General features: G+C 72.4%; 49 protein-coding genes (1 of these 49 only partly in view). 17 read left to right on the top strand and 32 right to left on the bottom strand.

From position 1 onward, the window contains the following. Positions 1–359 precede the first annotated feature (359 nt). Both BMY61_RS17860 and BMY61_RS17855 read left to right on the top strand, forming a co-directional pair. Entirely contained in the window at positions 360–1,154 is a 795-nt protein-coding gene (locus BMY61_RS17860; RefSeq protein WP_042452062.1) for an ECF subfamily RNA polymerase sigma factor, BldN family, read from the top strand. A 165-nt stretch (positions 1,155–1,319) separates the two neighbouring features. Then, positions 1,320–2,510 (top strand): DUF5667 domain-containing protein, encoded by a 1,191-nt coding sequence (locus BMY61_RS17855; protein ID WP_042452065.1) that lies wholly within the window; start codon positions 1,320–1,322, stop codon positions 2,508–2,510. A gap of 43 nt (positions 2,511–2,553) precedes the next feature. On the opposite strand, the gene BMY61_RS17850 is transcribed toward BMY61_RS17855, so the two are convergent. From BMY61_RS17850 to BMY61_RS17820, 7 genes are all read right to left on the bottom strand, one after another. Next, complete coding sequence (locus BMY61_RS17850) at positions 2,554–3,618, bottom strand: lysophospholipid acyltransferase family protein (RefSeq protein WP_042452068.1); 1,065 nt, start codon at positions 3,616–3,618, stop codon at positions 2,554–2,556. Next, complete coding sequence (locus BMY61_RS17845) at positions 3,615–4,682, bottom strand: NAD-dependent epimerase/dehydratase family protein (protein WP_042452070.1); 1,068 nt, start codon at positions 4,680–4,682, stop codon at positions 3,615–3,617. The genes BMY61_RS17850 and BMY61_RS17845 overlap by 4 nt, the downstream gene beginning before the upstream one ends. 112 nt (positions 4,683–4,794) lie before the next feature. Continuing rightward, entirely contained in the window at positions 4,795–4,893 is a 99-nt protein-coding gene (locus BMY61_RS17840) for a 30S ribosomal protein bS22 (protein WP_003948845.1), read from the bottom strand. 168 nt (positions 4,894–5,061) lie between these two features. Then, on the bottom strand, positions 5,062–5,271 hold the full coding sequence (locus tag BMY61_RS17835; RefSeq protein ID WP_037602249.1) for a helix-turn-helix domain-containing protein: 210 nt from the start codon (positions 5,269–5,271) through the stop codon (positions 5,062–5,064). A gap of 125 nt (positions 5,272–5,396) precedes the next feature. After that, positions 5,397–6,239, bottom strand: coding sequence for a phosphatase (locus BMY61_RS17830; RefSeq protein WP_042452274.1), 843 nt, complete (start codon positions 6,237–6,239; stop codon positions 5,397–5,399). A gap of 9 nt (positions 6,240–6,248) precedes the next feature. Then, positions 6,249–7,409: an acetoin utilization protein AcuC gene (locus BMY61_RS17825; RefSeq protein WP_042452072.1), complete on the bottom strand. Its 1,161-nt coding sequence runs from the start codon at positions 7,407–7,409 to the stop codon at positions 6,249–6,251. After that, positions 7,406–8,614, bottom strand: coding sequence for an MFS transporter (locus BMY61_RS17820; protein ID WP_042452074.1), 1,209 nt, complete (start codon positions 8,612–8,614; stop codon positions 7,406–7,408). Before BMY61_RS17820 ends, BMY61_RS17825 begins: the two co-directional genes overlap by 4 nt. A 189-nt stretch (positions 8,615–8,803) precedes the next feature. Here BMY61_RS17820 and BMY61_RS45035 point away from each other — a divergent pair, with 189 nt between their 5' ends. After that, positions 8,804–10,279 (top strand): M23 family metallopeptidase, encoded by a 1,476-nt coding sequence (locus tag BMY61_RS45035; RefSeq protein ID WP_052438992.1) that lies wholly within the window; start codon positions 8,804–8,806, stop codon positions 10,277–10,279. 28 nt (positions 10,280–10,307) lie between these two features. Here the strand turns inward: BMY61_RS45035 and BMY61_RS17810 are convergent, their stop codons facing one another. From BMY61_RS17810 to BMY61_RS17800, 3 genes are read right to left on the bottom strand one after another with little or no spacing between them, the layout of a single operon-like run. Beyond that, a complete protein-coding gene (locus tag BMY61_RS17810) occupies positions 10,308–10,949 on the bottom strand; it encodes an HAD family hydrolase (protein WP_042452280.1) in 642 nt (213 codons plus the stop codon). Positions 10,950–10,962: 13 nt separating this feature from the next. Further along, on the bottom strand, positions 10,963–11,772 hold the full coding sequence (gene proC, locus BMY61_RS17805) for a pyrroline-5-carboxylate reductase (protein WP_042452077.1): 810 nt from the start codon (positions 11,770–11,772) through the stop codon (positions 10,963–10,965). A 58-nt stretch (positions 11,773–11,830) separates the two neighbouring features. Continuing rightward, positions 11,831–12,760, bottom strand: a complete 930-nt coding sequence (locus BMY61_RS17800) for a proline dehydrogenase family protein (protein WP_425314694.1) — start codon at positions 12,758–12,760, stop codon at positions 11,831–11,833. A 136-nt stretch (positions 12,761–12,896) separates the two neighbouring features. Here BMY61_RS17800 and BMY61_RS17795 point away from each other — a divergent pair, with 136 nt between their 5' ends. The 3 genes from BMY61_RS17795 to BMY61_RS17785 all read left to right on the top strand — a co-directional run bounded on the left by BMY61_RS17795 (position 12,897) and on the right by BMY61_RS17785 (position 15,698). Beyond that, positions 12,897–13,352, top strand: a complete 456-nt coding sequence (locus tag BMY61_RS17795) for a hypothetical protein (protein ID WP_042452079.1) — start codon at positions 12,897–12,899, stop codon at positions 13,350–13,352. A gap of 127 nt (positions 13,353–13,479) precedes the next feature. Further along, on the top strand, positions 13,480–14,571 hold the full coding sequence (locus tag BMY61_RS17790) for an SCO2583/SCO2584 N-terminal domain-containing protein (RefSeq protein WP_042452080.1): 1,092 nt from the start codon (positions 13,480–13,482) through the stop codon (positions 14,569–14,571). A 56-nt stretch (positions 14,572–14,627) separates the two neighbouring features. Then, a complete protein-coding gene (locus BMY61_RS17785) occupies positions 14,628–15,698 on the top strand; it encodes an SCO2583/SCO2584 N-terminal domain-containing protein (protein ID WP_042452084.1) in 1,071 nt (356 codons plus the stop codon). A gap of 1 nt (position 15,699) precedes the next feature. Here the strand turns inward: BMY61_RS17785 and BMY61_RS17780 are convergent, their stop codons facing one another. From BMY61_RS17780 to BMY61_RS17755, 6 genes are all read right to left on the bottom strand, one after another. After that, a complete protein-coding gene (locus BMY61_RS17780; RefSeq protein WP_042452087.1) occupies positions 15,700–16,221 on the bottom strand; it encodes a hypothetical protein in 522 nt (173 codons plus the stop codon). A 35-nt stretch (positions 16,222–16,256) separates the two neighbouring features. Continuing rightward, complete coding sequence (gene ilvD, locus BMY61_RS17775; RefSeq protein ID WP_042452088.1) at positions 16,257–18,107, bottom strand: dihydroxy-acid dehydratase; 1,851 nt, start codon at positions 18,105–18,107, stop codon at positions 16,257–16,259. Between the two features lie 40 nt (positions 18,108–18,147). Beyond that, the gene (locus BMY61_RS17770) at positions 18,148–18,993 is read right to left on the bottom strand and encodes a sugar phosphate isomerase/epimerase family protein (RefSeq protein WP_425314693.1); all 846 of its coding nucleotides are present in this window, start codon (positions 18,991–18,993) and stop codon (positions 18,148–18,150) included. A 159-nt stretch (positions 18,994–19,152) separates the two neighbouring features. Next, positions 19,153–20,082, bottom strand: coding sequence for a Ppx/GppA family phosphatase (locus tag BMY61_RS17765; RefSeq protein WP_042452090.1), 930 nt, complete (start codon positions 20,080–20,082; stop codon positions 19,153–19,155). A 59-nt stretch (positions 20,083–20,141) separates the two neighbouring features. Then, positions 20,142–20,636 (bottom strand): COG4315 family predicted lipoprotein, encoded by a 495-nt coding sequence (locus tag BMY61_RS17760; RefSeq protein ID WP_042452091.1) that lies wholly within the window; start codon positions 20,634–20,636, stop codon positions 20,142–20,144. 20 nt (positions 20,637–20,656) lie between these two features. After that, positions 20,657–24,286, bottom strand: a complete 3,630-nt coding sequence (locus BMY61_RS17755; protein ID WP_052438994.1) for an Ig-like domain-containing protein — start codon at positions 24,284–24,286, stop codon at positions 20,657–20,659. A gap of 267 nt (positions 24,287–24,553) precedes the next feature. Between BMY61_RS17755 and BMY61_RS17750 the strand changes: the two genes are divergently transcribed. Next, positions 24,554–25,339 (top strand): DUF3109 family protein, encoded by a 786-nt coding sequence (locus BMY61_RS17750; protein WP_042452290.1) that lies wholly within the window; start codon positions 24,554–24,556, stop codon positions 25,337–25,339. Between the two features lie 134 nt (positions 25,340–25,473). Here BMY61_RS17750 and BMY61_RS17745 read toward each other — a convergent pair whose 3' ends face one another. After that, positions 25,474–27,030, bottom strand: coding sequence for a BACON domain-containing protein (locus BMY61_RS17745; RefSeq protein ID WP_042452094.1), 1,557 nt, complete (start codon positions 27,028–27,030; stop codon positions 25,474–25,476). A gap of 203 nt (positions 27,031–27,233) precedes the next feature. On the opposite strand from BMY61_RS17745, the gene radA reads away from it, so the two are divergent. Together radA and disA are read left to right on the top strand one after the other, a co-directional pair. Continuing rightward, positions 27,234–28,817 carry a DNA repair protein RadA gene (gene radA, locus BMY61_RS17740; RefSeq protein WP_082015261.1) on the top strand — a complete coding sequence of 528 codons (1,584 nt, stop codon included), beginning with the start codon at positions 27,234–27,236 and terminating at the stop codon, positions 28,815–28,817. Between the two features lie 162 nt (positions 28,818–28,979). Further along, positions 28,980–30,086 (top strand): DNA integrity scanning diadenylate cyclase DisA, encoded by a 1,107-nt coding sequence (disA, locus tag BMY61_RS17735; RefSeq protein ID WP_042452096.1) that lies wholly within the window; start codon positions 28,980–28,982, stop codon positions 30,084–30,086. Between the two features lie 8 nt (positions 30,087–30,094). Here disA and BMY61_RS17730 read toward each other — a convergent pair whose 3' ends face one another. Together BMY61_RS17730 and BMY61_RS17725 are read right to left on the bottom strand one after the other, a co-directional pair. Continuing rightward, positions 30,095–31,444, bottom strand: coding sequence for a chloride channel protein (locus BMY61_RS17730; RefSeq protein WP_082015262.1), 1,350 nt, complete (start codon positions 31,442–31,444; stop codon positions 30,095–30,097). Positions 31,445–31,545: 101 nt separating this feature from the next. Beyond that, the gene (locus tag BMY61_RS17725) at positions 31,546–32,403 is read right to left on the bottom strand and encodes a hypothetical protein (protein ID WP_143094406.1); all 858 of its coding nucleotides are present in this window, start codon (positions 32,401–32,403) and stop codon (positions 31,546–31,548) included. Positions 32,404–32,542: 139 nt separating this feature from the next. On the opposite strand from BMY61_RS17725, the gene BMY61_RS17720 reads away from it, so the two are divergent. The 5 genes from BMY61_RS17720 (at position 32,543) to BMY61_RS17700 (ending at position 37,708) form a co-directional block, all read left to right on the top strand. Further along, the gene (locus BMY61_RS17720) at positions 32,543–33,235 is read left to right on the top strand and encodes a response regulator transcription factor (RefSeq protein WP_042452097.1); all 693 of its coding nucleotides are present in this window, start codon (positions 32,543–32,545) and stop codon (positions 33,233–33,235) included. An 8-nt stretch (positions 33,236–33,243) separates the two neighbouring features. Further along, positions 33,244–34,686: a sensor histidine kinase gene (locus BMY61_RS17715; RefSeq protein ID WP_042452100.1), complete on the top strand. Its 1,443-nt coding sequence runs from the start codon at positions 33,244–33,246 to the stop codon at positions 34,684–34,686. A gap of 138 nt (positions 34,687–34,824) precedes the next feature. Beyond that, positions 34,825–35,694 carry an HhH-GPD family protein gene (locus BMY61_RS17710; protein ID WP_042452102.1) on the top strand — a complete coding sequence of 290 codons (870 nt, stop codon included), beginning with the start codon at positions 34,825–34,827 and terminating at the stop codon, positions 35,692–35,694. A 116-nt stretch (positions 35,695–35,810) separates the two neighbouring features. Then, the gene (locus BMY61_RS17705; protein WP_042452103.1) at positions 35,811–36,422 is read left to right on the top strand and encodes a TetR/AcrR family transcriptional regulator; all 612 of its coding nucleotides are present in this window, start codon (positions 35,811–35,813) and stop codon (positions 36,420–36,422) included. Between the two features lie 173 nt (positions 36,423–36,595). Then, positions 36,596–37,708 (top strand): ferritin-like domain-containing protein, encoded by a 1,113-nt coding sequence (locus tag BMY61_RS17700; RefSeq protein ID WP_042452106.1) that lies wholly within the window; start codon positions 36,596–36,598, stop codon positions 37,706–37,708. Positions 37,709–37,730: 22 nt separating this feature from the next. Here BMY61_RS17700 and BMY61_RS17695 read toward each other — a convergent pair whose 3' ends face one another. Next, positions 37,731–38,687 (bottom strand): hypothetical protein, encoded by a 957-nt coding sequence (locus BMY61_RS17695; protein WP_042452109.1) that lies wholly within the window; start codon positions 38,685–38,687, stop codon positions 37,731–37,733. A gap of 153 nt (positions 38,688–38,840) precedes the next feature. Here BMY61_RS17695 and BMY61_RS17690 point away from each other — a divergent pair, with 153 nt between their 5' ends. Both BMY61_RS17690 and BMY61_RS17685 read left to right on the top strand, forming a co-directional pair. After that, entirely contained in the window at positions 38,841–39,161 is a 321-nt protein-coding gene (locus BMY61_RS17690) for a trypco2 family protein (protein WP_042452113.1), read from the top strand. Positions 39,162–39,399: 238 nt separating this feature from the next. Beyond that, positions 39,400–42,639, top strand: coding sequence for a serine protease (locus tag BMY61_RS17685; RefSeq protein ID WP_052438996.1), 3,240 nt, complete (start codon positions 39,400–39,402; stop codon positions 42,637–42,639). 78 nt (positions 42,640–42,717) lie between these two features. Here the strand turns inward: BMY61_RS17685 and BMY61_RS17680 are convergent, their stop codons facing one another. Continuing rightward, positions 42,718–45,240, bottom strand: coding sequence for an ATP-dependent Clp protease ATP-binding subunit (locus BMY61_RS17680; protein WP_042452119.1), 2,523 nt, complete (start codon positions 45,238–45,240; stop codon positions 42,718–42,720). Positions 45,241–45,685: 445 nt separating this feature from the next. On the opposite strand from BMY61_RS17680, the gene BMY61_RS45025 reads away from it, so the two are divergent. Then, positions 45,686–46,096 (top strand): hypothetical protein, encoded by a 411-nt coding sequence (locus BMY61_RS45025; RefSeq protein WP_143094405.1) that lies wholly within the window; start codon positions 45,686–45,688, stop codon positions 46,094–46,096. Here the strand turns inward: BMY61_RS45025 and BMY61_RS17670 are convergent. From BMY61_RS17670 to BMY61_RS17625, 11 genes are all read right to left on the bottom strand, one after another. After that, a complete protein-coding gene (locus tag BMY61_RS17670; protein WP_042452125.1) occupies positions 46,065–46,415 on the bottom strand; it encodes a histone-like nucleoid-structuring protein Lsr2 in 351 nt (116 codons plus the stop codon). The two genes, BMY61_RS45025 and BMY61_RS17670, sit on opposite strands and share 32 nt — an antisense overlap. Before the next feature lie 91 nt (positions 46,416–46,506). Next, positions 46,507–47,010: an amino-acid N-acetyltransferase gene (locus tag BMY61_RS17665; protein ID WP_042452127.1), complete on the bottom strand. Its 504-nt coding sequence runs from the start codon at positions 47,008–47,010 to the stop codon at positions 46,507–46,509. 9 nt (positions 47,011–47,019) lie between these two features. Continuing rightward, on the bottom strand, positions 47,020–47,427 hold the full coding sequence (locus BMY61_RS17660; protein WP_042452130.1) for a BlaI/MecI/CopY family transcriptional regulator: 408 nt from the start codon (positions 47,425–47,427) through the stop codon (positions 47,020–47,022). An 84-nt stretch (positions 47,428–47,511) separates the two neighbouring features. Then, a complete protein-coding gene (locus BMY61_RS46265) occupies positions 47,512–47,658 on the bottom strand; it encodes a hypothetical protein (protein ID WP_042452132.1) in 147 nt (48 codons plus the stop codon). Positions 47,659–47,668: 10 nt separating this feature from the next. After that, positions 47,669–49,198, bottom strand: a complete 1,530-nt coding sequence (gene lysX, locus BMY61_RS17655) for a bifunctional lysylphosphatidylglycerol synthetase/lysine--tRNA ligase LysX (protein WP_075003952.1) — start codon at positions 49,196–49,198, stop codon at positions 47,669–47,671. 78 nt (positions 49,199–49,276) lie between these two features. After that, the gene (locus BMY61_RS17650) at positions 49,277–50,644 is read right to left on the bottom strand and encodes a hypothetical protein (RefSeq protein ID WP_143094403.1); all 1,368 of its coding nucleotides are present in this window, start codon (positions 50,642–50,644) and stop codon (positions 49,277–49,279) included. 71 nt (positions 50,645–50,715) lie between these two features. After that, positions 50,716–52,110 (bottom strand): hypothetical protein, encoded by a 1,395-nt coding sequence (locus BMY61_RS17645; RefSeq protein ID WP_143094402.1) that lies wholly within the window; start codon positions 52,108–52,110, stop codon positions 50,716–50,718. Between the two features lie 56 nt (positions 52,111–52,166). Further along, positions 52,167–53,636, bottom strand: a complete 1,470-nt coding sequence (locus BMY61_RS17640; protein WP_042452139.1) for a COG1361 family protein — start codon at positions 53,634–53,636, stop codon at positions 52,167–52,169. A 130-nt stretch (positions 53,637–53,766) separates the two neighbouring features. Further along, positions 53,767–55,458, bottom strand: a complete 1,692-nt coding sequence (locus BMY61_RS17635) for an LPXTG cell wall anchor domain-containing protein (protein WP_042452142.1) — start codon at positions 55,456–55,458, stop codon at positions 53,767–53,769. Between the two features lie 150 nt (positions 55,459–55,608). Continuing rightward, positions 55,609–56,568, bottom strand: coding sequence for a hypothetical protein (locus BMY61_RS17630; RefSeq protein ID WP_063773312.1), 960 nt, complete (start codon positions 56,566–56,568; stop codon positions 55,609–55,611). Positions 56,569–56,669: 101 nt separating this feature from the next. Next, positions 56,670–57,167 carry the 3' portion of a type III pantothenate kinase gene (locus BMY61_RS17625; RefSeq protein ID WP_042426914.1) on the bottom strand. It continues 288 nt past the right edge of the window, so 498 of the gene's 786 nt are visible here — the last part of the coding sequence; its start codon lies beyond the right edge, outside the window; it ends in the stop codon at positions 56,670–56,672.

Raw genomic sequence — 57,167 nt, 5'->3', positions numbered from 1 at the left:
GGGCGACGCCGAACCGAACCACCGGGCCGGGCGTCGCACCGCGCTTTCGGCGCGGTGAGCGCCCTGCATGCCAACTGACCGGTTCTGACCGGTCGCTGCTCGCGCAGTTGCGCGGGATTCTCTTGCCGCGCGCCCGGGAACGCCCCGTGATCCGGTCAGCCCCGGCCCGGCACGCGTCAACTCCGACCAACCGGACGCCAACTGACCGGGGCATAGTCGGTCACATTCTGCCACTGAGGGGTAACGGATGTGACTGAAGCGGTGAATTTGGCAACAGGGTGTAGCTGTTGTTGCACGAAGCGTTATCCTCGTGCAGCGGTCCCCACCCTGCACGTCACAGTCCTGCCTCTGGGAGTCCCGTGTACCCACACGTCCGGAACGACGCCGGCCTGGCCCTGCTGCGCAGCCTGGTGCGCCAGGAGCAGCTGCTCCCGGCCCCCCTCCTCGCGGTCGCGGGCGGCCCGGTCGTCGCGCCTCTCGCGCCGCTGCCGACGCCCGTCGTGCTGCGCACCAGGACCACGGCGGCCGCGGGCGCGCGCACGGGCGGCACCACCGGGACGAGCGCCGGGACGAGCAGCGGGGCGGGCTCCGGCTGGGAGAGCCCGGCGGGCAACCCGATCATGGCCCTGGTCGAACGGGCCCAGGACGGCGACGGCGAGGCCTTCGGCCAGCTGTACGACCACTACGCCGACACGGTCTACCGCTACATCTACTACCGGGTCGGCGGCCGGGCCACGGCCGAGGACCTGACCAGCGAGACCTTCCTGCGCGCGCTGCGCCGCATCGGCACCTTCACCTGGCAGGGCCGCGACTTCGGCGCCTGGCTCGTGACCATCGCGCGGAACCTGGTGGCCGACCACTTCAAGTCCAGCCGCTTCCGGCTGGAGGTCACCACCGGCGAGATGCTGGACTCCAACCAGGTCGAGCCGAGCCCGGAGGACTCCGTGCTGGAGTCGCTCTCCAACGCGGCCCTGCTGGAGGCCGTACGGCGGCTCAACCCGCAGCAGCAGGAGTGCGTCACACTCCGCTTCCTGCAAGGGCTTTCGGTCGCGGAGACGGCCCGGATCATGGGCAAGAACGAGGGCGCGATCAAGACCCTGCAGTACCGCGCCGTCCGAACCCTCGCCCGGCTGCTGCCCAGCGATGCGCGGTAGACGGTCGGGTACGGCCGAGTGCGTAACCCTCCCCTCTCACAATCGTTGCGCAGGATGCAAGGCCCAATTCCGGGAACTGCTTCACCCTTTCGGGTGGATCGTGGCGCGACGGTGCAACCTGCCGATCGGCCGAACAGTCGATAACGTCGAGAGGAGGTGCTGCCCATGACAGCGAACGTGCTGGAGTTCCGTCGGGCGAGAGCCTTCGCCGACGCCGTGGATGCCCGGGAGGCCCGGTTCGACGAAGAGCCCGGCGAGGGACAGTACGACCATATGCTCGCCATGGTGACCACCCTGGCCACCGTGTCCGGGCCGAGCCTGGACCCGCAGGTACGGCTCACACAACGCGCGCTGCTGGTCGCCGAGTTCGAGCGCGCCTTCGCCGGCGGCGGTGGCGCCGCCGCGGTGCCCGCCCAGCGCTCCCGCCGCGGCTCCCACCGCGCGGTACGCCCCGCGGCGCTGTGGCCGTCCACCCGCTGGGGCCGCCGGCTCGCCGTGGGCGGTCTGGCCTCGATGATGGCGCTGGGCACGCTCGGCGGCGTCGCCGCCGCCGCCACGAACTCCCTGCCCGGGGACTCCCTCTACGGGATGAAGCGCGGCCTGGAGGAGTGGCGGTTCAACCTCGCCGGGACGGACGAGGAGCGCGGCAGGCTGCTGCTCGACGAGGCCTCCACCCGCATGGGCGAGGCCCAGCAGCTGATGAACCGCGGCGGAGCCGGGGCCTCCCACGGGCTCAGCCCGCAGACGATCGCGGACCTCGACCGTGCCCTGTCCGACATGGACGCCGAGGGCAAGCGCGGCCGCGACCTCCTCAACGCGATCTACCTGCGCAGCCACTCGCTGGCCCCGCTCCGGCAGTTGGCCGGCTTCGCCGCCGTGCAGAGCCAGGCGCTGGACCGGATCGAGCCGCAACTGCCGGACCAGCTCGACCCGGTGGCCACGCAGGTGCGCGGCCTGCTCTCCGGGATAAGGCAGGAGGTCACCCCGCTGCTGCCCGCCCAGTCGGGCGGCGCGTCGGCCACCTCGCCGGACGGCGGTGGCGGCTCCGCCTCCCCGTCCGCCTCGGGGAACGTGAACGCGCCCTCCGGACCGACCACGTCGGGCACGGGCGCCATGCCGAGCGGCGCCTCGCCGTCGTCCGCCCCGTCCGGGCAGACCACCTCCGGCACGGGCAGCCTCGTCGGCGGCAGCGGCCTCGGCAGCGTCGGCGGCCTGCTCGGTGGCTCCACGCCGTCCTCGGCCCCGTCCACCGCACCGAGCGCGTCGCCGTCCGGCTCGGGAGGCACCGGCCTGACGATCCCCCCTTTGGTCGGGGGCTTGCTGCCGGGTATCGGGATCGGGGTCTCGGGCAGCTAGCTTCTTGAGGGGTGCGGGGTCCGCCCCGCACCCCTCACCCATGTCAGAAGAACACCGAGCGGCGCTGCACCAGCATCCGGTAGAGCGTGTGCTGGACGGTCTCGCGGACCTGGTCGGTCAGGTTGAACATCAGCATCGGGTCGTCCGCCGCCTCCGGCGGGTAGGCGTCCGTGTGGATCGGCTCGCCGAACTGGATCACCCACTTGGTCGGCAGCGGCAGCGCACCCAGCGGGCCTAGCCAGGGGAACGTGGGCGTGATCGGCACGTACGGCAGCCCCAGCAGCCGGGCCAGCGTCTTCGCGTTGCCGATCATGGGGTAGATCTCCTCCGCGCCCACGATCGAGCACGGCACGATCGGCACCCCGGCCCGCAGCGCGGAGGAGACGAAGCCGCCTCGACCGAAGCGCTGGAGCTTGTACCGGTCCGCGAAGGGCTTGCCGATGCCCTTGAACCCCTCCGGCCAGACGCCGACGATCTCGCCGTTCTCCAGCAGCCGCTGCGCGTCCTCGTTGCAGGCCAGCGTGTGCCCGGCCTTGCGGGCCAGCTCGCCCGCGCCGGGGAGCACGAAGACCAGGTCCGCGGCGAGCATGCGCAGATGCCGACCGGCGTGGTCGTGGATCGCGACCTGCGTCATCAGTGCGTCGAGCGGCAGCACACCGGAGTGGTTCGCGACCACCAGCGCCCCGCCCTCGGCCGGCAGGTGTTCCGCGCCGCGCACCTCGACCCGGAAGTACCTGTCCGCGATCGGGCGCATCAGGGAGAGGAAGACCTGCTCGGTCAGCTCCTGGTCGAAGCCGAACTCGTCGATCTCGTAGTCGCCGGTGAGGCGCCGCCGCAGGAAGGCGAGACCGTTGGCGGCGCGCTGCTCCCAGCCGTTGCCGAGCAGTCGGCCGGCGATCCCGCCGAGCGGCCCGGACAGCGCGTTCCCGACGGCCTGCGCGACCGCCTCGGCGGCGTGGGGGGTGGCGGGCCCCGCGGACCCCTCGGGCGCTTCGGACCCCTCGGGCGCTTCGGCGGGGTGCGGCACGGTCGCGCCGCGGTGCTTGGTGATGGGGATGACCTTGGCCTCGCGCTCCTCGCGCCAAGCCTGCTCCCGGGCCGAGCTCATCCCTGCGTCCTCTCGATCGTCTCTGGCGTCACCTGCAGCGTCCGGGCGACCCGGTCGGTCCACGCGGCCACCCGCGCGGGCGGCAGCAGACCGGGGCCCTGTGCCGCGGCGAGGCAGGCGAGCGCCTGCTCGGTGGTGTAGGCGGGGGTGTAACCGAAGGTCTCCCGCAGCTGCGTGGTGTCGACGACCCGTCCGTGCGTCAGCAGGCGCAGCTGCTCCGGGGAGAAGTCCAGCACGCCGGTGCGGCGGGCCAGGCCCGCCATGAAGCTGACCGCCTGGAGCAGCATCGGCACCGTCGGCTTGCCGAGCCGTCGCGCGGCCTGGGAGAGCAGCATGACGCCGTCCCCGGCCACGTTGAAGGTGCCGCTGTTGGTGGTGCCGCGCCGCGGGTCGAGCGCGGCCAGCCGCAGCGTCTCCACGGCGTCGTCCTCGTGGACGAACTGCAGCCGGGGGTCGAAGCCGAGGACGGTGGGCAGCACCGGCAGTGCGAAGTACTCGTTGAGGGGCGTGTCCGCGTCGGGGCCGAGGATGTTGGCGAAGCGCAGCACGCCGACGGCGACGTCGGGCCGACGTCGGGAGAAGCCGCGGACGTAGCCCTCGACCTCGACGGCGTCCTTGGCGAAGCCGCCCGTCGGCAGCACCTTGGGCTGCATCCGCTCCTGGAAGACGGCCGGGTCGCGCGGCGCGGAGCCGTAGACGCTGGTCGTGGACTTCACCACGAGCCGCCTGACGCTGGGTGCCTTCTGCACGGCCGCGAGCAGCTGCATGGTGCCGATGACGTTGGTCTCCTTGACCGCGCCGCGGCTGGTGGAGCCCAGGGTGGTGGTGCTGACGTTGAGGTGCACCACGGTGGTCACGCCGTGGTCGGCTATCACCCGGGCCACGACGGGCCGGCGGATGTCGGCGCCGACGAAGGTGTAGGGCGCGGCGCCCCCGATCGGACGGGAGGGCGGCTGCACGTCGACGCCCACGACGAGGTCGACGCCGGGCTGGTCTCTGATGACCTGAGCGAAGCGACTGCCCAGGTGTCGGCCCACCCCGGTGACCAGTACGACGTTCCCCACGGCGCCTCAGCCCCTCACGACAGATCCCTCACGACCGACATGGAAAAGCCGCCCGCACCAGACAGTACTGTCGGTGCGGGCGGCTGGACACCTTCGGCGTGGCCGAGTGGTGTTACTTCTTGTTGCGACGCTGGACGCGCGTGCGCTTGAGAAGCTTGCGGTGCTTCTTCTTGGCCATACGCTTGCGGCGCTTCTTGATGACGGAACCCATGGGAACCTCACTCACTGGACTAACCCGCGAGTGCGGGCAACCGGGTCCAAACGATTGATGGAGGCCAACAGACTACCGAAATCTCCCCGCGAAACGTAATTCGGCCCGACAGCCGCCACGTGGAGCGGGCGCCGGGCCGAACTTCTCGCGGGGTCGTGCTGTCGGTTCCTACGCGGTCTCCCGTCCCACGTAGGAGTCGCGGAGGTAGTCGTGCACCGCCTGTTCGGGTACCCGGAACGACCGCCCGACCCGGATGGCGGGCAACTCGCTGCTGTGCACCAGGCGGTACACGGTCATCTTCGACACTCGCATCACCGAGGCGACTTCCGCCACGGTGAGGAAGTTGACCTCGTTCAGAGGCCGCTCTCCAGACGCCATGACAACACCGCACCTTCTCCGTGTGACGGGCACCGGCTTCCCCTCCGGTGACTTAAGCCAGCACACGCGTATCCCCAGAGTAGTTGCGGGTGGTACGGGTGGGAAGGGGGAGAAGCACCCCGGGATTACTGAGACAGACCAGCCAGTTGCAGTACGTAGGCAGTCGGCAGTCTGTAGCAGTCCGGACGCAGTCCGTCGTCGATCGGCACGGACACCGCGACCTGCCCCTCCTCCTCCGCGACGAAGACGGCCGGGTCGTTGCTGTCGGCGAAGCCGGCCGCGGGCACGCCGAGACGACCGGCCCCACAGATCCATCCGTGGTCGCCGATGACCAGGTCAGGCGGGGTTTCGCCGCTCTCGGCCAGGGCGGCGAGGGCGATCCGGACGGGCTGCGGGGAGTGCGTGTGCGTGGGTTCGCCGGTGGAACGGCGGGCTTCGTTCTGGTTGTTTGACGCGGGCCCTTCATACACCACGAGCACGCCGACGTGCCTGCGGTAGTCAAGGCCACGACGGCGCGGACCCTCCGGCGTGTGCATCGTGAAGCGCGCCCCACGCGCGGGCGTACGCATGGCGCACCCGGCCGCGCGCAGTGCACGCCCGAAGGCGTCGTACATCCGCAGCAGGCGGGACGGGTGGCCCGTGCCGAGCAGGACGCCGCCCTTGGCTGCCGCGGTCTCGCCCAGGACCTCGGCGAGGCGTTCCAGCGCGTCGGCGGTGAGCTCGGGGTCGATGGTGTCCTGCCCCTGCCGGTGGTACCGGTCCGGACTCACGCCGCAGCGGCGGGCCATCAGGGCCAGCAGCTCGGCCTCGGTCCAGGCCCCGAGGGGATCCAGGCCGAACAGCACATCCGGGTCCCGCCGCGCGAACCGGGCGTAGTTGCGCAGGTTCCACTCGCGGGAGGTGGCGACGTCACCGGCGAGGCGGGTGGTCAGGAGATGGGAGATCAGTCGGTCTCTGCTCAGGGCCATGCCCATAGGTCACAGCAACAGGCCGTGGTGCGGGAAGACCGCCTTACGGGTGGCGAGGATCGCCTGGTCGACGCGGTCCGCCGGGTCGTAGCCGGCGTCGAAGTCCTTCCAGGTCGCGGCGAAGCCGTCCGTCATCCGCTGTGGGGCGGTGGCGCGGGTCAGCGCCCGGACCTCCGCGCGCCAGGACTCCGGCGTCTCGGTCTCCGGCGCGATCGGCTGCCCGGCCGAGAGGGCGACCAGGTGGGTCCAGGAGCGGGGCACCACGTCCACCACCGCGTAGCCGCCTCCGCCGAGGGCGAGCCAGCGGTCGTCCGCGTGCTCCGCCGCCAGCTCGCGGATCGAGGCCATGACGGCGCGTTGCGCGTCGAGACTGATGGCGAGGTGCGCGAGCGGGTCCTCGATGTGGGTGTCGGCGCCGTGCTGGGAGACGATCACCTGGGGGCGGAACTCCGCCACCAGCTGCGGGACGATCGCATGGAAGGCCCGCAGCCAGCCCGCGTCGCCCGTCCCGGCGGGGAGCGCGACGTTGACCGCGTAGCCGGCCGCGCCGCCGGTCTCCTCGGGCCAGCCGGTCTGCGGGAAGAGCGTGCGCGGGTGCTCGTGGAGCGAGATGGTGAGGACGCGGGGGTCGTTCCAGAAGACCTTCTCGACGCCGTCGCCGTGGTGGACGTCGACGTCGACGTAGACGACGCGCTCGGCGCCGAGCTCGAGCAGGCGGGCGATGGCGAGGGCGGCGTCGTTGTAGACGCAGAACCCGGAGGCCTGGCCGGGCATCGCGTGGTGGAGGCCGCCGGCGAAGTTGACCGCGTGCCCGCCCTCGGCCCAGACGGCCTCGGCGCCGGCCACGGACTGGCCGGCGATCAGCGCGGAGGCGGCGTGGATGGCCGCGAACGCGGGGTTGTCCTCGGTGCCGAGGCCCCGGGCCGGGTTGGGGATGCCCGTCGCGGCGACCGCCTCGACCGCCGCGATGTAGCCGGGCTCGTGCACCAGGCCCAGCGTCGACTCCCCGGCGGCCGGCGCCGCCAGCACCCGCACCCCGGGGCGGGCGTCGAGACCGAACGCCCGGACCAGGTCCATGGTGAGCCGGAGCCGGACCGGGTCCATCGGATGGCCCGGCCCGAAGTCGTACGTCGTGAGGGCGTCGTCCCAGAACAGCCGCGTGACGGTCATACCGCCACGGTATCGGCCGCCGGCTGCTGCACCGCGCTCGGCCCGAACGCCTTGCTGACGGCGAAGACGGCGAGGATCAGGACCATCGGCACCAGCATGGCGATCCGGTAGCCCATGGCCCCGGCCAGCCCGCCGACCAGCGGGGCGCCGACGAGGAAGCCGACGTAGTTGAAGATGTTGAGGCGGGCCACCGCGGCGTCGGAGTCCTTCGGGAACAGGCGGCCGCCGGCGGCGAAGACCTGTGGGACGATCACGGAGATGCCGAGGCCGACGACGGCGAACGCGGCCACCGCGATCCAGGCGCCGGGCGAGACGGCGACCAGCAGGAAGCCGAGCGCGCAGACCGCGGCGCCGAGACGGACGGTGCGGACGCTGCCCCAGCTCTGCACGCGGGAGTCGCCGAGCAGGCGGCCGACGAGCATGACGACCATGTACGCGTTGTACGGGACGGTGGTCATCTGGTCGGAGCTGTGCAGGCCTTCCTGCAGGTACTTCGCGGCCCAGTTGGAGACGGTGGCGTCGCCGATGTAGGCGACGCACATGGCGAGGCAGAGCGGCAGCAGCGGCTTCCACGGGATGGAGCGGTTGGCGGCCTCGGTGGCCTCCTCGACGGCCCGGCCGAGCTCCTCCGGGCCCGCGTACCAACGGCCTGCCACCAGCACGGAGAGCGCCACGACGACGCCGACGCTGCCGAACATGGTGAGCAGGCTCAGCTTGAAGTGGACCTGGGTCCAGGCCAGCGAGGCGCCGATGATGCCGCCGAGGCTGAACGCGGCGTAGAACGCCTGCATGATGCTGCGCTCGCGCCCGTAGCGGTGCTGCAGGGCGACCGCGGACATGGCCTGGCTGGCGTCCAGACCGCCGACGGCGAGGCCGAAGGCGGCGAGCGCGACGGCCGCCTCCCACATCTGGTCGCCGAGACCGACCCCGAGCAGGGTGAGGCAGACCAGCGGCTGGACGACCCGCAGCACGGCACGCGGCGAGGTCTTCTTGACCACGTGCTCCATGGAGATGGAGCCGACACCCGCCAGGATCGGCACGGCCGCCAGGAAGATCGGCAGCATGCCGTCGCTGATCTTGTACTGCGTCTGGATGCCCGGAATGCGGGTCACCAGCAGCGCGAAGACCGCGCCCTGGGCGACATAGCTGAACAGCAGGGCGCTGCGCGCTTGCCGCAGTCTGGGGGTGATCTCGCTGGGCGTCATGGTTTCCTACCGGCCGGTATCCGAACAGGTTGGCGCGAGCGTACGGACTCACGGGCGGCAGCGGAACCCCCGTCCGAGGATTGCTCACCTTTTGGAACCGATCCGAAGGCCACTCGAAAGGCAACCCGTGCCGAACCACGTCGTTCCGGGGCAGAACGGTCCGGAAACCCTACGGTTGGGTGCATGGGTATGGCTACGCGTCTCCGTCTCCGTTCGCCCGGCCGCGCCCAGGGGGCGGCGGACCCGGTCGCGCAGGCACTGCTGGCGCTGTTCGGCGCGGCGGAGGTGGCCCCGACGCTGATCAGCGAGCGGCTGCTGGAACGCGTGCCGGTGCACCGGCTGCAGGAGTCGGTGGACGTGCTGCGCGAGCGCCACGGCGAGCTCCGTCAGGTGCGGCGGCAGAAGGACCTGCACCTGCTGGTCTTCGCGGCCGGCGCGGAGCTGGTCTGGGCCCGCCTGGACGAGGCCGGCCGCCTGGCCTCCTTCGTCACCGGCCCCGGCGCGCTGACGGCCCGCTCTGCCGCGCGGACGACCGTCCCCGTGCCGCGCAGCGAGGCCCCGACGCTCGACCTGGCGCCGAAGCCCCAGCCGAAGCCCCAGCCGGAACCCCGGCCGCAGCCCGTGCCGGTCGCCCCGCCGGTGGCCCCGCCGGTCGCCGTGCCGGTCGCTGCGCCCGTCTCCGTGCCGACGGCCGTCGTCGCGCCCGCCGTCGCCTCCGGACCGAAGCCGGCCGCGGTGGTGCGGCTCCAGCGCCTCGTGCTCGCCTACGCGGCGGCGACGGCGGCGGAGCTGACGTTCCCTTGGCTGACCGGCAGCGCCACGGGCTGGCTGCTGATCCTGGCCCAGACGCCCGCCTTCGCCTGGTACGTGCTGCGGACCGCGCCGACGTGGGCGCTGCCGCCGTGGTTCCGTTCGCTGCCGGTGGCCCCGGCCGTCGTCGCGGTGCTGGCCTTCGGCCACGTGCTGGGCTCCGGCCTCGGCTGGGGCCTGCCGGGCCTGCCCGAACTGGGCCTGTTCGTCGGCGTGGCGGGCCTGGCGGCGTGGACCTGGCAGCGGTCCCGTCCGGTCCCCGGCGCGCCGACCGCGCACCCGCTCCAGCTGCGCTCGCCGCTGCGCGGCGGCACCTTCGTCTGCAGCGAGGCCGGCGGCCCCGCGGTCAACCGGCACGCCGACGCCTCCCTCTCCCCCGGCGGCGACCGCAGCGCCCGCTACGCGGTCGACCTGGTCCAGCTCGGTGAGGGCCCCCAGTGGCGCGGCCGCCGCGCGCTCGGGCTGGCCCCGGCGACGAACGAGCGCTACGCCGTCTTCGGCCACCCCGTCGTCAGTCCGGTCGACGGCGTGATCCTGGCCGCGGTGGACGGCCTGCCCGACCACCCCCCGCTCGCCGCCTCGGCGAACCACCCGGACGGCAACCACGTCCGTATCGGCACCGACCGCGGCGTCGTCGTCCTCAGCGGCCTGCGCGAGGACTCCGTCCTGGTCCGACGCGGCCAGCACGTCGCGGTCGGCACCCCGATCGGCTCGGTGGGCAACAGCGCGGCCGGGCCGGAACCGTCCCTGCGGCTGCGCGCGGAGAGCAGCGTCGGGCTCGGGCTCCCCTTCCGCCTCACCGAGACCCGGGGCGACCTGCACCGAGGCAGGCGCGTCACCGTCGCGGACCTTTAGGGGCGCCTCGCGCCCCTGCCGGTTGCCGCTACAGCAGGGCCCGGATCCGGCCCAGGTCGTCGATGATCCCCGTCGCCCCCGCCAGCCGCTCGCGCGGCGTCAGCGCGGCGTAGCCGTAGACGTCCATGCCCGCCGCCCGCGCGGCGGCGACGCCCAAGGGGCTGTCCTCGATGACGACGCAGCGCTCGGGCGCCACGCCCATCTTCGCCGCCGCGTGCAGGAACAGGTCGGGCGCGGGCTTGCCGCGGCCCACGTCCTGGGCGCTGAAGAGCTGGTCGTCGCGGAAGAACGGGCTGAGCCCGGTCACCTCGTGGGCGGTGCGGATCCACTCGTGGTGCGCGGAGGAGGCGACGCAGTAGGGCAAACGTTCCTGCACGAAGGCCAGCAGCTCCGCCGCACCGGCGACGGGCGTCAACTGCTCGCGGAACGAGGCGAAGACCAGGCCGTGGAAGTCCTCGTCGAAGGTCGACGGCAGCCGCGCGCCGTCGTACCGCTCGGCGATGACGTCGTGGACGGTGTGGGCCGCCGCGCCCATGAAGTCCCGGTAGGAGTCCTCGATGGTGGTCGGGTAACCGAGCTCGGTCAGGTAGTCGGCCAGCAGGCGGTTGGACAGCGGCTCGCTGTCGACGAGCACGCCGTCGTTGTCGAAGATCACCAGGTCGTATCGCAGCACCCGGTCCACCCTACTTGCCGCCGGAGGCCAGCTCCTGGGAGCGGTTGCGCGCCGCCTCCAGCGCGCTCAGCAGGGCCGCGCGGACGCCGTGGTTCTCCAGCTCGCGGATCGCGGAGATCGTCGTGCCGGCCGGGGAGGTGACCGCCTCGCGGAGCTTGACCGGGTGCTCGCCGGAGTCGCGCAGCATCACCGAGGCGCCGACGGCGGCCTGGACGATGAGGTCGTGGGCGACCGCGCGCGGCAGGCCGAGCAGGATGCCGGCGTCGGTCATCGCCTCGACGAGGTAGAAGAAGTAGGCGGGGCCCGAGCCGGAGAGCGCGGTGGCCGCGTCCTGCTGGGACTCCGGGACCCGCAGCGTCTTGCCGACCTGGCGGAAGATCTCCTCGGTGCGGAGCAGGTGCTCCTCGGTGGCGTGGGAGCCGGCCGAGATGACGCTCATGGCCTCGTCGACGAGGACGGGCGTGTTGGTCATGACGCGGACCACGGGCGTGCCGGGCGCGAGGCGCTCCTCGAACCAGGAGGTGGGGACGCCGGCCGCGCCGGAGATCACCAGGCGGTCGGCCGGGATCGCGGGCGCGAGCTCGTCCAGCAGCGTGCCCATGTCCTGCGGCTTCACGGTGAGGATCAACGTGTCGGCGGCCTTGGCCGCCTCCTCGTTGGTCACGGCCTCGACGCCGTGGCGCTCGCGCAGCTCCTGCGCCCGCTCGGGGCGGCGGGCGGTGACCAGCACGTCGGCCGGGGACTTGCCCGCGCGCAGCAGGCCGGAGACCAGGGCCTCGCCGATCTTTCCGGTACCGAGGACGGCGACTCGTTGCGTCATGGGGCCAGTGTCGCACCGGGCGCGCGCCGGGCGCGGGAGCGTCCGAAACGCGGGCAGGTCAGTGACCGACGAGCGCGCGGGCGAAGAAGCCCAGGTTGGCGGGGCGTTCGGCGAGGCGGCGCATGAAGTAGGCGTACCAGTCGGTGCCGTAGGGAACGTAGACGCGCACCGTCTCGCCCGCGTCCGCCAGGCGGCGCTGCTCGTCGGCGCGGACGCCGTAGAGCATCTGGAACTCGTAGCTGTCCTGCGGGCGCCCGGCGCGGACCGCGAGGACGCCGGCGATCTCGATCAGGCGCGGGTCGTGGGTGGCGACCATCGGATAGCCCTGACCCTCCATCAGCAGCCGCAGGCAGCGCACGTAGCAGCGGTCGACCTCGGCGCGGTCGCGGAAGGCGACGTCGTCCGGCTCCGCGTAGGCGCCCTTGACCAGGCGGACCCGGGAGCCGCTGCCGAGCAGTTCCCGGCAGTCGGACTCGGTGCGGCGCAGGTAGGCCTGGAGCACGACCCCGAGGGTGGGGTGGTCGGCGCGCAGTTCGGCGACGGCGGCGAGGGTGGCCTCGGTGGCGGCGTGGTCCTCCATGTCGACGGTGACACTGGTGCCGGCCGCGTCGGCGGCGGCGCAGACGGCGCGCAGGTGGGTGCGGGCCAGGGCTGGGCCGTCGGCGCCGAGGCCGGAGCCGAGCGCGGACAGCTTGACCGAGACCTCCGCGCGCCCGGCGAGGCCGGCCCGTTCCAGCGCTCCGAGGAGTCCGAGGTACTCGTCGGCGACGGTCGTGGCCGCAGCCTCGTCGAGGGTGTCCTCGCCGAGGTGGTCCAGGGTGACCGCGAGGCCGCGGGCGACCAGGCTGTCGGTGGTCACCACCGCGTCGGCCCTGGTCTCGCCCGCCACGAAGCGGGCCACCACGGCCCGCCCTCCGGGCGCGGCCAGCACCGCCCGTCGGGCCTGCGGACTGTCGGCGGCGGCGAGCAGGAGGCGACGGGTCAGCATGGCGTCAGCTTAGGCGGCGACCGCGTGGAAGGGGCTGATCCTCCGCGCGGACGAGGCCCGGCCATGGGGTGGACTAGGGGCAAACTCAGGGACGTCCCCTATGGCTTCTGCCGCCGGTCAGGAGCACCGTGGAAGCATGAGTCGTAGTGAGATCAGCCCGCGCGAATCCGGCACGCTGGCCGTGGCCTCGGCCTCACGTGGGCCGTGGCGTACAGCGGGTGTCGTCGGTCTGGTGGGTGCCGGGGCAGCCGTCGGCATCGACCTGATCACCCTGCACTGGTCGCTGGGCATCCTGGCGGGCCCGGCCAGTATCGGCCTCTTCCTCTTCTTCCTGGTCGGCGGCGCCGGCGCGGCCGCCCAGCGGAAGGGCGGGGACCACCGCGTGCGCCGCTGGGCGCAGGAGCACCCGTGGCAGGCGGCGGGCGCGCCCGCGGCCGCGCTGGCGGTGACGAACACGCTGACGCAGTACTTCCTGAGCTCCAGTGGCCTGTTCGCGAGCATTTGGACGGGCCTGTGGCACGCCGCCCTGCTGTACGCGGTGGTCGGCGTGGTCAGCAGCGTCGCGGGCGCCCGCAAGCGCGCGGGGAGCTGAACCGACGGGACCGGCCGGCGGGACATTAGGGGCGACCGGCACAGAAGGGCGCACGACGCGCTCGCTCTTGCCGAATTCCTAACCGATCCCTCCGGGGCAGAGGTTTCGCACTGGCCATACTGGCGCGGTGCCGAAGATCGACGACCAGCCCGAAGACCCGTTCGAGAACCTTGTGCTCGACGAGGACTTCGTCAGCTCCGCCGAGCACAAGGAGGCGTCCGCCCGCTCCCGCATGCTTGCCTCGCGGTGGAAGAAGCAGCCACCGCAGGACACCGCCTGGCGGGCTCCGGTCGTCCCGATCAAGCGCCGCCGCAAGGTGCGGTGGCAGGCGCCACTGTTCGTGCTGCTCGCGGCGGGCCTGATCGCGGTCGGGCTGAACGCCGCCAAGGTGCACGACTGGCTCTACGACAAGGCGCCGGGCACGGCGGCGGCGCAGCCGAGCGTCGCTCCCCCGCTCACCGCCAGCCCGACGGCGGCGCCGCCCACTCCCTACGCGGACCAGACCCCGGACCTGCGGCACCCCTTCGTCGGCTCGCCGGCCGACAAATGGCCCTCCGGCGCGGCCGGCATCGCCCTGCCGGCGGCGAAGCCGGTCGGCATCTTCTCGACGAGCACGGTGGCCAAGGACGAGCAGCTGGTCAAGGACTACCTGGTGGCCGCGTTCCTGGACCCGAAGACGCTGGCCGGCGGCTACCCGCAGCCCGCCCTGGATCTGGTCGCCAACCCCTCGTGGGCGCACAAGCTCGTCGACCACCCCGCTCCCGGCGCGGACGGGATCATGATCGTGAGCCGCTTCGACCCGAAGGCCGCCGTCCCGCTCGACGACGTGCGCGTCCAGGGCACGGTCTCGCTCTCCGGTGACGGCGACAACGGCCTCCGCGTCCGCACCGACTTCGCCTTCGTCTACGCCTCGCACCCGGTCGGCGGGACCGAGGTGGAGCGGACGATCGCCCGCAGGATCCTGACCTTCCGCTTCTACGACCCGTACCGCTTCCAGACCGGGCCGTCCGGCACGGTCTGGATCGAGAACATCGACGGGTTCACCGGTGACCAGCTCTGCGGGTTCACCCAGGGATACCTGATCCCGTACTTCCAGACCGCGGACCCCTCCAGCACCGCGGCGGCCGGCCCCGCCCCGAGCGGCAGCCCGATCGACCCGTACGACATGTCGAAGCTGCCCGACGGCAGATCCAAGTGCAGCCAGGACAGCCGGTCCTGAGCTGAGCCGCGCACGCTGCTTCACCTCTTGGACCGTCGCGCCCATACTGCGGCGCCATGGGGGACATCACGGGTGACGGAGCGGCGGATCCTGACCCGCTCGACGGGCTGGAGCTGAACGAGGAGTTCGTGCGCGGAGCCGCGCAGAAGGAGGCGTCGGCGCGGGCGCGGATGCTCGGTGCGCAGTGGCGGGACGCACCGCCCGTCGATCCGGGCGGGCGCCGCTGGAGCCTGCCGGAGCAGCAGGCACCGCGGCAGCAGAAGCGGTGGCGGGTACCGAGGCTGGTCGCGGTGCTGCTCGCCTCCGCCCTGGCCATCGGCGCCCTGGCCCTCTCCGGGCTGCTGGGCCGGCTTCCCCGGCACGCGCCGACAGCCGGTGGCACCGCACCCTCCGCGTCCGGCGCGGACGTGCCGTCGCTCGCCGCACCCTTCGCCGGCAGCCCGGCCGCCTCGTGGTCCGACAACGCGGACGGCATCGTGCTGCCACCCGCGAAGCCCGTCGGGAACCTCTCCGCGGCAACGGTCGGCCAGGACCTGGCCGAGGCACGGCTCTACCTCGTCGTCGCCTACCTCAATCCGCAGATCCTCGGCGGCGGCTCGGCCCAGCCGGTGCTGGACATGCTGGCATCCGAGCCGCGCCGACTGCTGGCCGGGGCGCTCGTCCGTCCGAGCCGCTACGACGACCCCGTCATGTGGCTGAGCCGCTTCAACCCGGCGAAGGTGCGCCCGGTGGGTCAGGTGGTGAAGGTCCGCGGCACCCTCACCGCGTCCCCGGACGGGACCGGCGGCATGACGGTGCACGCCGACGTCGACTTCGTCTACGCGGCCCGGCAGGCGCCGAACGGCTCCGCCGTGGTCCGGGTGGTCGCCCGCCGGGTGCTGGACTTCGTCTTCCACGGCCCGGCGCACTCAGTGGTCGACACCGCGCACCTCTACGTGAGCCCGACGAACGGGTACACCGCGAACGACAGCTGCGCCCTGATCGACGGCTACCTCAACCCGGCTTTCCCGACCACCCCGGGGGACGGGCTCGGCTCGGGGCCCGCCGTCGATCCCTACGACACGGCCCAGCCCCTGCCCTCACCGGGGCAGTCGGCGGGCCGGTGCCAGAACGTCCGGCAGCCGTGAGTCAGCGCCTGCGCCGGGCTTTCGCGCCCGCCTTCGCGCCCGCCTTCGGTGCGGCCTTGCGGCGGGCGGCCGCGGCCACGGCCAGCTCGTAGCGGGTGCGCGCGACGCCCTCGCCCGGGGCCTCGACGAGGCTGCGCAGGAAGTACGCCACCAGCGAGCCGACGAAGCCGACGAAGCCGACGATCAGCATCACGCTGATCGACTTGTCGTCGGCCATCCAACCGGAGAGCGACTCCTTGCCCTGGGTCAGCACGTTCCAGGTGCGCAGCGCGCCGACGCAGCTGCAGACCGCGATGGCCAGGATCAGCACGATCTCGATGAACGAGCCGGTCTTGGCGATGATGACGCCCTGTACGGCCAGGCGCATGAGGAAACCCCCCGCCACGGCCGCGACCAGGGCGCCGACACTCACAGCGACACGGCGCAGCCAGTAGTCGGGGCCCCGGTCCACCCAGGTCGTGCCGAACCAGCGGAGGGACGGCGCCTCGACGGACGAAGTGGCGGAGGGGTTTCCTTCGGACATTCTTCGATTATGCGGGGAGAGCGGGTGCGAACCCGTCAGCCCAGCTTGGTGACGTCGCGCACGGCGCCCTTGTCGGCGCTGGTGGCCATCGCCGCGTAGGCGCGCAGCGCGGCCGAGACCTTGCGCTCGCGGTTCTTCGGCGCGTAGACACCGCCCAGCTCGGTGCGGCGGGCGGCCAGCTCCTCCTCGGGGACCAGCAGCTCGACGCCCCGGTTCGGGATGTCGATCCGGATCCGGTCGCCGTCGCGGGCCAGCGCGATGATGCCACCGGAGGCCGCCTCGGGCGAGACGTGGCCGATGGACAGGCCGCTGGTGCCGCCGGAGAAGCGCCCGTCGGTGATCAGCGCGCAGGCCTTGCCCAGACCCCGGCCCTTGAGGAAGGAGGTCGGGTAGAGCATCTCCTGCATGCCGGGGCCGCCCTTGGGGCCCTCGTAGCGGATGACGACGACGTCGCCCTCCTTGACCTGCTTGTTCAGGATCTTCTCGACGGCCTCGTCCTGCGACTCGCAGACCACGGCCGGGCCCTCGAAGGTCCAGATGGACTCGTCGACGCCGGCCGTCTTGACCACGCAGCCGTCGGCCGCGAGGTTGCCGTGCAGGACGGCGAGGCCGCCGTCCTGGCTGTAGGCGTGCTCGACGGAGCGGATGCAGCCGCCCGCCGCGTCGGTGTCCAGGGTCTCCCAGCGCTCGGACTGGGAGAAGGCGGTGGCGGAGCGCTGCCCACCGGGGGCGGCGTGCCACAGCTCGACGGCCGCGTCGGACGGGGAGCCCGCGCGCACGTCCCAGGTCTTCAGCCACTCCTCGATCGAGGCGGAGTGGACGGTGTGGACGTCCTCGTTGAGCAGACCGCCGCGGTACAGCTCGCCCAGGATGGCGGGGATGCCACCGGCGCGGTGCACGTCCTCCATGTAGTAGGTCGTGGTCGGCGCGACGTTCGGGGCGACCTTGGCCAGGCACGGCACGTGGCGGGAGAGCCGGTCGATGTCGTGGACGGTGAAGTCCACCTCGGCCTCCTGCGCGGCGGCCAGCAGGTGCAGGATCGTGTTGGTGGAGCCGCCCATCGCGATGTCCAGCGCCATCGCGTTCTCGAACGCGGCCTTGGTCGCGATCGAGCGCGGCAGCACGGACGCGTCGTCCTGCTCGTAGTAGCGCTGCGTCAGCTCCACGACCGTGCGGCCGGCGTCCTCGTACAGGGCGCGGCGGGCGGTGTGGGTGGCCAGCACGGAGCCGTTGCCCGGCAGCGACAGGCCGATGGCCTCGGTCAGGCAGTTCATCGAGTTGGCGGTGAACATGCCCGAACACGAGCCGCAGGTCGGGCAGGCGTTCTCCTCGATGCGGCGGATGTCCTCGTCGGAGACGTTCTCGTTGACCGCGTCCGCGATGGCGTTGATCAGGTCCAGCTTGCGGACGGTGCCGTCGACGAGCACGGCCCGGCCGGCCTCCATCGGGCCGCCGGAGACGAAGACGGTCGGGATGTTGAGCCGCAGCGCGGCCATCAGCATGCCCGGGGTGATCTTGTCGCAGTTGGAGATGCAGATCAGCGCGTCCGCGCAGTGCGCCTCGACCATGTACTCGACGCTGTCCGCGATCAGGTCGCGCGAGGGCAGCGAGTAGAGCATGCCGCCGTGGCCCATCGCGATGCCGTCGTCGACGGCGATGGTGTTGAACTCGCGCGGCACGGCGCCGGCGGCCTTGATGGCCTCGGAGACGATCCGGCCGACCGGGGCCAGGTGGGTGTGGCCGGGCACGAACTCGGTGAAGGAGTTCGCCACCGCGATGATCGGCTTGCCGATGTCCTCGCTTGCTACACCGGAGGCGCGCATGAGAGCGCGCGCGCCCGCCATGTTGCGACCGTGGGTGACCGTGCGGGACCTCAGCTGCGGCACGTGGACCAACTCCTTCTCTCGTGCGATCGAGCCTACGCCCTCATGCCCGCCCATCGGACACGCTGTCCGGCATGCGAGCGGCCGTCGCCAGGTTGAGCCGGGTGAACGCGAGCGCCTCCGCGAGGTCGGCCTCCCGTTCGACGGGCCCGGGCGAACGCCGGGTGTTGACCTCCAGCACCACGTGCCCGGCGAAGCCGGTGCGCGCCAGCCGCTCCAGCAGCTCCGCGCAGGGCTGCGTCCCGCGCCCCGGGATCAGGTGCTCGTCCTTGGCGGAGCCGGAGCCGTCCGCGAGGTGCACGTGCCCCAGGCGGTCCCCCATCCGATCCAGCATGGCGAGGGCGTCGGCCCGGGAGGTGGCGACGTGGGAGAGGTCGATGGTGAAGTGGCGGTAGTCCTCCGCGGTCGGATCCCAGTCCGGTGCGTAGGCGGCGACCTCGCGGTCGCGGTAGCGCCAGGGGTACATGTTCTCCACGGCGAAGCGGACGTCCGTCTCGTTCGCCATCTGCCAGATGCCGCGCACGAACTCCCGCGCGTACTGGCGCTGCCACCGGAACGGCGGGTGCACGACGACGGTGCTCGCGCCGAGCTTCTCGGCGGCGGTGCGGGCCCGCTCCAGCTTCTGCCACGGATCGGTGCCCCACACGCGCTGGGTGATCAGCAGGCAGGGCGCGTGCACCGCCAGGATCGGCACCTGGTGGTAGTCGGAGAGCCGCCGCAGTGCCTCGATGTCCTGGCTGACCGGGTCGGTCCACACCATGACCTCGACCCCGTCGTACCCGAGCCGCCCTGCGATCTCGAACGCGGCGGCGGTGTTCTCCGGGTAGACGGAGGCCGTGGACAGCGCGACCTTCGCCCTCGGCACGACAATGCACGACTCTTTCGCCACGGATACAGCTTAGGGACCCTTGTGCACGGTCCTCAGGTGGCGACCACCTCAGGGGCGCGAGGAACCGCGCGACCGACCACTGATGAGCAGATGGACCTCACCGCGCAGCGCCATTCGCTCGTCAGTGGTTTCTCGCGCAGTTCCTCGCGCCCCTGCGGGTCACCCGGAGAGCTTGTCCAGTCGGCGGAGGATGATCCCCTCGCGCAGGGCCCAGGGGCAGATGTCCAGCTCGTCCACGCGGTACAGGTCCATCGCCGCCTCGGCGACCAGCGCGCCGGCCAGGAGCTGGCGAGCCCGGCCGGCGGAGACCCCGGGCAGCAGAACCCGCTGGTCCGCGGACATCGCAGCCAGACGCGGGACCCAGTCCTCCAGCGCGCTGCGCGGCAGCTTGCGCGGGACGAGGGGGCCGTCGGACTCGCGGGCGGCGCCCGTGATCCGGGCGAGCTGCTTGAAGGTCTTGGAGGTGCCGACCACGTGGTCGGGCGGGCCGAGCCGGGAGACCTCGGCGACCGTGCGGGCGATCTCCGCCCGGACGTGGCGGCGCAGCTCCCGGACGCGGTCCGCTGCCGGCGGGTCGCCCGGGAGCCACGCCGCCGTCAACCGGCCCGCGCCGAGCGGGAGGGAGACCGCGGTGTCGGGCTCCTCGTCGAGGCCGCAGGCGATCTCCAGGGAGCCGCCGCCGATGTCCAGCAGCAGCAGTCGGCCGCTGGACCAGCCGTACCAGCGCCGGGCCGCCAGGAAGGTCAGCCGGGCCTCGTCGCCGCCGGACAGCACGCGCAGTTCGACGCCGGTCTCGTCCTGGACGCGCTTGAGCACGCCCTCGCCGTTCGCGGCCTCGCGCACCGCGCTGGTGGCGAAGGGAAGGACCTCCTCGACGCCCTTGTCCTCGGCGATGCGCAGGGAGGAGGAGACCATCTCGACCAACTGGCGGACGCCGTCCTCGCGGATGGACCCGTCGGCTTCGAGCAGCTCGGCCAGGCGCAGTTCGATCTTGTGGGAGTACGCGGGCAGCGGTGCCGCACCCGGGTGCGCGTCCACCACGAGGAAGTGGACGGTGTTGGATCCCACGTCGAGAACGCCTAGTCGCATAAGGGTCCACGCTACGCGATGCCGCGCGCCCTGGTCAGACGCGCGGCAGCACGAGTGGTTCAGCCGCTCCCGGACGGGCCGGGCAGGCGTACGGGCGCCGGGACGGCGTGCCAGGAGGCGGTCAGCCCGCCGGTGAGGCCGGGTTGGTCGCCGCTGAAGGTGTAGACGGCGACACCGTCGACCGTCACCTGGTCCCCGAAGCCGTCGGGGCGGACGACCGATCCGAGCGTGCCGAGGACGCCGGGCGGCATCCGCAGCGTGGCCCCGGGCTGCACCAGGAGCGGGTGATACAGCTTCAGGCAGGCGACGGTGCAGGCGAACCTGCCCGCGGCCGGGTTGTCGCCGTCGTCGTGGTAGAGCACGAGGAAGTTCGGGTCGGTGAAGACCCGGCCCTGGTTGTCGGTGTCGATGACCCCGACGGTGTAGGGCCCGCTCGGCGCGGCCGCAGGCGCTGCGGCGCGCGGTGCGTCGGGGGTGTCGCAGGCTGCGGCGCCCACGAGCAGTGGGACGATCGCTGCGGCCACCAGCGGTGCCGCGGCGGTGGTTCTGCGCATGATGACGGCCTCCAGGCCCCTCAGTATCCGATCGTAACGCCGCTGACGGCGTGGCTGTCGGTCAGCGAGCCGGTCCCTGCGGTGAAGCCGACCAGGACGTTGGGCGGCACCGGCACGGAGGCGCTGATCACCTGCTTGCCGGCCACGGACACGAGCACCTTGCCGCCGGAGACGGTGACGGTGACCGCGACCGGCCCGCCGCGCAGGTTCGGGATCGCGCTGGAGGTCGAGGACCAGACCAGGTTGCCGTTGCTGGCGGAGACGGTGACCGCGACGAAGTTGCCGGACGGGTTGTTGGCGTTCTTGTGCGTGTCCAGCGCCACCGCGACCCCGGGCAGGCCGAGCCAGCCGAGGCCCGCGCCGCCGGTGCCGAGGGCCTTCGCGGTGCTCTTGCTCGAGTCGAGCATCGCGAAGGTCATGCCGTCCGCGCCGGAGCCGCCGCCGATGGTGGCGGTGAAGCTCGCCGAGAGCGCGCCGGAGGGGACGGCGGTGGACTGGAAGGCCGAGCCGGTCTGGCCGGCCTTGGCCGGGGTGAGCACCAGGGTGGTCCCGCTCATGGTCGCACTGCCGTTGGTGACCCAGCCGTTGGGGCCGGGCGGCGGGACGGCGTAGGAGCGGGCGGTGATGGTGGCGCCGCGGACGGTGTGGATGTCGTTGAGCCCGCCGGTGCCGCCGGTGAAGGCCAGGTACGCCGTGGGCGGCAGCGAGGCCACGGAGGTGGACAGCGCCTGCTTGCCGTCGACGGTGACGACCACCGTGTGCCCGGTGACCGCGACGGTGACGGCGTGCGGACCGCTGCGCAGCGCCGGGACGGCCGTGCTGGTGGCCGCCCAGGTCAACCCCTTGGCGGTGGTGGAGAGACCGGTGGTGATGCCGACGAAGTTGTTGCTCGGGTTGGTCGCCGTCCTGTAGGTGTCCAGCGCGACGGCGACGCCGGGCAGCGGTGCGAAGCCGAGGCCGTAGCCGGACTGCCCGAGCGACTTCGGGGTGACCTTGGCCGGGTCGAGGAAGGCGAGGGCGAGACCGTCCGCGCCGGAGCCGCCGCCGATGACGGAGGTGAAGCTCGCCTTCAGGCCGTCGGTCAGCACCGGCACCGGGAAGACCGCGGAGCCCGCCTGGTTGTTCTGGGCCTGCGTCAGGTCCAGGTCGGTGCCGCTGATCTGGGCCGTGCCGTTGAGCTGCCAGCCGCCCGCGGTGGGGTCCGGGACGGTGATGCCGCTGCCGGGCGCGGTGCCGGTGCCGGTCACCGTCTCGTTCTGGGGGCCCTGCCCGTCGTTGCCGGTGATCTGGTAGACACCGCTGAAGCTGCCGGTGGCCGTGGGCGAGAAGGTGACGCCCTGGTGGACGACCTCGCCGGGGGCCAGCACCTGACCCTCGCTGATGGGGTTGCTGACCTGGAAGGGCGCGGCCGGCGGTGCGGCCTTGGTGACGGTCAGCGGGATGTTGCCGGTGTTGGCGATGTCGAAGGTCAGTGTCCTGGAGGTGCCGACCGCGACGCTGCCGAAGGCGGTGGTGGTCGGCGTGATGGACAGGTGCGGGGCGCCGGTGACGGCGCTGCCGGTGAGCGAGACGGTCGCGGTGCCGTCGGGTCCGGTCACCGACAGCGAGCCGGTGTCGGCGCTGGAGGCGACGGTCGGCGCGTAGGTGACGTTGATGCTCACGGACTGCTGCGGCTGGACCGTGGTGCCGTTCGCGGCGGCCAGATCGGGCGCGGAGAAGGGGCTGCCGGGCGCGCTGACGGCGGTGACCGTCTCCGGCGAGGTGCCGGTGTTGGTGAAGCTGACGCCCAGGGTCTGGCTGGAGCCGGTGGGCACCTGGCCGAAGTCGAGAGCGGGCGGGAAGGCGGTGAAGCCCGGGTGGGTGCCGTAGCCGGTGAGCCCGAACGAGAAGGTGCCGAAGTCGGTCGTGAAGGTCACCTGGCCGCTGGTCGGTCCGGCGGCGGTCGGCGAGAAGGCGATCGGGACGGTGAAGGTCCCGCCGCCCGCGACGGACTTGGGCAGCGTGCCGGGGGTGGCCGTGAACGGGCCGCCCGCCGTGGTGGTCACCGCAGTGATCTTGACCGGGCGGCTGGCCTTGACGGTCAGGCTGAGCGTCTTGGTCGAACCGACCGGCACCTGGCCGAAGTCGGTGGCGGGGCCCTGGAGCGCGGCGCCGGCCGGGAAGCCGAAGGCCATCAGGCGCCCGTCGCGGGTCCCGACGTAGACGCGGCCGCCGCTGGTCGCGGGGACGGCGAACTTGGAGGCGTGGCCGATCGGCGCGGAGAACAGCAGGCGCATCGAGCCGCCGCTCGGGATCGCGTCGTAGGCGCGCAGCTCGGCGTTGGCGCCGGTCGGGCCGCCGGCGTACTCGGCCCAGACGGTGGCGCTGCCGGTCTTGGTGCCGTCGGAGGTGATCACCGGGGAGCCGGAGGTGTAACCGAAGGTCGCGGCGCTGGCCCCGGCGGAGCGCAGCTCCGGGTTGCCCTGCGCGTTCAGTCCGAAGGCGAGGGCGCGCAGCGGGCCGTTGGAGCCGATCTCGTAGACGTAGCCACCACCGCCGCCGTAGGCGGCCGGGTGGCCCCAGACGCCCTGGAACGGACCGGTGATCCCGAGCACGGCGTCGCCGCCGCCGCTGCCCTGCTTGCGGCCGCCCAGGTTGTCGCGGTCCAGCAGGAAGACCCGGCCGTCCTTGCCGACCTCGACCAGCAGGTGCGGGTGCGCGGTGCTCGCGCCGAACGGGGTGGCGGGCAGCGCGAGCGGGCCGCCGGAGCCGAGGTCGGTGTCGTTCTGGTCCAGGGTGGGCGCGTTGGCCGGACTGAAGAAGTCCTGGGCGTGCATCGAGCCGTCGCTGTTGAGGCCCAGCCGGACCACGGACTCCGAGAGCTGCCCCGGCGGGTTGGTGCCGGTGTGCGCGGGCGGGGTCACGCCGTTGCCGGTGGACAGGAAGATGCGGCCCGGTCCGTCGGAGACCAGGCCGCCGCCGGCGCCCCAGACGCCGGACATGCCGTTGGAGGCGGAGTTCTCGGTCGTCCACAGCTTCACGCCGCGGGTGCCGGTGTCGACGCTCACCACGAAGCCGCGGTAGGGGTTGATGTCGCAGTGCGAGCCGTAGCCGATGTAGATCTTGCCGCCGAGCAGCAGCAGGCCCGCACGCTGGTTCTCGTGGAAGGCGTCGAAGGGCCGGGTCGGGTCGTTGCCGGGCGCACCCTGGATCCTCACCGGCCAGCCGGAGCGCTCCGCGCCCGTGGCGGGGTTCAGCGCGTGCAGGAAGTAGGCCGGGTGCGCGCTGTCCGGGCTGTCCACCTTGTCGCTGACGTAGACCGCGTTGGTCGCCGGGTCGTAGACGGGCGTGCTGGTCACGCCGAAGTTGGGCACGAGGTCGCCGCAGCCGATCGCGCTCGCCGGCCAGGGCGTGCCCAGCGACTTGCTCCAGTGCACGGCCCCGGTGGCCGCGTCGATGCCGTAGACCTCGGCGTTCTCGGTGGCGGTGACCACGGTGCCGCCGACGACCAGCGGCTGCGCGTAGACCTGCCCGTTCACGGCCGTCGAGAACTGCAGGCCGAACTGCGAGCTGCTCACCTGGGCGGGAGTGAGGCCCGGCTCGTTCGGGTCCCACCCGGTGCGCATCGTGTCCTGGGAGACGGTGAACTCGTCGGCGTGTGCCGCGCCCACGGCGGGACCGGCGACTCCGCTTCCGAATAGCAGACAGGCCGTCAGAATTGAAGCCAGATAAGCTGATCTACACGCTTTCACCATGAACGGCAGGATGCGCCCGACATCTCCCTGAGCCCAGACGACAGCACCGGCGGACGGGAGCGATTCATCCACCCGGCCGAGCGCCCATGCGCCGCCCGAGTGTCCCCCCACGCTCCCCCCTGCGCCTCGGCATACGCTGTACGGGTGGCAGCAGTGGACGTGACGATCAGCAGCACCGCCGAGGTGAAGGCGGCCGAGAAGGCCGCGAAGAAGGCGGCCAAGGCCGCGCGCAAGCGCGAGGTCCCCCTCGACTTCCCGCGCGCCTGGGTCGAGTTCGCCGACCCGGACGACGCCGAGCAGGTCTTCAGGTGCGACCTGACCTGGCTCACCTCCCGTTGGACCTGCGTCTTCGGCCGCGGCTGCCACGGCATCCGCCCCGGGCGGGCGAGCGACGGCTGCTGCACCCTCGGCGCGCACTGGTCGGACGACGACGACCAGAAGCGCGTCCTCGGCCACGCGGCCCGGCTCACCCCCGAGACCTGGCAGTTCCACAAGCAGGGCACCGGCCCCAAGGGCATCAGCGAACCCGACGAGGACGGCGAGCAGCGCACCCGCCGCGTCGACGGCGCGTGCATCTTCCTCAACCGCCCCGGCTTCGCCGGCGGCGAGGGCTGCGCGCTGCACACGCTGGCGCTGGCGGAGGGGCTCGAACCGCTGGAGACCAAGCCGGACGTCTGCTGGCAGCTGCCGATCCGCCGTGGCTACGACTGGATCGACCGCCCCGACGAGACCCGGTACCTCCAGGTCACCATCGGCGAGTACGACCGCCGCGGCTGGGGTCCCGGCGGTCACGACCTGCAGTGGTGGTGCACGGGCAGCCCGGACGCGCACGTCGGGGCGGACCCCGTGTACGTGAGCTACCGGGCGGAACTCGTCGAGCTGATGGGCCCGGCCGGGTACGCGGCCCTGGTCGAGCACTGCGTTCGCCACATGGCGAGCCCTGTGGCTCCCCATCCGGCTGACCTCTAGTTGCACTCACCCCAGGGGCGCGAGGAGCTGCGCGAGAAACCACCCTGTTCGGATGGCCCTGCGCGTTGAGGACCATCCGCACGCCGTCGGTTCCTCGCGCAGTTCCTCGCGCCCCTGCCGGAGTGCAACGTCCCTCAGTGTGTAGCGACCGGCGTCGGCGAAGCGCTGTCGCTCGGGCTCGTGGACGGGGTCTGCGACGGGCTCGGCGTAGGCGTCGGGGTCGGGGTCGGGGTGGGCGACGCGGTCGAGGGGCTGGGGCTGGGGCCGCTGCGGCGGTTGCCGGGGCCGGAGAGGGTGACCACCGCGCCCGAGGGCTGGAAGACGATGCGGGCCGACCACGGGTCCGCGGGCGCGGCCGACTCGTCGACGCTCACCAGCACGGTCAACTGCGCGCCCGGCGCGAGCGTGCCACCGTCGCGGCTGAGGCGGAGCCAGGACGCGTTCGTGCTCGCCGTCCACAGCAGGGGGCTGCCGCCGGCGTTCGTCAGGGTGATCACCGTACGGTCACCGGACTGGGCCGCGCCGATCCGCAGCTCCCCGGGGCCGCTCTGCAGCCCGCCGCCGCGTCCGCCCGCGTCCGGCGTGCCGCTCGCGGGAGAGGGCGACGCCGAGGGCGAGGGCGAGGCCACGGTGAAGGCGATGTTCTCGCCGAGGTGGCCGCCGCCCTGCGTCGTCGCCCCTGCGGACGGCGTCGCCGCGGCGAGGCCTGGCTGCGCGGCCAGCGCCGAGGGCGAGGCCTGCGGCTCGCTGACCCGGACCGAGGTGACCTGCGCCGCCGGAACGCTCGGGCCACCGCCCGCGTGCACGGCCCACATCGCGACGACCGGACCGGCGACCACGGCCGCCGCGACGGAGCCGAGGACGGCCCGCTGCCGCACCACCGCGGCCTGCTCCCGCTCCGGCGTGGCGTGCTGCGCGAAGCCCCGGCGGTCGAAGCGCGGCTCGGGGACGTCCTCCAGCGCCGAGGCGGTGGCGCGCAGCGCAGCGCGAGGCAGGTGCACCAACGGCAGCGAGCCGGCCGCGCGGAAGGTGCCCGGCCACGGGCCCTCCGCCGCGCCGCGCTCGGCCGTGCCCCGGCAGGTCGGGCAGTCGTCCAGGTGGCGCACCAGCTCGTTGCGGAGCGCCCGGCCGAGGACGGGGCCGCGACCGCGGCCGAGACGGCTGAGCTCGGGGCAGGCGTCGGCCGTGAGCACGGCCAGCGCGGCGGCGGTGCGTTCCACCTCGCACACGCCCTGGGTGAGCAGCAGCCCGACGGCCTCGACCCGGACGCCGAGGACCGCGGCGATCTCCTCGGTCTCCAGCGAGTGCCGCCCGGCCAGCTCCAGCGCCTCGCGCTGGGCGGGCGTCGTGCCCGCCGCCTCCGGCCAGGCCAGCCGCGCCAGCCGCGACCGCGCGGCGGCGGACTGTGCCGTCCCGGGCTGCGCCGTCACGGGCTGTGCCGTCACGGGCTGGGCCACCGCCGGCCGGGGCGCGCCGGCCTGCGCCCGCTCCTCGAGCCGCACCAGGCAGACGTAGCGGGCGAGCGCGTACAGCCACGCCCGCTCCAACTCCGGCCGCCGCAGCCGCCGACGGTGGCGCGCGGCCAGGTGGCGCGTCTGCCGCACGGCGGCCACGGCCTCGTCCTGGTCGCACAGCACCGAGAGGCTGTAACTGAACAGCGCGTCGGCGAGTCGGTCCTGCAGGGTCTCCACGCATCCGACGGTAGAGACGGCACGCCACCCCCTCCCCGGAAGCCACCCCCCTTCCATCCTTTCGGGTGAGGCGGCGAGCTCGGCCGCCGACTCCCGGCGATACGTCGGTATACGCGCTATGTCGATCACCTGATCGCGCGGGATGAACCGTGGCGTGACCGGGCCGTCCGGCGTTGTCAGTGGGCCCCGGTAACGTCTCCCGCATGGCCGCGCGATCCAGTTCCTCCAAAGCCCCTCGGAGCACCTACCGGTGCACCGAGTGCGGCTCCACGCCGCCGAAGTGGACGGGGCGGTGCACCGAGTGCAACGCCTGGGGCACGGTGGAGGAGGTCGGCGGGTCGCCGGCCGTGCGAACGACGGCGGCCGGGCCGGTCTCCACGCCGGCCCGACCGATCGGGCAGGTGGACGCGACGGTCGCGGCCTCCCGGGCGACGAACATCGACGAGTTGGACCGGGTGCTCGGCGGCGGGCTGGTGCCCGGGGCCGTGGTGCTGCTGGCCGGGGAGCCCGGCGTCGGCAAGTCCACGCTGCTGCTGGACGTCGCCGCCAAGGCGGCCGGCCCGCAGCACCGCACGCTCTACATCACCGGGGAGGAGTCGGCGAGCCAGGTCCGGCTGCGCGCGGACCGGATCAACGCCCTCTCCCCGCACCTCTACCTGGCCGCCGAGACGGATCTGGCGGCGGTGCTCGGGCACATCCAGCAGGTCCAGCCGTCGCTGCTGATCCTGGACTCGGTGCAGACGGTGGCCTCCGCCGAGCTGGACGGCGCGCCAGGCGGGCCCGCGCAGATCCGGGAGGTCGCGGCCGCGCTGATCCGCGAGTCGAAGACCCGGGCCATGTCGACGCTGCTGGTCGGCCACGTCACCAAGGAGGGCGCGATCGCGGGGCCGCGCCTGCTGGAGCACCTGGTGGACGTGGTGCTGCACTTCGAGGGTGACCGGCACGCCCGGCTGCGCCTGATCCGCGGCGTCAAGAACCGTTACGGCGCCACGGACGAGGTGGGCTGCTTCGAGCTGCACGACTCCGGCATCGAGGGCCTGCCGGACCCGTCGGGTCTCTTCCTCACCAAGCGCGCGGAGCCCGTGCCGGGCACCTGCCTGACCGTCACCCTGGAGGGGCGGCGGCCGCTGGTCGCGGAGGTGCAGGCGCTGCTGGTGGATTCGGTGATCCCCTCGCCGCGCCGCGCCACCTCGGGGCTGGACTCGCCCCGGATCGCGATGATCCTGGCCATGCTGGAGCGCCACGGCGGGGTCCGGCTCGGCAAGATGGACATCTATGCCGCCACCGTCGGCGGGGTGAAGCTCTCCGAGCCGTCCGCGGATCTGGCGATCGCCCTGGCGCTGGCCTCCTCCGCCGCCGACACGCCGCTGCCGCAGGGGATGGTGGCGATCGGCGAGGTCGGGCTTGCGGGCGAGGTGCGGCGGGTGACGGGCGTGGAGCGGCGGCTGGCCGAGGCGGCCCGGTTGGGCTTCACGCACGCGCTGGTGCCGCCGGAGCCGGGCAAGGTGCCCAAGGGCATGCGTGTGGTCGAGGTGGCCACCATCGGCGACGCGCTGGCGGCGATCCCGGGCCGTCCGGGGCGCGGCAGCCGCGAGGGCAGCCGGGACGACACGCGCGGCTCCGCCCGGCGCGCCCCGCGTCAGACGCGGGACACGGACGGCGCACAGAACCGCCGTGGCCGGGTGGACCTGACGGACGAGCGGCAGCGCGCGGTGCCGAACTACCTCGACATCCCCGACAGCGCGGACGAGCTGATGGCCGGCTGGGAGGAGATCGAACCGGAGTAGAACGGCCGATGGGTGGGTATGCGAAACGAGGCCTGTGACCAGCGTGACTGATGTGACGAAATAGCAGCGATTCCCCGACCTCCGTCATATCCGGGCACACTCACAGGCGGTCACCGGTAAACTCGTACGCGCACACCGCACCCCACCGGAGGAGTCGCCGCCGTGGCAGCCAACGACCGGGCGGATCGTTCCTCCCGCGAGGAGGCCCTGCTCCGGGCTTCCCTCAGCGCCATCGCCCCCGGCACCGCCCTGCGGGACGGCCTCGAACGCGTGCTGCGCGGCCGAACGGGCGGCCTCATCGTCGTGGGCTTCGACAAGCAGGTCGAGTCCCTGTGCACCGGCGGTTTCGTGCTGGATGTCGAGTTCTCCGCGACGCGCCTGCGCGAGCTGTGCAAGCTCGACGGCGCGGTGGTCCTCGACAAGGACATCACCAAGATCGTGCGCGCGGGCGTGCAGCTGGTCCCGGACGCGGACATCCCCACCGAGGAGACCGGCACCCGACACCGCACCGCCGAGCGGGTCAACAAGCAGACCGGCTACCCGGTGGTCTCGGTCAGCCAGTCGATGCGCCTGATCGCCCTCTACGTCAACGGCGCCCGCCGCGTCATCGAGGACTCCGCCGCGATCCTCTCCCGCGCCAACCAGGCGCTGGCCACGCTGGAGCGCTACAAGCTGCGCCTGGACGAGGTCTCCGGCACGCTCTCCGCCCTGGAGATCGAGGACCTGGTGACGGTCCGTGACGTCGCCGCGGTGGCGCAGCGCCAGGAGATGGTCCGCCTGATCGCCAGTGAGATCGCGGGCTACGTGGTGGAGTTGGGCACCGACGGCCGACTGCTCTCGCTCCAGCTGGACGAGCTGATCGCGGGCGTCGAGCCGGACCGGGAGCTGGTCGCGCGGGACTACTTCCCCGAGCGCGCCGCCAAGCGCGGCCGCACCGTCCAGGACGTGCTGACGGACCTGGAGGCGCTGACCCACTCCGAGCTGCTGGAGATCCAGACGGTCGCCAAGGCGCTCGGCTACCCGGGCACGCCCGAGGCGCTGGACTCCGCGGTCAGTCCGCGCGGCTACCGGCTGCTGGCCAAGGTGCCGCGCCTGCCGAACACCGTCATCGAGCGCCTGGTCGAGCACTTCGGCGGCCTGCAGAAGCTGCTCGCCGCCAGCATCGACGACCTGCAGACGGTCGAGGGCGTCGGCGAGTCCCGGGCTCGCTCGGTCCGCGAGGGGCTCTCCCGCCTCGCGGAGTCCTCGATCCTGGAGCGCTACGTCTGACCAGGGGTTCAGTCGAGATCGGGCGCGGTGCGCCGGAGCTTGGTGGCGACCACGAAGCTCACCACCGCGGAGACGATCATCAGCGGGGCGGCGTCCGCCGCGTTCGCGCCGACCAGCAGGATGGCCAGCAGTGACGCGGTGACCGGGAGCCCGGTGATCGCCGCACCGGAGGCGGCCAGCCCGATGGAGAGGCCGGAGGCCGTGCCCAGGCCGGGCAGGCCGGAGCAGGCGATGCCGATCGCCGCACCGATCAGGATCGCCGGGAAGATGGGCCCGCCGCGCAGCGAGCCGAGGCTGATGCCCCAGGCCAGGCCCTTGAAGAGGACCAGGAGCACCAGCGCGCCCACGCCCCAGGCGTGCGGGTCGGCGGCCAGCTGCCCCAGGGTGGCCTGGCCGGAGAGCGCGGCCTCCTCCGGCGATCGGCCGGTGAACAGGCCGTAGGCGGCGATGCAGACGCCGACCGCGACCGCGCACAGGATCACCCGCAGGCCCGTCCGGCGACGGGTGAACAGGGCGGTGCTCCAGCCGAGCGACTGCGCGCCCACGACCACGACCGCGACCAGGGCCGCGACGGGCACGCTCCACAGGAACTCGGTCGCCTCGGGGACGCCGCTGGTGGGCAGGCTCGGCAGGGTCAGGGCGCCGATGCCGAGGCCGGTCCAGTGGCCGAACCCGGTGAAGACGACCGCGCCGATCCCGCTGGCCAGCAGGCACGGGACGACGAGCAGCAGCAGCTGGGGGCCGCCCAGCCCGGCGGCCTCCAGCACCATCACGCAGCCGACCAGCGGATTGCCGAAGATCGTCGCGATGGCGGCGGTGGAGCCCGCCGTGCCGACGATGCCCGCCACGCTGGGCTGGGCGTCGCGCTTGGCCTGGGCGACGGCCAGCAGCGCCAGGCCGGCGCCCAGCGCCATCAGCGGCGCCTCCGGGCCGAGCGAGACGCCGAGCGGCAGCGCGATCAGGGCGGCGAGGACGACCGAGGGCAGCGCCTTCGGCGGCACAGGTGGCCCGCCCAGGCCGCGGACCGGCAGGTGGCCGCCGTGTCCGGTCATCCGGGTCAGCACCGGCGCGATCAGCAGTCCGGCCAGCGCGAGCGTCGGCAGCGGCCACCACCACGGGGGCTGGTCGTAGCCGAGCTGCTGGGGGGCCGACGTCCAGACCCAGTGCTGGAGCTGGTGCTCCAGACCGACGAAGCCGAACGCCACGAGTGAGACGGGGACGCCGATCACGACGGCGAGGACGAGCAGCTTCAGATAGCCGGGGCTGAGCAGCACCGCCTTGAGCCCCAGCGCCCCCGGGGCCTCCGACGGGGTGGGGGTCGGTGGAGCGGGTTCGGAGCTTGCCTGGTGCGACGCCATGGGCACAGCTTCTGTCCCCGCGGCTCACCCCACCGCCCAGACATACCGGACAATCTGACGACTCACCCGTTCGGGCGAGCCCGCGTCGGACCCCTCGGGCGTCAGCTGCCGAACGGCGCGAGCTTGAACCAGTGCTGCGGCTGCGCCGAGACACCGCCGATGCCGATGTGGGCGACATACGTCCCGGCCGGGGCGTTGCCGCCGCCGCTGCCCGGGGTGCAGCCCGGCTTGGAGGTCGTCCGGCCCCAGCCGAACAGGGCGGTCAGCGGACCGTCCCCGGCCGCCGGGACGGCGTACCACTGGGCCGAGGTGTCCTTCGGGCAGTTGCCGGAGGACCACACCTGCGCGCCGGTGTCCGAGGTGATGCTGAGGACCGCCGACTTCGACCCGAGGTCCACCTTGCAGGCGGAGCCGCTGGTGTTGGTGATCCCCAGCTGGAAGGCCGGGAACTGGGAGGGCCGGTAGGTCTGCGCGGTGCTGGTCAGCGACAGGTCGAGGTCGGTGGCCGCGCAGGTCTGGAGGTTCAGGGTGCCGGACTGGTTCGGCGTGAGCGCCCCGCCGGTGCCCGTCCCGCCGGAACCCGAACCGCCTGAGCCGGTCGAGCCCGTACCGCTGGAGCCGGTACCGCTGGAGCCCGAGCCGCCGGTCACCACGGGAGCGCCGCTGGGGGCCGCCGTGGGGGCGCCGGAGCCGGAGGCACCCGTGCTCGGCGCCGCCGAACCGCCGCTGCCACCCGTCGCACCGTCGTTGGACCCACCGCGGCCCGTCGGGCCGGGCGTGAGCGAGCTCGCCGGCGTTCCGGTACTGCCCGCGTTGGCCTTCCGGTCCCCACCACCACCGCCGAAGGCCAGCACGGAGACCAGCACGGCGACGACCCCGAGGGCCGCGAGCACGACGAGACGGCGCCGCCAGTAGATTGACGCCGGCAGTGGTCCGACAGGATTGCGCAAGGAAGGCACGAGCAAACCTTACGAGAGTTCCACCCCTGCTCTGTGCAACACCGCCGTACCTGCTGCTTCTTCTTTCACATCATCGTCCTGTTCGGCCGACTGGTGGTCAGTACTGGGCCGTCGGGCTGGCGTTACTCCGGGAGGCGTTATGTCGGGGCGCGTGCTCGTCGTCGACGACGACGCGGCGATCCGCCGCTCGCTGGAACGCGGGCTGCGGCTGAGCGGGTTCACCGTGCTCGTCGCGGCCGACGGCGCCGTCGCACTGGACCTCGTCGCGACCGCCGCACCGGACGTCCTGGTGCTGGACGTGTCGATGCCGGGCCTGTCCGGTATCGAGGTCTGCCGCCGGATCCGGGCGGGCGGCGACGAGACGCCGGTGCTGATGCTCTCGGCCCTGGACGAGCTCGCCGACCGCGTCGCCGGCCTGCAGGCCGGCGCCGACGACTACCTGATCAAGCCCTTCGCCCTGGAGGAGCTGGTGCTTCGCCTGCACGCCCTGCTGCGGCGACGCCCCGCACCCGCCCCGACGGAGGTGCTGCAGGCCGGCCCGGTGGTGGTCAACCCGACCACCCGCCAGGCGTACCGCGACGGCACCGAGCTGCGGCTGACCCGCCGCGAGTTCGCGCTGCTGGAGCAGTTCGTCCGCAACCCCGGCATCGTGCTCACCCGCGACCAGTTGCTGGACCGGGTCTGGGGCTACGACTTCGAGGTGCGCACCGACGCCGTCGACACCTTCGTCAGCTACCTGCGGCGCAAGCTGGAGGAGGGCGGACGCTCCCGCCTGCTCCACACCGTGCGCGGTGTCGGCTTCGTGCTGCGAGAGGCTGGACCCAACAGATGAGGCCTGCGATGAAGCTCTCCACGCGGCTGGCACTGTGGGTCGGCCTCACCGTGCCGCTGGTGGTGCTGGCGCTCGGCGCGCTGCTGATCGGGCTGGTCACGCACGACCTGCGCCAGCAGCAGAACGACCGGCTGCGCTCGCAGGCCGCGGCGCTCAAGCCGGACGTGCAGACCGTGCTGTCCGCGGACCTGAACGGGCACCCGGCAGTCGCCCGCACGCGCAACAAGCAGGTCCTGTCCGCCGCACTGGACTCGGGCGTGATCGTCTTCGACCGGCAGGGCCAGCAGGTCCTGGAGGGCGGCCCGCGGCCCGGCGCCGCGGTCGCCCTGCCCCCGCCCAGCGGCAGGCCGGTCAGCCTGCCGGGCTTCCGCGCGGTCGGCGTCTCGCTCGACGGCCGGGCGGCGGGCGGGACGCTCTGGGTCTTCTCCCCGGACAGCTCCGTCAGCACCCAGGTCGCCACGGTCCGCACCAACGTCCTCCTGGCCGCGCTGCTCGCGGCCCCGCTGGCCGGCCTGCTGACGCTGGCCCTGGCGCGTCGCGCCACACGCTCGCTGCGCACGCTCTCCGGGCAGGCCGCCGCACTGGATCCGCGGGACGGGGCGGACGCCTTCCGGCACCGACGCTCCGGTGTCACGGAGGTCGACGAACTCGCGGGTGCGCTCGGCACCGTCCTCGCCCGCTACGACGAACAGGCCGCGCGCACCGGTGAGGCCCTGGAGACCGCCCGCGCCTTCGCCTCCGCGGCCTCGCACGAGCTGCGCACCCCGCTGATGTCCATGCAGACCAATCTCGACGTCCTCGCCGCGCACCCCGACCTGCCGGTCGGGGAACGGGCGGAGGTCGTCACCGATCTGCGCGTGGAGCACGGGCGGCTGCTGGAACTGCTGACCGCCCTGCGGACGCTGGCGCGCGGCGATCTCGTCGAGGCGGACGCGTTCACCGAGGTCGACCTGGGCGAGCTGGTCGACTCCTGCGTGGCGGCCGTCGGCCGCGCCCGCCCTGAGGCGTCGTGGGGCTTCACGGGTGGCTACGGCGTACGGGTCCGGGCCTGGGAGCCCGGCCTGAAGATCATGGTCACCAACCTGCTGACCAACGCGGCGGTCCACGGCCACCTCCCGGGCCGGCCGGCCCGGGTCGAGGTGGGCATGGCCGTGCTCGGCCAGGACGCGGTGCTGACGGTCGACGACCGGGGCCCGGGGATTCCCCCGGCTCGCCGCGCGGAGGTTTTCGAGCGCTTCGTCCGCGGGGCCGACAGCCCCGGCTCGGGTCTCGGCCTGACCCTCGTCGCCCAGCAGGCCGCCCTGCACGGCGGATCCGTGTCCATCTCGGACGCCCCGGGCGGCCACGGCACCCGCTTCACGGTCCGCCTCCCGCTCAGCGGCACGCCCTTCGCGGAGCCGACCCAGCGCAACTGGCTGACCCAGACGCTGCAGCTTCGAACAGTGAGGTAGTTGCACTCTCCAGGGGCGCGGGGAACTGCGCGACAAGCCACCGACGTGCGGATGGTCCTCAACGCGCAGGACCATCCGCAGCGGGGGGTTTCTCGCGCAGTTCCCCGCGCCCCTGGGGGTTGCAACTAAGCTCGCTGCGTGAGCGCTCTCCACTCCCCCGTCCTCGCCTGGTACTCGACTGCCGCGCGGGACCTCCCCTGGCGGAGTGAGGACGCCACCCCCTGGGGCGTGATGGTCAGCGAGTTCATGCTGCAGCAGACCCCCGTCAAGCGCGTGCTCCCCGTCTACGAGGAGTGGCTGCGCCGTTGGCCCACGCCGCAGGCGCTCGCCGCGGAGGCGGCCGGTGAGGCCGTGCGCGCGTGGGGGCGGCTGGGCTACCCCCGCCGGGCGCTGCGCCTGCACGCCGCCGCGACCGCGATCACGGAGCAGTACGGCGGGGAGGTCCCGCGCGAGCACGCGCACCTGCTCGCGCTGCCGGGGGTGGGCGAGTACACCGCCGCGGCCGTGGCCTCGTTCGCGTTCCGTCAGCGGCACGCGGTGCTGGACACGAACGTGCGGCGGGTCTTCGCGCGGGCCGTCACCGGCCAGGAGTACCCGGCGAACGCGACCACCGCGGCCGAGCGCCGCACCGCGGCGACGCTGCTGCCGAATGACCCGGAGACCGCGGCCACCTGGGCGGTCGCGGTGATGGAGCTCGGCGCGCTGGTCTGCACCGCGCGGACGCCCGACTGCGGGCGCTGCCCGATCGCGCGCGCCTGCGCGTGGCGGCAGGCGGGCTCGCCGCCGTGGGAGGGGCCCGCGCGACGCGGGCAGAGCTACGAGGGGACCGACCGCCAGGTGCGCGGCAAACTGCTCGCGGTGCTGCGGGAGGTCCCCGGCACGGTGACCCAGGCGCAGCTGGACGCGGTCTGGCCGGACGGTGTGCAGCGGGCGCGCGCCCTGGACGGTCTGGTCACGGACGGTCTCGTGGAGCCCGTCGCACCGGGCGTCTACCGACTGCCGGGGTGAACGACCGGCCGGCAACCTACTTGCCGACCGGCTAGTTGCGCTGAAGAGAGCACGCTAAGCTCGTGCTAGCCCTGCGCAACGAGACGCGGACGATTCGGCGGAGCGAGTAGACAGCGATGACCACCCAGACCCCCCGTGGCGACACCCGGGAGCGCATCCTCGACGTGGCTCTCGAGCTCTTCGTCGAGCACGGGTACGAGAAGACCTCGCTCCGCGAGATCGCCGACGGTCTGGGCGTCACCAAGGCCGCGCTCTACTACCACTTCCGCACCAAGGAGGACATCCTCGCCGGGATCGTCGCGAGGATCTCCGAGCCGATCGAGCAGACCATCGCCTGGGGGCAGGAGCAGCAGTACAGCCCGGAGGTCCGGGACGAGATCCTGCGCCGCTTCGCCGAGGGGATGGCCGACCGGCAGCCGATCCTGCGGTTCTTCCACGAGAACCAGCCGGCCATCCGCGAGCTGGAGGTCGGCAACGCCTTCAAGGAGCGGATCATCGTGCTGACCCGGCTGATGCAGGGGCCGAACCCCTCCTTCGAGGACCGGGTCCGCGCCACCGTCGCGCTGATGACGATCAACATCGCCTCGTTCGTCACGGACGCCCACGCGAACGAGCAGTGCGTGCGCGAGCTGCCGGAACTGCCCGACGACGAGACCCGCCGCGAGACCGCGCTGCGCATCGCCCTCGACGTCGCGGACCGGATCGGCCAGGCCACCGCCGAGGCGTGACGGCCTTCGCCGTACGCCCCTGTTGACACCGAGTCAATACCCGGGTGCCACAAGGATCCGTCCCACCGGAGTGCCCGCTCCCTGTCACCGGACGCCCTTGTCCGGTTGATATTGCCATGTGACGCTCGCTCTGAGCCCTTCCGGCGTCCAGTTCGGCCCATAGGAGCGAGTCAATGTCGACGTTCGACCTGTACACCACCAAGCCCTCCGACCAGGACGGGCAGTGGACCGTCCCCGCTTCCGGCTCCGCGCGCTTCAACTGGGAGTACGACGAGGGCCGCGAGCGACTGCTGAACCTGTACCAGAAGGGCAAGGACAAGCAGTGGGACCAGGTCAAGCGCATCGACTGGTCCCTGGAGGTCGACCCGTACGACCCGCTGGGCGTCCCCGACGAGGCGATGACCCTCTACGGCACGCCCTACTGGGACAGGATGAGCGAGGCCAACCGGGCGGATCTGCGCCGGCACTACGCCTCCTGGCAGTTCAGCCAGTTCCTCCACGGCGAGCAGGGCGCCATGGTCTGCGCGGCCCGCATCGTGGAGTCGGTGCCGGACATGGACGCCAAGTTCTACTCGGCCACCCAGACCATGGACGAGGCCCGCCACGTCGAGCTGTACTCGCGCTTCCTGCACGAGAAGATCGGGATGCTCTACCCGATCAACGACAACCTGCAGTCCCTTCTCGGCGACACCCTGCGCGACTCCCGCTGGGACATGCCCTACCTCGGCATGCAGGTGCTGATCGAGGGCCTGGCCCTGGCCGCCTTCGGCATGTTGCGCGACACCACCAGCAAGCCGCTGCCCAAGCAGCTGCTCGCCTACGTGATGCAGGACGAGGCGCGGCACGTGGCCTTCGGCCGGATGGCGCTGCGCGACTACTACGCCGAGTTGTCGGCGACGGAGCTCGCCGAGCGCGAGGAGTTCGTCATCGAGGGCTGCTACCTGATGCGGGACCGGCTGCGCGGGGTGGAGGTGCTGGAGAACTTCGGCATCCCGAAGAAGGACGCGGAGGAACTCAGCGAGAACAGCGAGTACCTGCAGTTCTTCCGCAAGCTGCTGTTCTCGCGGATCGTGCCGTGCGTCAAGGACATCGGCCTGTGGGGCCCGAAGCTGCAGCAGGCCTACCTCGACATGGGCGTCTTCGAGATGGGCGACTCCAACCTCGACGCGCTGATGCAGCAGGACGAGGAGATCGCCGAGGCGCTGGACGCGGAACGCTTCGCGGCCGAGGAGGCCGCCCGCGTCGATGAGGTCGCCGAGGCGATCACCCAGGGCGCGGAGGCCTGAGCGATCGCCTCGCGGCGAGAGGTCAGTGCGTGACGGTGACCAGGCGGTCGGCGGAGGCCAGGAACGGGTCGTAGGCCGCCTGGATCAGCACCTTCTGGGACGTCGGGGCGCCCGCGTTCCAGCGGACCAGGCGCATCCGGAAGGTGTAGCTCACGCTCTGGCCGTTGGCCCAGTGCGCGGGGAGCTTCGGCAGCCCGGCGCCGTCGGTGTCGAGCTGCACCCAACGGCCGTTCTCCCACAGGTCGTAGGCGATCGTGGCGGCCGACGCACCGCCGCCGGGCAGCTGCTCGACGATCCACGGCTCCAGCTTCTGCGTCACCGCGGCGCCGGTGCGGTTGGTCAGCGTGTAGCGCAGGACCAGCGGCTTGCCCGGGGCCAGCACGTTGCCGCCGGTGAGCGACTGGACGATCGGACCACCGGTGCGCGCGGTGCCGACCTTGAGGTCCAGCGAGCGGCTCACCTCACGGCCGTCCCGGGTGTCGGCGTTGAAGCCGAAGTAGAAGCGGTCGTCGTTGAGCGGCCAGGCCTTGGTCGCGGCCAGGCTGACCTTCCAGGTGTAGGTGCTGTGGGCCGGCAGCACGAAGGTGCCGTTGACCTGACCGTGCTTGGGGTAGAGGAAGCCGAGCATGCCGCCGTCCTGGCCGCCGAACTCCACCGTCGTCGCCGGGGCGTGGACCGGTGTCACGTTCAGCTTGACGTCGGTCCCGTCCAGGGAGAGCGCGCCGTGCGCGCTGCCGCCGACCTCGACGCCGAACGAGACCGCCTTCCCGGTGGGGTTGGCGATGGAGAGGTCGAACACCTTCGCCCGCCCGCCCGGCATCAGCGGGCCGGACTGGACCCGGCCGAGCGTCATCACCAGCGGGCTCTTACCTGCGACCGGCTTGGCGGTGGCGGCCTGCGCCACCCCGGGCAGGACGACGGCCGCCCCTGCGGCGGCGACGGCGACGGCCCCGGCGAGAACCTTGCGACGAGCGGACATGAACGGACCCCCACGGATGCTCAGTTGACGGCCGCCCACTGGCGGCACCCTGAAGCCTGACGGGGGGCCGTCGTCGTGTGATCGTCGTTCCGTCGCAGCTTCGCAACAGCCGAAAATCCGTTCGCCGCACCGTAGATCAGGGATCATGGCGGGATGGACGAACCCCGCGTCGAGCTCGCCGACGCCATCGAGGCCATCCGCACCCAGCTCGTCGACGCCGCCGCGCGCGGCGCCGACTCCGAACTGGCCTTCGAAGTCGGCGACATCCAGTTGGAGTTCACCGTCGAGCTGATCCGCGACCGGGCGGTCAAGGGCGGCGTCAAGGCCTGGGTGCTGACGGGCGACTACGAGTCCCGGCACGGGACGCACCGGACGCAGCGGGTGGCGGTGACGCTGACGCCCCGGCTGCGCTCGACCGGCGGACGGGTCGAGGTGGAGAACCCGAACCGGGCCGAGGTGGACGAGAACTTCTGAGCCTCCGCCGGCCTCGACCGGCCCGGGTCAGGGGTTCGCCGACAGCCGGCGCCAACGGCGCCGCCTACTTCCAGGGCCCCGACCTCGCCATCGCCGCCATGCCCGACGGCACCAGCCTGTTCCTCGCCACCACCCGCTGACCTTCCGTCACCGGTCGTGCCCCGCACTCCCCCAGGGTGCGGGGCCGGACCGGTTACAGTGCTGCGGCGGCGAACACCGCCGGGGCGGGGGGAAACAGATGACGCATCCACAGCGCGAACGCATCGCGGTCGTGTTCGGTGAGGGCCAGGGCAGCGGCTACCTGCTGAGCCCCTGGCTGGTGCTGACGGCGGCCCATGTGATCGGGGACGCTGTCGCCCCGAGCGTCGCCGTGCCGGGGCAGTCCGGCGGACGGGTCGACTGCGAGGTCGTCTGGCGCCGCTACGACGAGCGCTGCGACCTGGCCCTGCTGCGCGCGGAGAACGCACTGGTCCAGCCCTCCGTCTACCAGCACTTCGAGCCGCTCACCTGGGGAGTCGTCACCGACCTCCAGCCGCGCGAGGGCGCCGTGGCGGTCGGCTTCCCGCAGGCGAACCGCAGCGCGCTCCGGCAGTTGGACACCGAGCAGGCCGTCGGGACCCTGAAGCCCGGCACCGGGCTGCGCACCGGCCGGCCCGTGCTCCAACTGTCCGGCATGCCCCCGCAGGCGGACGGCACGCAGGTGTCGCCGTGGGCCGGCATGTCCGGCGCCTCCGTGTTCCTGGAGAACCGCCTGATCGGGGTGGTGCGCTCGGTGCCCGCGCAGTGGCAGGACGGGCGGCTGGAGCTCACCCCCAGCGGCGCCTACGTCCAGGACCCGACCCTGCTGGAGATCTGCGAACACGCCAACGTCGTCCTGCGCTGGGGCACGGTGGAGCCGCCCGAGCTCTCCTTCGAGGAGCGCCTGCGCGCGTACCTCTCCCGCGAGTGGGAGAAGGTGCGGATCTACGGCGTCACCCGCTCCGGGCGCGGCGACGGATCCTGGCGGCTCGACATCGCGTACCTGAGCCTGGAGCTCGCCGGCAGCGAGCGGCCGGTGCAGGCGGCGGACGAGGAGGACGCCGCGCCGGTCGCGCAGCGGGCCCCCGACGCGCTGGCCCAGCAGCCGCGGATCCTGCTGCGCGGCAACGCGGGCTCCGGCAAGACGACGCTGCTGCAGTGGCTGACGACGCTCACTGCCCGCGGCGAACTGCCGGAACAGCTCACGCAGTTCAAGGACTGCACCCCGATCCTGCTGCGGCTGCGGGCGCTCGCCCGGCCCGGGCAGGCGCTGCCCTCGCCGGAGGAGTTCCTCCGGGCGTCCGGCAGCCCGCTCGCCGGATTCCCCGGCTCGGAGGGGTGGGTCAGCCGACGGATGGCCGAGGGAAGGGTGCTGCTGCTCGTCGACGGCATCGACGAGGCGCCGGAGAGCGAGCGGCGGCGGGTGCGGGAGTGGCTGAGCGGACTGCTCGGCGCCTACCCCGAGACCCGGTGCCTGGTCACCACCCGACCGTCCGCCGTCCGTGAGGGCTGGCTGGCCGACCTCGGCTTCGCCGAGCTGGACCTGCTGCCGATGAGCCGCAGCGACGTCGCCGCGTTCATCGACCGCTGGCACGCGGCCGCGGCCGAGAGCGCGGACGCGGGCACGGACCCGGAGCAGGCCCGGGAGCAGCGGGAGCGGCTCGCCCGGTGGCGGGACGTGCTGACCGAGGCGGTGGGCCGCAAGCAGGACCTCGGCCGGCTGGCCACCAACCCGCTGATGTGCTCACTGATCTGTGCCCTCAACGCCGACCGGCAGGGGCACCTGCCGTCGGGCCGGATGGCGCTGTACGACGCGGCGCTGGAGATGCTGCTGGTCCGCCGCGACGAGGAGCGCGGCGTCGACCCGGCCTCGGAGGGCCTGGCGCTGTCCGAGGCCCAGCAACAGGCGCTGCTGCAGCGCCTGGCGTACTGGCTGATCCGCAACGGACAGTCGGAGCTCGCCCGCGAGCAGGCACTGGCCCGGATCGAGCGGGCGCTGCCGCAGATGCCGCAGATCCAGGGCACGCCCGAGCAGGTGCTGCGGCACCTGCTGGTCCGCAGCGGGCTGCTGCGCGAACCGGCGCCCGGCGCGATCGACTTCGTGCACCGCACCTTCCAGGACTACCTGGGCGCGCAGGCCGCGATCGAGGAGGGCGACCTGCCGTTGCTGGTCGAGCACGCCCACGAGGACCAGTGGGAGGACGTGATCCGGCTCGCCGTCGGCCACGCCCGCCGCCGCGAACGCGCCGAGCTGCTGACCCGCATCCTGCGCCGCGCGGAGGCCGAACCGGCCCACGCGGACCGGCTGCGGCTGCTGGCGGCCGCCTGCCTGGACATGGCGGTGGAACTGGACCCGGCCGTCAGGGACCAGGTCACGGCCGCCACGGCCGCTCTCGTCCCGCCGCAGGACGTCGAGGCGGCGAAGGACCTCGCACAGGCAGGCCCCGTCGTCCTGGAGCTGCTGCCCGGCCCGGAGGGGCTGGACGACGCGACGGCGCAGGCCGTCGTGGTCTGCGCGACCCGTTGCACGAGCAACCGCGCGATCCCCCTGCTGGCCTCCTACGCGCACCATCCGAACATCGAGCTGCGGATGGAACTGGCCCGCGCCTGGCCCTGGTTCGACACCGAGGAGTACGGACGAGCGGTGATCACCCCCCTGGCCGAGCAGGAGGACCTGCGGCTCTTCGTCAGCAGCCGGGCCCAGGCGGAGTTCGTCGCGTCGCTTCCGGCCGTGCACCGGGTGGAGTTCGTCGGGCCGCTCGGCCCGGACGTCGTCGACCTGGTGCCCCTCGGGCGGCTGCGGGAGCTGCGCTTCCACGAGAACCCGCTCCCGACCGACCTGGGCCTGGTCCGGGCGGCACCGCTGCTGACGACGTTCATGCTCTTCAACGACACCGGCCAGGTGGACCTGGCTCCGCTGGCCGGCACCGCGGTCAAGCGCGTGATCGTGCTCAGCTGCACGGGCGTGGCGTCGCTCGCCGCCCTCGGCGCCATGCCGGAACTGGAGCACCTCAGCTTCGCCAACGCCGCCCAGCCGTTCACCGCGGGCCTCGACCTGCGACACGTGCTGGCCGCGCCGAAGCTGAACTCCCTGCGCCTGATGGCCACGGACCTCGCCCTGGAGGACTGGGAGCTGCTGCGCCGCCACGAGCGGTTGGAGAGCCTGGACCTGGAGGCGCTCGACCTGGCCCGCCTGTCCGGTCTCGGCCCCTTTCCGCAGGTGCGCGTGCTGCACCTGCGCTACGCCAAGGGGCTGGACGCGCCGGAGCGGATCACCGAGGCCTTCCCCGGGATCACCTCGCTCTGGTTCCACGGCGCCCCGCCCGTCCTGGCCCTCGACGGGCTGCCCCCGGGGCTGCTCGTCGGCACCGACGGCCCGGCCCCGCTGGGCGGGGCGGAGCTGGACGCTCCGCCGCCGCTCCAGTTCTCCGGGAACCTGACCTGGTACCGGGTCAGGTAGACGCCGAAGGGCCGCCCCCGCTCTCGCGGAGGCGGCCCTTTCGGTGCCGTGCGGCGTCAGCCGTTACGCGCTGAGGTCCTAGGCGCTGAGGTCCGTCGGACCACCGGCGGCGGCGACCGGCGGGGCGTCGGCCACGGGGGCCTTGTCCGCGCCGTGGAAGGTGAACTTCGCTTCCTTGCCCTCGCCCTCGACGTCCACGACGACGATGTGGCCGGAGCGCAGCTCGCCGAAGAGGATCTTCTCGGACAGCGTGTCCTCGATCTCGCGCTGGATCGTGCGACGCAGCGGACGCGCACCCAGCAGCGGGTCGTAACCGCGCTTGGCGAGCAGCTGCTTCGCGGCCGGACGCAGCTCCAGACCCATGTCGCGGTCCTTGAGGCGCTCGTCCACCTTGGCGGCCATGAGGTCGACGATCTGGATGATCTCGTCCTCGCCGAGCTGGTGGAAGACCACGATGTCGTCGACGCGGTTGAGGAACTCGGGGCGGAAGTGCTGCTTGAGCTCCTCGCCGACCTTGGCCTTCATCCGGTCGTACCCGGTCTGGATGTCGCCCTGGGCGGCGAAGCCCAGGTTGAAGCCCTTGGAGATGTCCCGGGTGCCGAGGTTGGTGGTCATGATGATGACCGTGTTCTTGAAGTCCACGACCCGGCCCTGGGAGTCGGTCAGGCGACCGTCCTCCAGGATCTGCAGCAGCGAGTTGAAGATGTCCGGGTGGGCCTTCTCGACCTCGTCGAAGAGGACGACCGAGAACGGCTTGCGGCGCACCTTCTCCGTCAGCTGGCCGCCCTCCTCGTACCCGACGTAGCCGGGCGGGGAGCCGAACAGGCGGGAGACGGTGTGCTTCTCGCTGAACTCGGACATGTCGAGCTGGATCAGCGCGTCCTCGTCGCCGAAGAGGAACTCGGCGAGCGTCTTGGACAGCTCCGTCTTACCGACGCCCGAGGGGCCGGCGAAGATGAAGGAGCCACCGGGACGCTTCGGGTCCTTCAGGCCCGCGCGGGTGCGGCGGATCGCCTGGGAGAGCGCCTTGATCGCGTCCTTCTGGCCGATGACGCGCTTGTGCAGCTCGTCCTCCATGCGCAGCAGACGCGAGGACTCCTCCTCGGTCAGCTTGAAGACCGGGATACCGGTGGCGGTCGCCAGGACCTCGGCGATGAGCTCCTCATCGACCTCGGCCACGACGTCCATGTCGCCGGCCTTCCACTCCTTCTCGCGCTTGGCCTTGGCCGTCAGGAGCTGCTTCTCGTTGTCGCGCAGGGACGCGGCCTTCTCGAAGTCCTGCGCGTCGATCGCGGACTCCTTCTCGCGCCGCACGTCCGCGATCTTCTCGTCGAACTCGCGGAGGTCCGGCGGAGCCGTCATCCGGCGGATGCGCATCCGGGAACCGGCCTCGTCGATCAGGTCGATCGCCTTGTCCGGCAGGAAGCGGTCCGAGATGTAGCGGTCGGCCAGGGTGGCGGCGGCGACCAGGGCGGCGTCCGTGATGGAGACGCGGTGGTGCGCCTCGTAGCGGTCGCGCAGGCCCTTGAGGATCTCGATGGTGTGGGCGAGCGACGGCTCGGCGACCTGGATCGGCTGGAAGCGGCGCTCGAGCGCGGCGTCCTTCTCCAGGTGCTTGCGGTACTCGTCCAGCGTGGTGGCGCCGATGGTCTGCAGCTCGCCTCGGGCCAGCATCGGCTTGAGGATCGAGGCGGCGTCGATCGCGCCCTCGGCGGCACCCGCACCGACCAGGGTGTGGATCTCGTCGATGAACAGGATGATGTCGCCGCGGGTGCGGATCTCCTTGAGGACCTTCTTCAGGCGCTCCTCGAAGTCACCGCGGTAGCGGGAGCCGGCGACCAGGGCGCCGAGGTCCAGCGTGTAGAGCTGCTTGTCCTTGATCGTCTCGGGCACCTCGCCCTTGACGATGGCCTGGGCCAGGCCCTCGACGACCGCCGTCTTGCCGACGCCGGGCTCGCCGATGAGGACCGGGTTGTTCTTGGTGCGGCGGGACAGCACCTGCATGACCCGCTCGATCTCCTTCTCGCGCCCGATGACCGGGTCGAGCTTGGCCTCGCGAGCGGCCTGCGTCAGGTTGCGGCCGAACTGGTCGAGGACAAGGGAGGTCGACGGGGTGCCCTCGGCAGGACCGCCCGCCGTGGCGGACTCCTTGCCGCCGGAAGTCTGGTAACCGGAGAGCAGCTGGATGACCTGCTGACGCACCCGGTTGAGGTCGGCGCCCAGCTTCACCAGGACCTGGGCGGCCACGCCCTCGCCCTCGCGAATCAGGCCGAGCAGGATGTGCTCGGTGCCGATGTAGTTGTGGCCCAGCTGAAGTGCCTCACGGAGCGACAGCTCCAGGACCTTCTTCGCCCGGGGGGTGAAGGGGATGTGACCGGAAGGGGCCTGCTGGCCCTGGCCGATGATCTCCTCGACCTGCTGGCGAACCGCCTCGAGCGAGATCCCGAGGCTCTCCAGGGCCTTAGCGGCGACACCCTCACCCTCATGGATCAGGCCCAGGAGGATGTGCTCGGTGCCGATGTAGTTGTGGTTGAGCATCCGGGCTTCTTCCTGAGCCAGGACGACAACCCGCCGCGCGCGGTCGGTGAACCTCTCGAACATCGTTAATCGCTCCTCAGAGCGGTCGGGGCAGTGAGGGAAAATCCCCTCCCTGTCCTACCGCATGCTAGTCCCGGAGGCCGGAACAGCTCCTCACTCCAACCGTCGACACCCGCTGGTGGGGGACCGTGCGACGGCCGACAATGACTCCAACCGAATGCTGCGGGATGGTGTTCCCGCAGGCCAGGCAGATCCACCTGGAATCGCTACGCCGACGGCGAACGCGCCCCTAAGGGCGTCACCGACACGCCGCGACGCCGCGACACCGGGCGTCCCACTTGGGCATTCATACCCTGTGGCGTACCCCGTCCCGACCTCGGTGACGCGCGGGTGACTCCGTCCGGTGTTCGCTGACCGAGGAATCCCGCGGGCACCTGGTCCGTCGACCTTTGGGACGAATCCCTAAGTCGAGCGTAACCGGAAGCAGAGACTTCCGGTTGATGAATTCGTGCCCTTCTCAGCACAGCAGGCCGCCACTCCCCCTCCGGGGAGCTGCGACCTGCTCGACGTGCCACTGACCGCCGGCCTGCTCGCGCTGGCCCGGATGGACCTGCGCGGCCGACCGACCGGTGCCGTCTGGACGCTGGGCGGGCGCCTGCTGCTGCCCCTGCCGCCCGGTGCGGGCGAGGAACTGCCGGGGCTGCTCCACTGGCTCGGCTGGGGGCACCTGCACGGCGTCCTGCGGAACACGCCCGCCGGGACTGCCGCCGGGGCACTGCGGCTCCGGCCGGGCGGGACGCCCTCACCGGAACCGGTGGTCCGCCTGCTCGACACCTGCGCCGACGCCTGCGCCCGGCTTCAGCTCCTGCTCAGCCCCAGGAGCGGTCTCAGCCGTGCGCCTTCTCGTAGGCTTCCTTGATGTTGCTGGGCACGCGGCCCCGCTCGTTGACCTCGAAGCCCTGCTCCTTGGCCCAGGCCCGCATCTTGGCGGTGTCCGGGTTGCCACCGACCGGACGCGGCGCGGCGGCGGTGCGGCCACGGCCGCGGCCGCCGGCGGAGCGGCCGCTCTGCTTGCGGCCCTTGTCGGTGTAGGGGGCCAGCAGCTCGCGCAGCTTGCCCGCATTCGCGGTGGTGAGGTCGATCTCGTAGGCAACCCCGTCGAGGGCGAACGTGACCGTCTCGTCCGCCTCGCCGCCTTCGAGATCGTCGACAAGAAGGACCTGGACCTTCTGCGCCACGGGTGTCCCTTTCCTCAAAAGCCTGGATTACTCGTAGGAAAGCAAACCGTCTTTCCGCGAAAAATTCAACCGGCCTTGGAGAACTCATCTCTCACAGATGCAGGAGCATCCGGGTGTTGCCGAGGGTGTTCGGCTTGACGCGTTCCAGATCCAGGAACTCCGCGACGCCTTCGTCGTAGCTGCGCAAGAGCTCGTCGTACACGCCGGCGTCGACCGGAGTCGAGGCGATCTCCTGGAAGCCGTGTTTGCCGAAGAACTCGACTTCGAACGTCAGGCAGAAAATACGACGCACACCGATCCAGCGGGCGGTGTCGACCAGCTTCCGCAGCAGCAGGTGGCCGATGCCGGTTCCGCGACAGGAAGGGTCCACCGCCAGCGTGCGGACCTCGGCGAGGTCCTCCCACATCACGTGCAGCGCGCCGCAGGCGACGACCTCCGCGTTGTCGTCGCGTTCCGCGACCCAGAACTCCTGGAGCGACTCGTAGAGGGTGACCGTCGGCTTGTTGAGCAGGATCCGTTCGCGGGCGTACCCGTCCACCAGGCGTCGGATCGAAGACACATCGGCGGTCCGCGCACGGCGGATGGTGACCTGCATGGGCAGACGCTACCGTGCTCCACCTTCCTCCTGCGCATCGATATCGGCGGGGAAGATGGAAGGCGCGAAGATCCGCAGCGCGTCGCCGAGCGCCTCCTGCTGCTCCGGCGACATCATGCCGAAGAAGTGCACCAGGGCCGCCGCCGGGTTGTCACTCGTCTCCCAGGCGTCGTTCATCAAGGCCGCGGTATACGCCTCGCGGGTGGAGACCGGCGCATATCGATAGGCGCGGCCTTCTTGTTCCCGGCGTAGCCAGCCCTTCTGGAACAGCTTGTCCATCACGGTCATCACCGTGGTGTATGCGATCTCACGTTCCCGCTGGAGATCCTCCAGAACCTCGCGAACGGTGGCGAGCCGGTTCCACTGCCAGAGCCGGGTCATGACGTCGTTCTCGAGTTCACCGAGTGGGCGCACCATGACAAGGCAAATATCACTTTTGCCCGAATTAATCCACAACAGTGAGGGGTGCGGGGCGTCGCCCCGCACCCCTCACCGGTCGCGCTACTCCTGGGCGGACGTGATGGCCTCGGCGACGGCGTCCTCCTTGGACGCGTTCGCACCGCCCTGGTTGCGGAAGAGCGTGCGGATCATGAAGCCGAAGGCGATCGCCATCACCACGGGCGGAGTCAGAGCCTCGATGTACTGCATGGGCTCGACTCTACTCGGGCTTCACGAGCGGGAAGAGGAGGGTCTCCCGGATCGACTTGTTGGTCAGCAGCATGACCAGTCGGTCCACGCCCAGGCCCATCCCGCCGGTGGGCGGCATGCCGTACTCCAGGGCCCGCAGGAAGTCCTCGTCCACCTGCATCGCCTCGACGTCGCCGCCGGCCGCCAGCAGGGACTGCTGGGTCAGCCGCTCGCGCTGGTCGACCGGGTCGATCAGCTCGGAGTAGGCGGTGGCGATCTCCTTGCCGAAGATCACCAGGTCCCACTTCTCGGCCACGCCGTCGAGGGAGCGGTGCTTGCGGGTCAGCGGGGAGACCTCGGTCGGGTAGTCCCGGATGAAGGTCGGCTTGACCGCGTTGTGCTCCAGCAGGCGCTCGACGAACTCCAGGATCAGCTGACCGTGGCCCCACTTCTTCTCGTAGGGCACGCCGTGCTCGTCGGCGAGCTTGCGCAGCTCGTCCACGGAGGTCTCCGGGGTCACCTCGACGCCGAGGTGGGCACTGATGCCCGGGTAGACGCTGACCTCCTCCCACGGCTCGGCCAGGTCGATCTCGACCTCCTCGCCGTGCTGGTCCACGCCCTTGATGACGGTGGTGCCCAGCGCGTCCTTGGCCGCGTTCAGGATCAGGTCGCGGGTCAGCTCGGCCTGGGTGTCGTAGTCGCCGTAGGCCTCGTAGGACTCGATCGCGGTGAACTCCGGGTTGTGGGTCGCGTCGGCGCCCTCGTTGCGGAAGTTCCGGTTGATCTCGAAGACCTTCTCCACACCGCCGACCATGAGCCGCTTGAGGTAGAGCTCGGTGGCGATGCGCAGGTAGAGCGTCATGTCGTACGCGTTGATGTGCGTGGTGAACGGACGCGCGTTGGCGCCGCCGTGGATCGGCTGCAGCATCGGCGTCTCGACCTCGAGGAAGCCGCGGCGCTCGAAGGTGTCGCGCAGCGAGCGCAGCACGCGGACGCGCAGCTGCATCATCTCGCGGGCCTCGGGGTTGACGATGAGGTCGACGTAGCGCTGACGCACGCGGGCCTCGGGGTCGGCCAGACCCTTGTGCTTCTCCGGCAGCGGGCGCAGGCACTTGGCGGTGAGCTCCCAGCGGTCGACCATGATCGACAGCTCGCCGCGGCGGGAGGTGATCACCTCGCCCTCGACACCCACGTGGTCGCCGAGGTCGATGTCGGCCTTCCACTGCGCGAGGCGCTCCTCGCCGAGCTTGTCGAGCGAGAGCATGACCTGCAGGTCGCCGGTGCCGTCGCGCAGCGTGGCGAAGCAGAGCTTGCCGCCGGTACGGCTCAGCATGACGCGGCCGGTCACCCCGGCGCGCTCGCCCGTGGCGGTGTCCGGCTCCAGGCCGGGGTACGCCGCCCGCAGGTCGGCCAGCGTGCTGGTGCGCGGGAACCCGACGGGGTACGGGTCGACGCCGGCGGCCTTGAGCCGCTCCAGCTTCTCGCGCCGCACGCGCATCTGCTCGGGAAGGTCGTCGGCGCCTGCTGCGGCCGGGGCTGCGGGGGTCTGCTGATCGCTCACCCCACCAGGGTATCGATCGCACGGCAGTGCCCCGCCACCCGTTAAAGCTGCACGGGTGGCGGGGCACGGGGGTGGGCGCTAGTTCAGGACCACCGGCGCGCTGTCGTTGCGCGGGTTCGGGTCGTACGGGAGGTGGCTCAGGAGCTCCACCCGGCCCGTGGCGCCCGGGAGCACCCGGTCGACCCGGAGCTGGAACGGCCAGTCGACCCGGCCGTTCGGCGCGAAGAGGAGGCCGGCGGCGTTGTCGCAGACGTACGTGCCCGCGACGGCGGGGTTCTCCAGGTGGCAGTTGCCGCCGGGGGAGGTCACCGAGGTGCCGGGCGGGGCGACGAAGCGGAACCCGATCCGGGGGTCGTTCCAGACGCCGGCCGGGCCGTTGTTGAACAGCACGACGTCCGCGGTGACGACGTCGCCCTGCTTGCCGTGGAGCGCGCCGACCGCGAGGCCCAGGTCCGAGGTGTTGCGGGCCCAGAAGTGGGCGATGGTGCCGAGGAGGGACGCGCTCCCGATGGTGGGGAGGTGGCTCGGTGTGACGCGGGTGACCGGACCGCGGCGCACGACCTTCAGACCGAGCGGCGCGCCGGTCCCGCGGTGGACGGTGCCACCCCAGAGGGCGAAGTTCGGGTCGGCGTCCGGCAGCGTGACGACCCGGAGCCCGGCGTCGCGGACGGTCCGTCCGACCTTGAAGGCGACCGGCTGGGCGAACGCCACCGTCTCACCGGGCACGACGGTCGTGCCGGGGAAGTGGCACAGCGCCATGCTGAAGTCCCAGCCGGTCGGGCTGACGTAGTCGCAGTTGCGGTAGCTCCGGGCGAAGCTCATGCCCGGCGTGAGCTGGAGCAGGACCTCCGCCCCGGCGGAGGGCCGGTCACCATGGTTGGTGAAGGAGACCTGCTCGGAGACGGTCGAGCCGACCGTCAGGCCCTGGTGGTCCACCAGCGGGGCCGGGAGCAGCTTCGGCGCACCGATCTGCACCTGGCCGTCCTGGGTCACGCTGCCGTGCCACAGCGGGCTGGTGGCCCGGATGACGTAGCTGCCGTGCGCGCCGGGCTTGACGCCTGCCCGGATGGACGCCGTGAAGCCGGTGCGACTGAGGATCCGGCCGTCGGACGCCCCGTCGCCGTCCAAGGTGTCGGCGCAGGTGGCGACCAGGCCCTTGGCCACGCAGCCGGCCCCGAAACGCACCTGCGCCACCTGGGCGAGCCCGCGCGCGTCGATGGTGACGGTGGCCGGGGTGTGGAAGGTGGCGAAGGCGGTGGTGCGGAACTGCGGCGCCACGAAGGCCGACGGCGCCTGCGTCGCACTCAGCGCGACCGCCACGGGCGGTCCCTGGACCACCGGCCCCGGCCGCCCTGCGGCGTTCGCCGCGGGCGCGGCGGACACGAGGCCCGTCGCGGCCACCACCGCGGCGAGGCCCGCTCCCGCGACACGACCGATAACTCTCATTCCCCTCACGGGGACCCCCTGTCGATCGAACCCGGCGGCCGTTGATCAACAACCGCCGGGGTGATCGTACGTCAGTTCAGGATCAGGGGAGCGGTGTTGTTCTTCGGGTTCGGGTCGAACGGCAGCGTGGTGCTCGGGGCGCCACCGCCCCAGACCAGCTGCACCTGGCCGCGGGCCTGCGGCACGACCGTGTCCACGTGGAAGGTGACCGTGAAGTGGTAGGTGTCGCCCGGGAAGGAGAGGATCGCCTTCAGCCCGGCCGAGCAGTACCAGGCGCTGTCCGTCCCCTGACCGCACTCCGGGCCGCCGACGACGGTGGTCCCGGCCGGGGCGGTGAGCTTCACGTACGGGGTGGCCTCGCCACCGCTGCGGTCGTAGAGCACGGCCGGGCCGTGGTTGGTGACCGAGAAGCTCATGGTCACGTCGTGACCGGCGGCCGCCTTGGCGCTGCTGCCGGTGACTCCGTAGTCCGCACCGTTGCGGGCGGTGACGGACTCGACACCGTAGCCCTGGTTCTCGGACATCAACTGGGCCGTGCCGGCCGGTACCGAGGAGGCCTTGCCGACGACGAGCCGCTTGAGGCCGAGGGCCGGGCCGCGGCCCTGCGTCCAGCGGCTGGTGGGCTGCGACGAGGTCGCCCAGGCCAGCGAGGGGCTGCCCGCGGGGGCGGCCTGGACGTCCAGGTAGGTCCACATCGCCCGCGGCGTCACCTTGGTGCGCACCGGCTGGGCGAAGGTGACCTTCTCGCCGATCCGCATCCAGTCGCGGAAGTGGCACACGGCCGCGTCCTCGACCCGGACGCCGCCCTGGACGTCCGAACGGTAACGGCAGTTGCTGTAGTGCTGGGTGAAGCTCAGGCCGGGCGACAGCACCAGGGCCACGTCCGAGCCGTTCGCCGGGCGGTCGCCGACGTTGCCGAAGGTGATCGGCTGGCTGACCACCGCGCCGACCTTCTCGTTCTTGAACTGACCGAGCGGGGCCAGGTTGTACGCGGGGCCGCCGACGGTGACGACACCGGAGCCGCCCTTGACGACGAGGCCCGGCGCGCTGCCGCTGACGGTGTAGCCGCCGGTGGTGCCGAGCTTGACGCCCTTGAACGGGGTCACCGTGAACGGCGCGTTCCCACCCATGCCGGTGCCGTCGACCGGCCAGTACTCGGCGCAGTCCGCCACCAGGCCGTGCGCGGTGCACTCGCCCGAGAAGGCGACCTTGCCGACCTTGGCCAGCCCTCGGGCGTCGACCTTGACGTCGACGTTGCGGAAGCCGAGGTTGCGGTGGAACGTCCAGTTCAGCTGCGGGCTCTGGGCACCGGTCAGCGCGAGCGCGAGCGGGGCGACCCGATCGAGGGTGATCGTCGGCTGCGTGGCGGCGGTGGCGGCCGGGGCCGCGACACCGAGGCCCAGCGCGCCGGTGGCGACGACGACGGCTGCGACGGCCGCCTTGCGTCCCGTGCGGATGCTTCTCATGTTCTCCCCCATCTCTTTCCTGATGTCTTCTGTGAGCTCTGCTGCGCGACGCGCGGTCAGGCGCGGCGGGTCGGCTTGCTCGCGGTGAAGGTGGCCCAGCGGTGGTCGTCGGCGGGGTTCGCCGCCGGGCTCTCCGGCCCGAGGGTCACCACCTCGAAGGGCGCCGCGGTGACCGGCTTGGCCGCCTTGACGACGAAGCGCCAGGCCACCGTGTGCCTGGGGGCCAGCGCCGCGGCGGTGACGCAGGCGTAACCGAGCGCCTGCGGCGCCGCCTCGGCCCGCTCCGCACCGACCGCGTCGGGACCCGACTGCTCCGGGTGGCAGCCCTTCGGCATGCTCAGCACCGTCACACCGGCCGGGACGTACAGGTAGGCGCCGACGGTGCCGGTGAGGCCCCCTCCGACCTGGACCTTCGAGCTGTACGGCACGGTGCCGGTGTTCTTCACGGCCACCGTGATCGCGGCCGACCGGCCGACGACCGTGCGGACCGAGGAGGTCACCGCGGCGATGTCGGCCGTCAGGCCGGTGTCGAGGTTGGTGTAGTACAGCCCGTTGTACGGGTCGATGTCGCCCGCGGCGGCGACGCGCGGCGACGCGGCGCCGGCGGGCGTGCCGCCCGGCACCAGGGTGACCGGCGCGCCGGTGCCGGGCTTGCCGTCGGGCACACCGATCCAGTCCGCACCGGCGAGGTCCGCGCCGTACTGGACCTCGTCCCCGTGGGAGCCCTTGGGGACGGCCAGCGTGAACGGGTCGGACAGGGACATGGTCTGCCCCGGCTGCAGCGTGACGCCCGGGAAGTCGCAGTAGGCGCCGAGCCGCTTGCCCGACTCGCTGGCGTACACGCAGTTGCTGTGGTTCCCGAGCAGGGTCATCGCCCCGTACTCGTCGCGGACGAAGACCACCGGGTCGGTGGCGACCCCGCTGCCCACGTTGGTGATGCTGATCGGCAGCGCATCGTTCCGGCCGGGCTTGACCCGGTAGGTCGCGCCGAGGTCGCGGACCGCGATGTCCGGACCGTCCGCGACGGTGACGGCGACCCGGTCCGGGACGTTCCCGAACACCTCCTCGGTGGCGTTGCTGCTGGTGACCTTGAAGACCACCTGGCCGCTCTGCCCGGCCTTGGCCGCCGTGGTGGCACGGACGCCGACCAGGAAGTTCGCGAAGCCGCCGGGCAGGTTCCCCAGGGTGCAGGTCTCGTGCAGGTGGTCGGAGCGGGTCCAGACGCAGCCGTGGGCCGGCTGCGCGAGCTCGCCGAACCCCTTGACGCCGGTGGCGTCCACGGCGACCCGCACGCCGTCGAGCTCCCGGTGGCCCGGGGAGACGATCTGCAGCGAGAGGGCGCGGAACTGCGCGCCGTTCCCGCCGGTGCGGACGGGAACGGTGCGCGGGAAGCCCGTCTCGACGAAGAACCGGCCCTTGGCGCCGGCGGCCGCCTCCGCGCCGGCGGGCACCGCCATCGCCGCGCCGACGGCGGCCGTCAGCGCGACAGCGGCCGCCCCGACCCGCCGGATGGTTGAGTGCGTCATGCTGTCTCCCCCTGGTGTCCGCTCGTCAGCGAATGCTGACGAGCAGGTGCACTCTAGGCGGGGGCGCTTACACCACAAGCGGACAGTCCTGGACAGGCGACCGCAAAGAATCAGGCGGATCTCACCGGATTCATGACCGACTGTCAACCTTGCGGCGCCGGCGGGTCAGCAGGACCGCGCCCGCGCCCAGGACGATCGCGCCCGCGCCGGCCGCGGCGAGCGGGAGGGCGGAGGAACCGCCACCGGTGTGGGCGAGGCCGCCGGAGGGGGACGACGGCGAGGCGGACGGGGTGGCCGCGTGGGTCGGCGTCGCGGTGGGCGTGGTGGTGGACCCGGTCGCGGTCACGGTGAATCCGGCCACGTTGTCGTCCGGGTTGCGGTCGGTCGGCGCGCCGACGGCGATGGCGAGCCCGGGCGCCTTCCGCAGCACCCGGGTGGGCTTCAGCTGGAAGGCGAAGACGGCCTGCTGGCCCGGCTTCAGCACGTGCCGCACCGCGCAGGCGTAGGGCGTGCCGTCGAGGGCGGACGGGTCGCCGGCCGCGGCGGAGGGGGCCAAGGCGTGCGCACCGAAGTGGCCCTCGGCCAGCAGGCCGCGCAGGTGCCCGGTGGTGCCGGCGACGGAGGAGGCCGCGTCCGGGGAGATGAGCTCGCAGCCTGCCGGGAGCGAGGCGACGGAGACGCCCTTCGGCACGACCACCACGACGCCCGCGGTGATGCCCGGGCTGCCCGCCAGCACGTGGGTCGGGACGGAACCGACGTTGCGCACGCCGAAGGTCGCCGGGACGGTGTGCCCGACGGTGCCGGTGATCGTGTGCGGGGCCACGACGGCCACGTCGTCCTTGGTCACCAGCCGCAGCTCGGAGACGCCGACGTTGTTGTCGTAGTTGATGTCGGCCTTGGCCCTGGCCGAGATCGACGGCCCGGCGGGCACCAGTGTCAGCGGCGCGCCCGTGCCGGGCTTGCCGCCCCCGCCGAGCTGCTGCTCGACGAGGCCGCCCTTGACGTCCCAGCCGTAGAGCAGGGCGTCGGCGCCCACCGCGTTCCGGTCGGCGGTCAGCGGCACGGGGGTGGACAGCCGGTAGGCCTCGCCCGGCTTGATCACGGTGTCGAAGTGGCAGACGACCGAGCCGGCGCCGTTGTCGTAGCGGCAGTTGGAGTAGTTGCCGCCGAGCGTGAAGTTGCCCCCCGCGGTGCCGAGGACCAGGGTGAGGCCGCCCGTCGCGTCCTGGTCGCCGACGTTCTGCACGGTCGGGTCGACCGGGGAGGGGCCGCCCGACCGGACGTCCAGCACGGTGGGCAGCGTGCCCACGGCGAGGTCCGGCCCGGAGCCGACGGTGACGGCGGTGGTCAGCGGCGGGTTGTCCGGGTCGACGGTGGCGTGGGCGGCGGTGACCGCGAAGCGCACCGTGCCCTTGGCGCCGAGCGCCGCGCCGGACGCCGAACGGAGCCCGACCTCCAGCTCGGCGATGGTGTCCACCGTGCCGACGACGCAACGCTCGTGCAGCTTGGCGGCGTCGGTGAAGGAGCAGCCCTTGCCCAGGGACAGCTCGGCGACCCCGGTGGCGCCGCTCGCGTCCACGGTGACGGCGACCCCGGTCAGCGGCGCCGTCTCGCCCATGATCACCAGGCCGACCTGGTGGAAACGCTGCGCCTGGGCGCCCGAGCTCTGCGGCAGCAGCGTCAGGTCGGACGCGCTGACGAGCGCGGCGAAGTGGTCACCCCCGGCCGCCTGCGCGGGGAGGGCGGCCACGCCGCCGGATATCAGGACGGCGGCGGCGACGGCTCCGAAGCGGACCGCTCCTCGCGCGCGGGCGAAGACCATGAAGGGTTCCCGGTGAGAATGGGGTAAGAATCAGTCAAGATCCAACCACCTCGGGCACCCGCCGAACCAGGCCAGTGGCCAAAACGTGATCTGCGCGCCCGCCAGGAACGCGCAGATCACGGGGCCGGAGCGGCCCGGTCGGACAGTCCGTCAGCCGGTTCCGGTGGCCAGCTCCTCGTCCTGGCCGGGCTCCGGGCGGACACCGCGCGGGAAGAGGTCACCCGGCGTGGGGATGGGCCGGACCGGACGCTCCTCCCCCTCCTTCGGCTTCGGTCGGCCCTGCGGCGCCGCGGGACGGCCCGGGGCGGGGTGCTCGGTGCTGCTGCTCATGTCGCTCGTTCCTCCACGTCGGATGGGCAGGGGATACGACTCCGCGCGACCGTGCTCGACCGAGCCCGGCTCACGCAGCCTGGTCGGGCGGTTCGCCCGCGCGAAGTCCGCCACCTTCCCCCCGATCGACACGCTGGCGATCCGCGGCGGACGCGGGATCTCCTGCGGGGCGTGCGCTGCGGCGTTGGCGGCGACCTGCGCTGCGGCGTGCACGGCCGGAACGGCCGGCGTGCGGGGCGCGGCCAGCGCCACCACCGTGGGCAGGACCGTGGCCGCGGCCACCGTCGGAGGCCCGGCAGGTGGCGGCACGCCGGGGCCGCCCGGCGCGTCGAGCCGGCGGCGGACCCCCGCCTCCGCCAGCTCCGCGCAGCGCTTGCGCAGCAGCGCCCGCCGGTTGTGCTCGGACTGGGCACACGGCATTGCGTTCAGCGCGCGCAGCGCGGCAAGGTCCTCGGAGTCCGGCAGGTAGCCGTCCGCGACGGCCTCCTCCAGCCGCTGCAGGTAGCCCGACGCGCTGCCGGGCAGGGCGGTCCGGTAGCGGACCAGCTCGGCGAGCGCGAACGCCCGCATCCTGCCGCCTTCGAGGACCGCCTCCTCGATCGCCTCGGAGAGCCGCAGCATGTCCTGGACGTCCTCGACCCACGCGGCCCGGGAGGCCGCGCTCGGTCTGGAGTCCGTCCCGGTCGGAGGGTTGAGCACGTGGGCGAGGGCCCGTCGGAGGACCCGGAGCTCGTCCGCGCTGAAGGCCATCCCGCCGCGCGAACCGTGAGGCGTAGGCATGGGACGACTGTACGTAGCGAAAAGGGAAAATCGGATGAACCCGCCGCATGTCGGCGGGTCTTCCGGAAAACTGACAGTCGTTCGGCTCAGCAGGCCGAGGATCAGGACGCTGTGTTGCGCTCGTACACGAGGCGCAGCCCGATCAGCGTCAGCCACGGCTCGTGGACGTCGATGCTGGTCGCCTCGCCCAGCACCAGCGGGGCCAGCCCGCCCGTCGCGATGACCTGCACGTCGTCCGGGTTCTCGGCCAGCTCGGCCGCCATCCGGTTGACGATCCCGTCCACCTGCCCGGCGAAGCCGAACAGCACGCCGGACTGCATCGCCTCGACGGTGTTCTTGCCGATGACGCTGCGCGGCCTGGCCACCTCGATCTTCCGCAGCATCGCGCCGCGGACCCCGAGCGCCTCCACCGAGATCTCGATGCCCGGCGCGATCGCCCCGCCGACGAAGTCGCCGCGCTCGTTGATCGCGTCGAAGCTCGTCGCCGTACCGAAGTCGACGACGATGCACGGCCCGCCGTAGAGGTGCTTGGCCGCCAGCGTGTTGACGATCCGGTCGGTGCCGACCTCCTTCGGGTTGTCGGTCAGCACGTGCACGCC

Origin of the sequence: Streptacidiphilus jiangxiensis (assembly GCF_900109465.1) — a bacterium.
GTDB lineage: Bacteria > Actinomycetota > Actinomycetes > Streptomycetales > Streptomycetaceae > Streptacidiphilus > Streptacidiphilus jiangxiensis.
This window is presented reverse-complemented; position numbering and strand designations above follow the sequence as displayed.

Excerpts from the sequence above, each read along its gene's own strand:
- BMY61_RS17800 (WP_425314694.1), bottom strand. The coding sequence starts at position 12,760 with ATGCTGACCCGTCGCCTCCTGCTCGCCGCCGCCGACAGTCCGCAGGCC.
- BMY61_RS17760 (WP_042452091.1), bottom strand. The coding sequence starts at position 20,636 with ATGCGCAGAACCACCGCCGCGGCACCGCTGGTGGCCGCAGCGATCGTC.
- BMY61_RS17660 (WP_042452130.1), bottom strand. The coding sequence starts at position 47,427 with ATGGTGCGCCCACTCGGTGAACTCGAGAACGACGTCATGACCCGGCTC.
- BMY61_RS17795 (WP_042452079.1), top strand. The coding sequence starts at position 12,897 with ATGAGTCGTAGTGAGATCAGCCCGCGCGAATCCGGCACGCTGGCCGTG.
- BMY61_RS17720 (WP_042452097.1), top strand. The coding sequence starts at position 32,543 with ATGTCGGGGCGCGTGCTCGTCGTCGACGACGACGCGGCGATCCGCCGC.
- BMY61_RS17850 (WP_042452068.1), bottom strand. The coding sequence starts at position 3,618 with ATGAGCTCGGCCCGGGAGCAGGCTTGGCGCGAGGAGCGCGAGGCCAAG.
- BMY61_RS17630 (WP_063773312.1), bottom strand. The coding sequence starts at position 56,568 with ATGCCTACGCCTCACGGTTCGCGCGGCGGGATGGCCTTCAGCGCGGAC.
- BMY61_RS45035 (WP_052438992.1), top strand. The coding sequence starts at position 8,804 with ATGGCTACGCGTCTCCGTCTCCGTTCGCCCGGCCGCGCCCAGGGGGCG.
- BMY61_RS17680 (WP_042452119.1), bottom strand. The coding sequence starts at position 45,240 with ATGTTCGAGAGGTTCACCGACCGCGCGCGGCGGGTTGTCGTCCTGGCT.
- proC (WP_042452077.1), bottom strand. The coding sequence starts at position 11,772 with ATGACGCAACGAGTCGCCGTCCTCGGTACCGGAAAGATCGGCGAGGCC.
- BMY61_RS17695 (WP_042452109.1), bottom strand. The coding sequence starts at position 38,687 with ATGTCCGCTCGTCGCAAGGTTCTCGCCGGGGCCGTCGCCGTCGCCGCC.
- BMY61_RS17715 (WP_042452100.1), top strand. The coding sequence starts at position 33,244 with ATGAAGCTCTCCACGCGGCTGGCACTGTGGGTCGGCCTCACCGTGCCG.
- BMY61_RS17730 (WP_082015262.1), bottom strand. The coding sequence starts at position 31,444 with ATGGCGTCGCACCAGGCAAGCTCCGAACCCGCTCCACCGACCCCCACC.
- BMY61_RS17700 (WP_042452106.1), top strand. The coding sequence starts at position 36,596 with ATGTCGACGTTCGACCTGTACACCACCAAGCCCTCCGACCAGGACGGG.
- BMY61_RS17765 (WP_042452090.1), bottom strand. The coding sequence starts at position 20,082 with ATGCGACTAGGCGTTCTCGACGTGGGATCCAACACCGTCCACTTCCTC.
- BMY61_RS17685 (WP_052438996.1), top strand. The coding sequence starts at position 39,400 with ATGACGCATCCACAGCGCGAACGCATCGCGGTCGTGTTCGGTGAGGGC.
- BMY61_RS17780 (WP_042452087.1), bottom strand. The coding sequence starts at position 16,221 with ATGTCCGAAGGAAACCCCTCCGCCACTTCGTCCGTCGAGGCGCCGTCC.
- BMY61_RS17835 (WP_037602249.1), bottom strand. The coding sequence starts at position 5,271 with ATGGCGTCTGGAGAGCGGCCTCTGAACGAGGTCAACTTCCTCACCGTG.
- BMY61_RS17825 (WP_042452072.1), bottom strand. The coding sequence starts at position 7,409 with ATGACCGTCACGCGGCTGTTCTGGGACGACGCCCTCACGACGTACGAC.
- BMY61_RS17645 (WP_143094402.1), bottom strand. The coding sequence starts at position 52,110 with ATGAGAAGCATCCGCACGGGACGCAAGGCGGCCGTCGCAGCCGTCGTC.
- BMY61_RS17785 (WP_042452084.1), top strand. The coding sequence starts at position 14,628 with ATGGGGGACATCACGGGTGACGGAGCGGCGGATCCTGACCCGCTCGAC.
- BMY61_RS17690 (WP_042452113.1), top strand. The coding sequence starts at position 38,841 with ATGGACGAACCCCGCGTCGAGCTCGCCGACGCCATCGAGGCCATCCGC.
- BMY61_RS17640 (WP_042452139.1), bottom strand. The coding sequence starts at position 53,636 with ATGACGCACTCAACCATCCGGCGGGTCGGGGCGGCCGCTGTCGCGCTG.
- BMY61_RS17840 (WP_003948845.1), bottom strand. The coding sequence starts at position 4,893 with ATGGGTTCCGTCATCAAGAAGCGCCGCAAGCGTATGGCCAAGAAGAAG.
- BMY61_RS17650 (WP_143094403.1), bottom strand. The coding sequence starts at position 50,644 with ATGAGAGTTATCGGTCGTGTCGCGGGAGCGGGCCTCGCCGCGGTGGTG.
- BMY61_RS17705 (WP_042452103.1), top strand. The coding sequence starts at position 35,811 with ATGACCACCCAGACCCCCCGTGGCGACACCCGGGAGCGCATCCTCGAC.
- BMY61_RS17820 (WP_042452074.1), bottom strand. The coding sequence starts at position 8,614 with ATGACGCCCAGCGAGATCACCCCCAGACTGCGGCAAGCGCGCAGCGCC.
- BMY61_RS17855 (WP_042452065.1), top strand. The coding sequence starts at position 1,320 with ATGACAGCGAACGTGCTGGAGTTCCGTCGGGCGAGAGCCTTCGCCGAC.
- BMY61_RS17665 (WP_042452127.1), bottom strand. The coding sequence starts at position 47,010 with ATGCAGGTCACCATCCGCCGTGCGCGGACCGCCGATGTGTCTTCGATC.
- radA (WP_082015261.1), top strand. The coding sequence starts at position 27,234 with ATGGCCGCGCGATCCAGTTCCTCCAAAGCCCCTCGGAGCACCTACCGG.
- BMY61_RS17830 (WP_042452274.1), bottom strand. The coding sequence starts at position 6,239 with ATGGCCCTGAGCAGAGACCGACTGATCTCCCATCTCCTGACCACCCGC.
- BMY61_RS46265 (WP_042452132.1), bottom strand. The coding sequence starts at position 47,658 with ATGCAGTACATCGAGGCTCTGACTCCGCCCGTGGTGATGGCGATCGCC.
- BMY61_RS17635 (WP_042452142.1), bottom strand. The coding sequence starts at position 55,458 with ATGGTCTTCGCCCGCGCGCGAGGAGCGGTCCGCTTCGGAGCCGTCGCC.